The following is a 56,569-nucleotide window of genomic DNA, read 5'->3' on the forward strand; positions in this document are numbered from 1 at the left end:
GGCCGGTGCCCCCCGGGCGAGGGGTCCGTCGAGTGCGCGGGGCCTATGCGGGTAGTTGTTACGCGGCACTTGGTTTCCGTAATGGTGGGGCCGCTTCACCGTTGTGCCGCAGGCACTATCGGCGCGGCGGTGCCGCGGGCACGCTCACCGCTCCGGGGCTCAGACGGTGACGGGCTTGTAGGTGGAGATGGCCCAGATCACCACGACGTCGAGCGCGATGATGAGCAGCGACCAGGCCGGGTAGTAGGGAATCCAGAGGAAGTTCTCCACGATGGACAGGGCCGCCAGGACCAGGGCGGCGACCCGGCCCCAGGTGGTGCCCCGGAGCAGGCCGATAGCCACGACGATCTCGATGATGCCGAGGACGATGTGGATCCAGCCCCATCCGGTGGTGTTCATCTTGTAGACGTAGTCGTAGCCGACGACCAGCAGGTCGTCCGATGCCACCGCGGAAATGCCCTGCAGGATCGACAGCGCGCCGACGACGAGCAGCAGGATGCCCGCCGCGATCGTCGTTCCGGCGGCGAAGCCCTGTTTCAGTGTGGGTTCGGGACCAGTGCTTTGTGCCATTGGCCGAATATGCCACGGGTTTGCTGGCGAATGCGGAAACCGCTGCCGCCGTGTTGCCGTGCCTTGGCCGACCTGGAATCCGGGCCGGTCAGGGTGTGGTCAGCGCCTGCGAGACCGCGGTGCCGAACGGCAGGTCCGCGGTGGTGTTCACCTTGGTATAGGTGCCGCCGGTGCGCTGGGTGAGGGTCTGCAGGGTCTGGGTGCCGGGGCCGCCGACCACGATGACGTCGATCCGTACCGGATGCGCCGGATCCATCGCGGCGGCGATGCCGGCGAGCAACTGATCGCCGGTGACCGTGGAATCGTCCTCGGGGCCGTCGGTGATCAGCAGGATCGAATTGGTGCGGGCCGCGGCGTAGTTGGCGAGCACGTTCTTGTAGGCGGCCTGCAGCGTGGGATAGGTGCGGTCCGGCTTGGAGGTGCTCGCGGTGACCGTGGTCAGGACCTGGCTGATGGCGGTGCGCTGATCGTCCGACAGCGGCGCGGTCGGGGTCAGGACCTTGTAGGGGTTGTTCCCGTCGAGGTTCTTCGAGTACTCCCACACGCCCAGGCCGAAGCCCGGCGGCATGACGCCCATCGTGGACTCCAGTGCCGCGGCCGCATTGGCGAGACGGGTGCCGAAGCCCTCGGTGGCGGCCATGGAGGAGGAGACGTCGAGCAACACGGTGGCCTGCACACCGAGCACCGGATGGGCGAGGATCTGGCCCACCTTGTCCAGGACCGCCTTCGCCGGGACAGGGGTGGTGGCCGGGGGTGCGGCGCCGAAACCGTTGTCGGTGAACAGCTTCGACTGGTCGGGGGCGCGCAGGAAATCGGCGAACAGGCCCGCGATCAGATTCTGGGTCTGGTCCACCCAGGAGCCGGTGAGCTGGGCGGCCGGGTAGTCGGCGACCGGGCCCGCGCCATCGGGGCGGAAAGCGGCCAGCCCGTTGCGGGCCCGGATCTGCTGCTCGGTGGCGGCCGCCGCGTGCACGGGAGCGGTGGCAGCGTCGGCGGCCCCCGACAGGTCGGTGAGCGCGCCGCTCACGTCCTTGGCGGCGGGTGCGCCCGCGGCCAGGCCGGAGATGGCCGAGACCACCTGACCGGTGGCGACGGCCTTCTCGTCGAGGGGATCGGTGCCGGAGACGCCCGAGCCGACCGCGGCCGCGATGGCCAGCGAGCCGTCCCCGGCGGGCATGGCCAGACGCAGCTTGCCCCAGGTGGGCAGCCCGAGATCGGCGAGCGAGCCCTCTTGCAGCCGGGGCAGGTCCGACCAGTGCACCTTGGCGGTCTCGAGGGCGCGGCGCAGGTCGTCGGGGACGGCCAGGGAGATGGGGCTGACCGCGATGGGGGCCGGGGTGCCCGCGATCAGGCCCGGCACGCGCATCTGCTCGACCGAGCGGGAGGATTCCGGAATCCAGAGCGCGGGCTGCGGGCCCAGCGCCGGATCCCACGCCTTGCCGGAGGTGAATGCCGCGACCATGGCGGCCGAGGGCTGTGCGGCCACGGCCACCTCGGCGCAGTGGTCGCGTACGTGCGGTTTGGTGGCGTTGAAGCGGTCGGCCGCGGCCTTGACCGGGGTGAGGATGTCGGGATCCACGGTCACGTTCAGGGTGGCGGTGCCCTCCACGCAGGAGGCGGCGGCGCGGCTGTCGCGCTCCTTGGATCGATCCGACAGCCAGGCCCAGCCGACGACGGCCAGCGCTAGCACTGCCACCGCGACCACTGCGATAACCGGTCCCTTGCTGATACCTCGTGACCTGCCCGCGGCGCGATGAGTTCCCACGAGCGACCATCCTATGTTGACGGGTCGGTAGCCACCTGTGCCAGGCGGTTACGCGAAGTCCGACCGGCCTGGACACGGCGGAGCAGCGACGACAACGGCGGTGACTCCGAGTGACAACGGCGGTGACTCCGAGGGGAGTCACCGCCGAGGTGTCAGTCGCGAATCAGCTTGCCGCGGTCGTACTCGTGACCGCCCCAGACGCCGGACTGGCCGGTGCGGGCCGCGAAGTCACCGCATTCGCGGCGGATCGGGCAGGCCGCGCAGATGGTGCGGGCGTAGTCGAAGTCCTGCGAGGGGTACGGGAACCACGCCTCGTGGTTCGGGTCACCCTTGCAGGCCGCGCGCTGCCAGTAGTCCTTCGAGTCGGAGATGGGGAGCAGATCCGCCAGGGTCGGCTCCCGAAGTGCAGTGTTCGTCATCGGATCTCGCTCCTTTCATGTCCGATCACGTGGTGCGGGTGTTCTTCGTTCATCGAGATCGGTCCCGGTCCTGGGATTCAGGACGCCGCCAGTTCCTTCCAGACCTGACGCTGGGCCCGTTCTCTGTCATCGGGGGCTTTGGGCTCCCACAGCAGGCGCATGCCGGCCTCCTCGGGAGTCCGGTCCGCCTTGTACGTATTGCAGGGACCGCACGCGGCGATGAGGTTGGCCCAGGTATTGGGCCCACCCTTCGAGCGCGGGCGGATGTGGTCGACGGTGCGGGCCCAGTCGTTGCAGTACCCGCAGCGGTAGCGGTCGCGACGCAGGACCGCGGCCAGGGTGGCGCGGCTGTCGTCGTCGTGCACGAGGATCCGGTGCTCGAGGTAGATGTAGCGGTGCAGCCGGATGGTCTCCGGCAGCGCCAGCTCCAGGTGCTTCGAGCGGATCGGGAAGTGCGGCCGCCGATCGGTGACGGTCTCGGCGGCGCCGCCGAGCAGCAGCACCACCGCGCGCTCGGCGCGGATCGTGGTCAGCGCCTCGTAGGAGGCGTTGAGCAGCAGCACTCCGGCGTGTATCCAGTTGTCGGTGGTTGTCTCCGGGTCGTCGGCGTGACGGAACAGCATGGGGGTCACCATGTTTCGTGAAAGGGATCGAACAGAAGGTTGGGAGTTGCCCGCTTACGCGTGGGCCTGGAGACGGCCGATGTTCCGGTCGTCGCCGCGCAGGCTGCGCTCGGTATGGCGCACGAGTAGGGCGCGCTGTTCGGGCGAACTCGGATACTGTTCGCTGAACCTCGGATTCATTGCCGTCTCCTCCTCTCCTGCTGGTCACGACCGTGACGGTCGGCTGATCATCGGTGAAAAACATGGTGGCACAACGGACCTGCCGTTGTCGGGTGATTTTTTCGCCCCCTGACTCCGGGTGCCCGCGTGGAGCGCGGACCTGGAGCCGTGGACGTACAACGAAGGCCATCGGCCATTTGTTCCGGGGAGAACCGCAATTCATCGCCGGTTACCCGCCGGGGCTAGCGTGGCTGGTATCGCGACGAGCGTGGCGGGTATTACAGAGGAGCCGGCCCATGGAGATCCGACATCTGGTCTCGTTCATCACCCTCGCCGAGGAGCTGCACTTCGGGCGCGCGGCCCAGCGGCTGCATCTGACGCAGCCCAGCCTGAGCGCGCAGTTGCAGAAGCTGGAGAAGGCGATCGGCGTGACGCTGGTGGCGCGGAACTCCCATGAGGTGCATACAGGCCCGGCAGATCGTGGCGCAGCTGGATCGGGCGGCGCGGGCGGCGCGGGCCCTGGCGGACGGCCGGGTGGGGACGGTGAATGTCGGCTACAACCTGCCGGCGAGCCGGCAGGTGCTGCCGGACACGCTGGTCCGGATGACCGAGCGGTATCCCGATATCGAGGTGTCGTTGTGGGAGAAGCGGACCGGCCCGCAGCTCACCGCGCTCGCGGAGGGCGCGCTGGATGTGGCCATGGTGTACGGCCATCCGAGCACGCCGGAGTTCCGGTACCGGCGGCTGCTGCATCGAGTGCCGCTGGTGGCGGTGGTGGGCAGGCGGCATCGGTGGGCGGACCGGGCGGGGGTGCCGTTCGCGGAATTGCAGGACCAGGAGTGTGTGCTGTTCGCGCGGGAGCAGTGCCCGGCCATGTACGACAACATCTTCCGGGCGGCCGCGCAGTCGCGGATCTCGCTGAATGTCACGCAGTACGCCGATGATCCCGGGGCGACCGCGCACATGGTGTCGGTGCGGCCGCTGGTGGGGTTCGCCTCGCTGCCGCGTGCCATCTCCATGGGGATGGGTGGACCGGGAAGTATGTCGGTTGCGGTGAAAATCGTGGATCCGGTGCCCACACTGGATCTGTACGCGGTCTGGCGCGGTGCGGAGACCAATCCGGCGGTGGCCGCGTTCCTGGAATGTCTGGACGGTCCGGAGCCGGCGAGCGCTGCGGACCCGGAGAGCAGTGGGGTGGTCAGTGATGACGATCGACGCCTGGGCACAGCATCCGACGGGTCGCTTTCTCGCGCGTGACATCTTCGACTCGCTGCGGCGGTGGACCGGGGATGTCATCCCGTCGGAGGAGATTCCGCTGAAGGCCACGCTGGCCGCCATGGACGCCGGCGGCGTGGATCGGGCGCTGCTGTCGGCGTGGTGCGCGCCGGAGGGGGTGCTCATCTCGAATGACGAAGTGGCCCAATGGGTTGCGGAGGCGCCCGACCGGCTGATCGGGGTGGCCTCGGTGGATCTGCGGCGGCCGATGGAGTCGGTGCGGGAGCTGCGGCATCGGGTGCGGGAAGAGGGGTTCAAGGGGGTGCGGGTGCTGCCGTGGTTGTGGGAGGTGCCGCCGACCGACGCGCGGTTCTATCCGCTGTACGCGGCGTGCGTGGATCTGGGGATTCCGTTCTGCACGCAGGTCGGGCACACCGGGCCGTTGCGGCCCTCGGACCCGGGGCGGCCGATTCCCTATATCGACCGGATCGCCCTGGATTTCCCGGAGCTGACGATCGTGTGCGGTCATGTCGGTTATCCGTGGACCGAGGAGATGATCGCGGTGGCGCGCAAGCACGAGAACGTGGTGATCGATACCTCGGCGTACACCACGAAGCGGCTGCCGCCGGCGTTGGTCGCGTATCTGAAGACCACGAGCGGCCGGCGGAAGGTGTTGTTCGGCACCAACTATCCGATGATCATGCCGCAGCACGCGCTCGACGGGCTGGAGCAGCTGGGCCTGGACGACGAGACGCGGGAGCTGTACCTGGACGGGAACGCCCGGCGGGTGTTCGGTCTGTGATCATTTGAGTCCCGAACGGACGAAGCCGTTCACGATGTTCCGCTGCAACACCAGGTAGAGCAGCAGTACCGGCAGGCAGACCAACCCGGCACCGCTAGCCCTTTTCGGCTGCGAGCGTCTGGAGGCGCCCCTGCACCTCGGTGTCTGACTTGTCGTAGAGCCGGGTCGTGGGTGTCGTCTCGACCGCGCTGGCGATGATGGCCGTGTCCAGGACGTCGATCCGGGTGAAACCCGAACCGGCGATGCCGTATTGACGGCCCGCCGGTGACAGGGCGTCGATGCGATAGGCCAGCGCGGGTCCGACCCAGACCGGGATGCCCGCCAGCGCGGAGGCCGCGGTCATGTGGTTGTGCCCGCAGAAGATCATGCGGACGTCGGTGCCGGTGAGCACCTCGGCCAGCCGATCGGCATTGCGCAGCTTGAGGAATTCGGCGGCGGGGACGGCCGAGGGCAGCGGCGGGTGATGCAGCACCAGCAGGCTGCCCAGGGGCGCGGGCTCGCGGAGCTGGGCGGCCAGCCAGTCCAGCTGGTTGTCTTCGAGATGGCCGTGGTGCTGTCCGGGTGTGGTGGAGTCCAGGCCGATGACGCGCAGCCCGGCCACCTCGAGGACCTGGTCGTAGGGTGCGGTGGCCGCCGCCGAACCGGGCTCGTGCCCGAACAGTTCGACCCCGAATGCCGCTCGCTCGTCATGATTTCCCATCACGTAGAGCACCTGCGCGCCGAGCTCGGCCGCGACCGGTTCCACGGCCGCGCGCAGTCGCCGATATGCCTCGGGTGCGCCGGTGTCGGCCAGATCGCCGGACAGGATGAGCGCGTCGATGCGCCGCCCGCCGGTGCGGAGCTTGTCGAGGACGTGCAGCAGGACCGCATGGGTGTCGACCGCGCCCAGGACGCGCTCACCGTTGGGGCGCAGGTGGGTGTCGGTGAGCTGGACCAGGGTCAGGATGTTCGCCGGGTTCATGACGCCGGCAGGAGTGTGGCGCCCTCGGCGCGGGCTGCGGTCAGGGTGGCCTGCGGATCCTTGCCCTGGAACACGACCGACTCGACAGCGTCCATCATGCCGTCGCGGATCTGCAGATAGTCGTTGCCGGGTGAGACCCAGGGTTCCCTGGTGGCCGGCTGCGCGACATTCGGGGCCAGCAGCGGGTTCTGCGCGGCCCAGGAGCCGAGCACCGCGGGGTCGGTCATCATCTCGGAGCGCAGTGGCAGGTAGCCGATGTTCTGGGAGATCTTCACGTAGGGCTCCTCACTGGTGAGATATCTGATCAGCTCCCAGACGCGCGCTGCTTGGCCGGGTCGCTGGACAGAATGTGCAGGCCCGCACCGGAATTGGTGAGACCGCCGGTTTGTCACCGAAGCGGGCCACCGCTCTCCTTTCTCCGGGACTGCAAGGGCTTTCGCCGAGTTCGTGCGGTGTGCTGCTCCCAGTCTCGGTGCGTGTCGCCCGGCATGGCGCGGCGATCGGCACTGTCTATCGGTCGAATCGAGCAGCGCGCGTGATCGCGCGACCGTGGGAGCGCTCCGACACGGTGTGCTCGACGTCCGGCGATCCGCGGGCGATCTCGCGTTGCCCCCGAGCCCGTTCCCAATCGGGAGCAGCGCACGGCCGCCCACCCTGATCCGCTCTCCGAAAAGCCACCCGTCTTGCGGCCGGTGAGCGTGCTTCGGCGCGCCCGCACCGGAACATGTTGCTGTGCAACAGGATACGTAGTATTGCCGAGTTGAATCGGTGCCTGTTGTGGACCATCGGAGGTTTTCACGCTATCCGGCCGTGTCACACTCGCTGTGCGAATTGCACGGCGTGGCTTCGGCCGTGATGGTGGCTCGAGGAACCGGGGTGAGGCAGACCCAAGAACCTTGGGCTGGTGCGCGTTTGAAACGTGGACTACTCAAAGTAGAACCCCTGATCTTGCTCCGGCATTCGCTGTGATGTGACTGGCCTCAGGGGGATGGGAGAGGTTGTGCGGTTGCTCGGCCCTTGGTCGGATTCGGTGGATGTCGCCGCGTATGGGGGTGGGAAGGCGCGGGGGTTGTATGCGCTGGGGGAGGTGGGGGTGCGGGTGCCCGAGTGGGTGGCGCTCGGCACGGAGGTGTTCGAGGGGTTCGCAAGTGCGGCCGGCCTGACAGGGGAATTGGAGGGGTTCGCGGCACTCGGGGAGGTCGAGGCCGCGGTGGTGCGGGCCGCTGAACTGCGCGCAGCGCTGGCGGTCGCGGAGGTGTCCGAGGCGGCGGTGGCGGTGATCGGCGAGGCCTGGGAGCGGCTCGGCCCGGAGCCTATCGCGGTGCGGTCCTCCATGTCGGCCGAGGACGGGGCGGAGGCTTCGTTCGCCGGGCAGTTCGACAGCCATCTGAACGTGCACGGTCTCGAAGCGGTGATCGCGCGGGTGCGGGACTGCTGGGTGTCGGCGTTCTCCGAGCGTGCGGTGCGATATGCGTTCGCGCACGGCCTGTCTCGCGCCTACGCGCCCGCGGTGGTGTTACAGCGATTGATCTCGGCGCGATCCAGTGGCGTGGTGTTCACGCGGAATCCGATGACCGGTGCGGACGACGAGCTGGTGATCAGCGCCGTCTACGGGCTGGGGGAGGGGCTGGTGTCCGGCGCGGTCGACGCCGACTCGATGATCCTGGACCGGAACACCGGTGCATTGATCGATATCACACTGGGGGACAAGGATATTCGTGTCGATCCCGGCGACGGGCAGGGCTGCGCGACGGTCGAGGTCGAGGCCGGCCGGCGCGGCGCGCGGGTACTGAGCGACGCCGAGACCGCCGAACTCGCCGAGATCGCCCGGAAGGTCGAAATATCCTGTGGCGCACCGCAGGACATCGAATGGGCCATCGACGACACCGGCGTGTGGCTGCTGCAGACCCGGCCGATCACCGCGACCGCGTCGACGCTGTCCGCGCGCGAGGTCGAGCTGCGTGGCGCGGGCGAGCGGGTGGGTCCCGGTGAGACGCGAATCTGGGACAACTCCAACATCATCGAGAGCTTCAGCGGCGTCACCTCACCGCTGACCTACACCACCGCCGCCGATATCTACGGCCGCGTGTACCGCGGCTACGCGGCCTCCCTGGGGGTGCCGCCCGAGCAGCTGCGGCAGACCGATGCGTGGACTCCCGTGCTGCTGGGCAGCTTTCACGGCCGCGTCTACTACAACCTGCTGCACTGGTACCGCATGGTCGGCATCGCGCCCGGCTACCCGCTCAACCGCCGGGTGCTCGAGGCCGCCCTCGGCGTGGCCGAACCGCTGCCGGCGGAGATCGCGAAGACGCTGCGGCCCTTCGAATTCGACAACACAGCGGCCCGGCTGCGCTCGCGGGCGCGCACCACGGTGATCTACGCACGGCGCCTGTTCGGCATCGACGACCTGGTCGAACAGTTCATGACCGACTTCTACCGCGTCTACGACGAGTACGACGCCGTGGACTATACCGCGCTGACCGGCGAGCAGGCCTACCGCTCCTATCGCACGGTGGAGGGCGACCTGGTGCGGCGGTGGGGCCCGCTCATGGTGCTCGACGCCATCCTGCTCACCCTGTCGGGCCTGATGTTCGTGCTGACCAAGCTGTTCCTGCCCAAGGCGCCGGAATGGTTCCTCTACGCCGTGGTCGGCCCGGGCGCGGACGTCGAATCCGCCGAGCCGGCCCGCGCGATGACCGAGCTCGCCCGGGTCGTTCGCGCTGATCCGGAACTGAACGACATCATCAATTCGACTGCGCCGGAGGCGATTCACGACGCGCTGCGGGCCGCCGGGCGCACCGAGTTCCGCGCCGCCCTCGACGACTATCTGGACCGCTACGGCTACCGCAGCCTCGACGAGCTGAAGCTGGAAACACCGGATCTGCGCGAGAATCCGGCCAATCTGTTCGTCATGCTGCGCAGTGCGGTCGGCCGGGTCGGCGACACCGTGACCGCGAACCGCGCCGGCGAGGCCGACGCCTACCTGGACGCGCATCTCGGCCACGGCCTCCGGCGGCGCGTCTACGAACGCCTGCGCGCCAAGGTCTCCCGCTGCGCCGCCCACCGTGAGCGGCTGCGCTTCTGCCGCACCCGCGCGTTCGGCATGGTCAAGCGCATGATCCGGGTGATGGGCCGGGATCTGGCGGCCCGCGGCGTGATCGACGAGTTCGAGGACGTGTTCCAGCTGACCGTCGAGGAACTGCGTGGCTGCTACGAGGGCGCGGACACCGACCGGCTGCGCGAGGTGGTGGCGGTACGGAAGTCGCTGCGCGCCAAGGATTCCACGCTGGTGGCCCCGGCCCGCTTCCGCACCGTCGGACCGCGGCTGGGCAATGCCGAACTGGCCGAACAGGGCTGGGTGCCGGTCACCGCGACGGCCGCGGCCACTCCCGGCACGATGCTCACCGGAACCCCGTCGGCGGCGGGCATTGTCGAGGGCGCCGCGGTGATCGTGGACGAACCCCGCGACGTGGCCGGCGGCATCCTCATCGCCTACCGCACCGATCCGGGCTGGGTGGCGGCTCTGCCCTCGGCGTCCGCGCTGGTCATCGAACGCGGCAGCCCGCTCACCCACGTGGCGATCGTGGCACGCGAGCTGGGCGTGCCGACCGTGGTCCAGTTGCCCGGCATCACCCGCCAACTGCGCAGCGGCATGCGTATTCGAGTCGATGGGGCCGCCGGCACCGTCACCGTGCTTTCCGAAGGAGACCAGTGATCGACCACGTGAACGACGAAGCGACCGTGCGCAGGTGGCTGATCGAGCCCTCGGCGGGCACCGGGATCTACCTGGCCGACGAGGCCGACGGATGGGAGTACCGCAGCTATCGGGACCTGGCCGACCAGGTGTGGTCGATCGCGGACCTGCTGCGGGCCGCCGGACTCGGCAGCGGTGACGGCGCGTGCGTGATCATGCCGACCGGATTCCCGTGTGTGGCGGCGTTCTACGCGGTGTGGGCGTGCGGCGGGGTGTTCACCCCGGTCGCGCCGCCCATGTTCGGCGACCTGGAGCAGATCGTCGCGCACATCGCGGGCATCGTCGAGCAGGCCGCGCCCCGCCTGGTGGTCACCTCCCCGGAGTTCGAGACCTTCGTGCGCAGCGCCTGCCTCGCGGCCGGTCGCACCGACGAACCGGTGGTCGTCCATGCCGCGACGCTGCCCGCCGCCCCCGCGACGCGCGAGCTCGCCGACGTGTCGGAAGTGGCACTGCTGCAGTTCACCTCGGGTTCCTCGGGCGCACCCCGCGGTGTGCGGGTGAGCTGGCACAACCTGGCCAACAACATCGCCATGATCACCCGCCTCATCGACTGGCGGCCGGGCGAAACCATGGTGTCGTGGCTGCCGCTCTACCACGACATGGGGCTGGTCGGCGCGTTCCTGCAGGGCGTCACCAACCAGGCCGACCTGTACCTCATGCGTCCCGACCAGTTCGTGCGCGACCCGCTGCGCTGGCTGCGCGCCATGACCCACGCCCAGCATGCGCCGTCGCCGTCGTTCGCGCTCGGCTATGTGGCGCACCGGGTCCGGCCCGAGGAGATCGCCGGCCTGGATCTGTCGGGCTGGCGGACGCTGGCCATCGGCTCCGAACCGGTCGAGGTGGCCGATCTGCAAGCCTTCGCGAATCTGACCGGCCCGCAAGGCTTCTCGATGGGTGCGTTCACCCTCGCCTACGGGCTGGCCGAGGCGACGCTCATGGTGACCTCCTCGCCCACCCGGCGGCCCATCACGGCGCTGCGGCTGGACAATCCGAATCTGCGCTTCGGCGAACCGGTTCCGGTGCTCGAGGAGGCGATGCTCGACGACACCCACCGGGTGGCGGGCGCGGGCTGGATCACCGGGCTCGGCTTCTCCACCCCCGAATCCACCGTGACCGTGGTCGACGACGAGGGCCGGGAACTGCCCGACGGCGTCCTGGGCGAGATGGTGGTGACCGGAGACTCGGTGGCGCTGGGCTACTCCGGAGAGGCGAGCGCGACCTCGTCGACCCGCCTGGAGGACGGCCGCCTGTACACGGGTGACGCCGGATTCCTCTACCGCGGCGAGGTTTTCGTCCTCGGCCGCATGGGCACCAGCATCAAGGTGCGCGGCCGCTCGGTGTTCATGGAGGACATCGAATCCCGGGTTGCCCAGGAAACCGGGCTCACCAAGGGCAAGCTCGCCGCCGTCGGCCTCGTCGAGGCCGGACTCCAGGGTGTCGCCCTCTTCGCCGAGACCGCGCCCGGCGACTGGATTCCGCAGGCCCGCACCCTCATTCGCGACCACCTCGGACCCGCCCAGACCGTGCACATCGTCACCGGGCCGCGCGGCCTCATCCGCCGCACCTCCAGCGGCAAACCCCGCCGCCGCCACATGTGGCAGCTGCTGCGGGACGGCGCCCTCGAGGGCGCGGTGCTGCACGAGGTGGATGCCGCTGCGGGGCAACCCACTTCCCTCGAGCCGGAAGAGGCTGCGGTCGACAAGTCACGGCCGAGTGGGTTTACACAGGTCGGCGACGCCGCGGATGGCGGATCCGAGGCTGTACGGCGCCCGGCGCAAGCCGTGCCGCGACCCGGGATGCCCATGGACAGGCTGCGACAGCTCCTGGACGGCGCGCTGCGGTCGGTCGCCGTTCCCGAGAACGCCGCTGTCCTGTTCGAGGGCTCGCTGGCCGAGGGTTTCGGCAATGCGGGCTCGGACATCGACTTCCTGGTGGTGACCCCTGGCGCGGACGAGCTGCCGACCCTGCCGACGGTCCTGTTCCTCGACGGCCGCCGCGTCGAGGTCCGCACCCGCTCGGTGGCCCAGCTGCGCCGGCAACTCGAGCGGGCCGCCACCGATCCGGACGAGGACGGCCTCAACCGCTGCCAGCGCTTCCTGCGCGCCACCGTCATCCGACCCGGCACGGTGGATCTGGACCAGCTCCGCGGAATCCTCACCCACGACGCCTTCACCACGGTCGTCGCCGACTGGTGGGCCACCCGCGCCCGCCACGCCCTGGGCTACGCCATCGCCCTGCGCGCCTTCGGAGCCCACACCGAAGCCGAGGCCTGGGCCGAAGACGGCCTCCGGCAAGCCATGAAGGCCTGGCTCGCCCGCCGCGGCGAAACCTACCTCGAAACCAAATGGCTGCCACAGCAACTCGATCGCACCGCTCCCGACACACTCATCGACCGCTACCGGCGGCTCATCGACCCGGCCGACCAGGAGTCCATGGGCAGCGACGGCGAATCCAGTCGGTTCAGGCCCGGATTGTCCGGATCGTCGAATTCCGCCAGTAGGTACGCAACACCGGTCGAAGACTCCTCGGGCGATGCTGTGGGCATTGCTGCGTTCGGACCCGAGTTCGACACGGCAGCAGCGTCCGCCGGCCGGGTGGACGGGGCGATCCTCGCCACGGCGGGATCGGAGCCGGCCGCGGGGACGCGCGAGCCGGCCGGCTCGCGGTGGGCTGCGAGGCTGGTGCTGGCCGCGGATCTCGGCGTCGACGGCGTCGCGGATGACCCGCGCGAGCTGATCTTCACGCGGCGTCCCGCCGTCACCACCTGGCCGCTGGCCGGACGTCTGCACGTGCTGCGTTCCGACAGTGAGGTTTTCGTGCTGTCCGAGGCGGGAGCCCAGGCGTGGCGGTCGGTGGTGTTCCGGCAGTCGATCCGGGATGTCATGGCGCGCGCTCCGCGCGATATCGGGGCGGAGCTGGCGGAGTTCGTCCGGCTGGGGTTCGTCGGCCTGCAGTGGCGGGGCGGCGCGGTGCTCCAACCGGCCCTGGCCATGTGCAAACCGGTGGAGCCATATACGCCGGTGGCCGTGGTGGCGACGCCCGCGCTGGGACTCACCGGTGCGGCGCGCGGGGAGGGAATCGCGACGCTGTCGGCATTGCCCGCCCGGCGGTTCATCGGGGCCGGTCTGAATCTGGTGTGGTCCAACGTGGTGCTCGAGAACGCCCGCGAGGATCTGGTGGGCGCGGTCAAGGACGCGCAGGGCGAGGTCGCCGATATCGCCGCGCACCGGCTCATCGCCATGAGTGTGCGAGTGCTGTTGAGCGCGTTCGGCATTCATCCGCTGCCCGCCGATGTGGATCCGGTCGGCACGGTCGCCGGGCTGCTGCCCGCGCACGCCCCCGAGCGGGGCGTGCTGATCGCGGCACTGGAATCGGCTGCGCGCGTGCGGTTCTCGCACACCCTGCGAAACGGCGGCGACGCGCCGAACGATCTTGCCCGTGTCGACGCCGTCGTCGCCACGGTGCGGCGCCTGGCCGCGGATACCGGTGCGGGCCGGGACTTCCCGGCCTCCTTCGATTCCCGCGAGCAGTGGCAGCGCACCCTGACCCTCGGCTACGACTGGCTGCGGCTGGCCGGGTATCTCGACGCCGACCTGCCCCTGGACGAGGCCCGCGACCTGCTGGCCAGCGGCGGCCAGCAGCCCCACCTGCGAGAGAGCGAGCAGTCATGACCACCGAAGCCACTGTCGCCGAACGCGTCCGGCACATCATCGCCACCATGGCCCCGCGGCCCGCCGAACTCGACGGTGCCGCCGACGCGCCGGAACGGACCGGCGAGCTGCGCCTGATCGAGGACCTCGGCTTCGACTCGCTGCGGCTCATGGAATTGACCGTGGTGCTCGAACAGAGCTTCGCGTTGCCGCGCTACCGGCCCGAACAGCTGATGGGTGTGCTGCGGGTCGGCCAGGTCGTCGATCTGGTCACCCGCACCCTGGAGGTGAGCGCATGAGCGAACGGACCACCGTCCTGCTCACCGGCGCGAGCGGACTGGTCGGGTCGGAAGTCGCCGCCCGGCTCAGCGCCGCCGGCCGCCCGGTAGCCGCCGTGCTGCACAGCAATTCGGACATCCGGCGCAATGACGGCAGCGGGTACGAGCCGGACCTGCGGATCGCCGGCGACATCCGGCGGCCGGTCTTCGGGCTGGACCCCGCGACGGCCGCCGATCTCGCCGGCCGGGTGGGCATCATCGTGCACTGCGCCGCCACCACCGCCTTCGACGCCACCGCCGAGACCTACGACGAGCTCAATGTGCGCGGCGCGGAGCACGCCGTCGCGCTGGCCCTCGCCTGGGACGTGCCACTGCTGCACGTCAGCACCGCCTACGTGTGCGGGCTGCGGCACGGCATCATCCGCGAGGACGAACTGGACGCGGGCCAATCCTTCGGAAACGGCTACGAGCAGAGCAAATTGCGGGCCGAACAGGTGATCCGGGCGGCCGGGGAACGCGGGCTGCGATGGGCGGTGGTGCGTCCGGGCATCGTCACCGGCGCGCTGGGCGACGGCGTGATCCGCGAGTACAAGAACCTCTACACCGTGGTGAAACTCATGGTCGAGGGCAAGCTGCGCACCCTGCCGGGCCGTTACGACGCCACGCTCGCCCTGGCCCCGGTAGACCACGTCGCCGACGTGATCGCCGCCGCGGTCACCGATTTCGGCAGTGTCGCCGGATCCACCCTGCACGCGGTGGGCCGGGACACGCTGTCACTGCGCGAGGTCTCCGACGTGCTGGCCGAGTACCCGTCCTTCGATGTCGCGACCTTCGTGCCGGAATCCTCCTTCCGCGCCGAGGATCTCGACCCGATCGAGCGCGAGTACTACCTGCGGATCGGGGTGCTCTACACGAGTTACTTCCAGCGCCGGCTGTCCTTCGACACCAGCAACGCGGACCGCCTGCTGGACCGGCTCCCACCGCAGACCGGCAAGGACTACCTGCGGGCGCTGCTGGACCACTGCCTGGAGTCCGGCTACCTGGGCGCGCCGCTGCCGTCCATCGCGGAAACCTTGGCGCGCACCGGAATCGGCGGATCGGCACCGGGAACGGGGGTCCGGTCGTGACCGACGACGACCTGCGCACCCTGCTCGCCGACGCGACTCCGTCGAAGGAGAAGGTCGACGCCTATCGCACCGACACCTATGTGCTCGAGACCGTCGAGCAGGCACAGCGGCTCGGTATCGACGCCGCCGCTTTCGCCCGCGAGCACTCGCTGTTGCTGCTGAAACCGGACGCCATCGTGGCCCGGGCCGTCGAACCGACCCTGACATGGCTGGCGGACAACGACTTCCAGGTGGTGGACGCTCGCCGCGTGGTGGTGGACCGGCACGTGGCCCGCGCCCTGTGGTACTTCGCCTGGAACATCGCCTCCCCGGAACGGCGTCGGCTGGCCGACCTGCTGGTGGGGATCTCCGATGTCCTGGTGCTGGTGGTCCGCGGCCCGGTCGCCGACCTGCCGACACCGGTGCGCCTCACCGCCGCCAAGGGCGCGACCGACCCCAGCAAACGGCAGCCCGGTGAACTGCGCTACCTGCTCGGCCGCCACAATTACCTGCTCAATCTCGTCCATTCCCCCGACGATCCCGCCGACGTGCTGCGCGAACTCGCCATCTACTTCGACGAGACCACCCGAGCCCAGGTGTTCGCCCACGCGCTCGAGGGGCGCGACCGGACCGACGCGGCCGCCGCGCTGGCCCGCGACCTCTACGATCGGGCCCCCGCCCGCAGTTTCGAGCGCTCCGACGCCATCGCCCGGCTGTGCACCGAACTGGATTCCGCCGCAATGAAATCCCTCGACCATCGGATCTCCGCGGCCGAACCCGGCTCCCCGGCCGCCCAGGCCGCGCTGCTGGAGGCGGCGTGGTCCAGTGGCCGCGAGCTCGACCCCTGGTCGCTCATCGTGCTGGGTTCCTACGTCCTACCCATGCGCGCCGGGACCGGGTCGCAGACCCTGCGCCCGGTCAGCGCGACCGATTGGCTGGAGGCCAGACCATGACGACGACACAGCCACCCGGAACCGCCCACCCGCTCACCCGCGCCGCCGCCGTGCGCGCCACCCACCTGCGCACCATCCCGCGCGCGCTCGCGCACCGGCACGCGGTCGCCGAGGTCTTCGTGACCTCGCTGGAGGCCGAGTCCTCCGGCGCCTTCGTGGCCGGGGCCCAATTGCCGCGCATGCACGGCCATTACAGCGATCACGCCGGCGCGCTGGGCCTGCACCACGACCTGATCGCGGTCATGGAGGCCGCCCGGCAGGTCTCCATCGCCGTGACCCACGAGTTCTTCGACGTGCCCACCGACCGGGCCTTCCTGGTGCGCACCTTCAACGGCACCGGCATCGACGGTGCGATCTGGGAGATCGGTTCCGCGCCGGCCGATCTCGAACTGCGGGTGCGGGCGCTGCGCGAACACCATCGGGGGGAGCGGCTGGAGGGACTGGACCTGTTCCTCGACATCAGCTGCCGGGGAGTTCCGATGGGTACCGTGGACGGCTCCTTCTCCTGGGTGGATCCGCGGCAGTGGGCCGCCATCCGCTCGGGCTACCGGAAGCAGCTGGGCCTGGGGCCCTTCGAGATTCCCGCGTCGCCGGGCACGCGGGCCGCTGCCGCGCTGGTCGGCCGGGAGAATCCCCGCAATGTGGTGATCGGGCCGCCGGAGTCCACCCCGGGACGGTCCCGCGCCGCGCTGGTCGCCGACACCACCCATCCGATCCTGTTCGACCATCAGCTCGACCACGTGCCCGGCAACCTGCTCATCGAGGCCTGCCGGCAGGTCGCACTCACCACCGTGGGCCCGCAGCCCCGCCGATTGATCAGCGTGACAAGCGCTTTCGACCAGTTCGTGGAACTCGACCTGCCCGCCGTGTGCGTGGCCGAGCGCACCGACTCCGGGGTGGACGCCACCGTCGTGCACTGCGAGATCCGCCAGGCCGGCGCTGTCGCGGCCCGGATCGACCTCGAATTCGCGGCGGACCTGGCACCGGCGGAGGACGGCGACTGATGGACACCGATCTGCTGACCGGCACCCGCGCGGTCCGCAAACGCCTCGACCTGCAGCGGCCCGTCGACGACCGCGACGTGCGGGAGTGCCTGGAGATCGCGGTGCACGCGCCCAGCGGCTCGAACCGGCAGCCGTGGCGGTTCGTGGTGGTGCGCGACCCCGGCCTCAAATCCCGGATCGGTGAGTACTACCGGAAGGGGTTCGCCGCCAACCTCTCCGGCCGCACACCCCGGCCGGATCAGCTGGCCGATCTGGCCTCGGGGCAGCACCTGGCCGACCACCTGGGCGAGGTGCCCGCGCTGATCCTGGTGTGCGCGCTGGGCCGCCCGCCCGCCGAACCCACGGCGCTGCGGCTGGCCGGCTTCTACGGGTCGATCTATCCGGCGGTCTGGAATCTCCAGCTGGCCTTGCGCGCACGCGGACTCGGATCGACGCTGACCACGGCGCATCTGGCCTACGAGCGCGAAGTCGCCGAGCTGCTGGGCATTCCGTTCGAGGAGGTCACCCAGGTGGCCATGCTGCCGGTCGCGCACCTGCTGCCGGGCGGCGGCAAACCCGTGCGCCGCACACCCGCCGCGGAACTGACCGGCTGGGACGGCTGGCCGACGCCGGGGGAGGTGGCGGCGCCGTGACCGATCTCGCCGAAATCCCGTCCCGCACCGGCCTTCTCACCTCGGTGGGCCGGATCGCACGGTTCACCAAGGTGATGTACAAGCCGCACTACCTGCTGTACGGCATCCTCTGGGTGCTGGCCCTCGAAGGGACGGCGGCACTGCTGACGCAGCCGGGCGTCGCCTGGCATCCGACCGGCGCGACCGCCGCCCGCATCGGCATCGTCGCGATCGTGCTGCTGTACCTGCGCATGGTCGACGAGCAGAAGGACCTCGAGTACGACCGGGTGCACAATCCGGACCGGCCGCTGGTCACCGGAGCGGTGAGTGCGCTCGAATTGCGCAGTGCCATGGGGGTGATCGCGGCGGTGTCGATCGCGGGCAGCCTCGCGTTGTCGGTGCGCTCCGCGGTGGCCATCGCGGCGGTGCTCGCCTACGGCCTGATTCTCTGGGCGCTGGAACAGCTTTCGGAGACGGTGCGCACCGATATCATGCTCAACCTCGTGGTCACCTACCCGGTGCAGCTGCTGGTGACCGGGTACGTCGTGCTGTCGGCCATCGACACCGGCGAGGCGGCGGCCCACGGCCGGGTCGCGGTGGTGGCGATAGTGTTCGCCGGAGCCTTCCTGCAGTTCGAGTTCGCCCGCAAGACCTCGCGCAGCGTGCGGCCGGGCGAGATGTACTACTCGAACGCGCTCGGTGCGCCCGGTAGTGCCGGGGCGTCGGTTCTGTGCGCACTGGTGGCGGCGGTGGGTGAGATCGCCGTCGCGAAACCGTGGGAGTGGCACGGCACGGCCGCCGTCCTCGGCTGGATTCCCGTGGCGCTCATGCTGATCCCGGCCATCGGAGCCTGGCGGTTCGTGCGGTCACGGGACGACGAGTACCCGATGCTGCCCGCGGTCCTGTTCATTCTGACCCTGTACCTGACGCTGATCGCGCAGGCGGCGGTGGCCACCCGCGGCTGAACGCTCAGCGGTAGGACAAGCGCCGGAAGGACACGGCGGCGCAGGCGAATCCGACCGCCGCGATGGCCAGGCACCAGAGCACCGCCGCCGGCGCCCGATCGGCGGTGGTGCCGTCCAGCAGCGCGCGCACGGTGTCGACCACCGGGGTCGCGGGCTGTCGGTCGGCGATCCCGCGCAGCCAGCCCGGCATGGTGCGGGTCGGCACGAACGCGCTGCTGACATACGGGATGAACGTGATGGCGTAGGTGAGCCCGCCCGCCGCCTCCGGATTGCTCGCCGCCATGCCCAGCGCCACCGCGACGGCCGTGATCGCGACCACGAACAAGGTGATCAGCGCGGCCGCGCCCAGCCAGCCCAGCGGCCCCGAACCCGGCCGATAGCCCAGTGCCACCGCGACACCCACCGCGATGGCGATGGCCGCCATGGTGCGCACGAGGCCCTCGCTCAGATGCCCCGCCGACAGTGCCTGCCGGAACATGGGCAGCGTCCGGAAGCGGTCCATGCTGCCCCGCGTCATATCGGTGCACACGCTGGTCGCGGTGATCGACGCGCCGAAACCCGTGCACAGCAGCATGATTCCCGGCACCACATAGTTCAGGTACGAGCCGCCGACCTCTATCGCGCCGCCGAACACGTAGGTGAACAGCAGCATCATCAGAATCGGCATGGTCAGCGAGATGACCAGCGTGTCGGTGCTGCGCAGGGTCCGGCGGGCGCAGCGCCGGAACATGACCAGGGTGTCGGGGACGAAATGGCGTACCGCCGTGAGCATGGGCGCGGTCACCGGGCGGCGGCCTCGATGAGATCGGCTGTGCGCTCGGCCACCCCGGCGGTCCGCAGGGTCGCCGCGAAGCCCTCGACCCGCCGCCGGGTGCGCGCGTTCAGCAGCGGCGCCAGCGCTCCCGCCAGCCGGTCGGCGGTCATGGCGGTGAACGGAAGATGTGCGCCCACACCGAGTTTCTCCACCTGGCCGCCCCACATGGGCTGCTCGAACGACACCGAGCACACCACCGTGGGCAGCCCGGCCCGCAGGCTTTCGAACAGGGTGCCGATGCCGCCGTGGTGCACGGCGGCCGCGCAGCGCGGGAAGATCAGGTCGTAGGCGAAATTGCCGACCAGCTTGATCCGGTCGCCCGTCACGGTGTTCGCGACATCCAGGTCGCTCCACCCCGCGTGCACCAGGGCGCGCACCCCGAGCCGGGTGGACACCTGCTCCACCATGGCGAACACGGCCGCGGCGTCGCGAATCGGCATGCTGCCGAAGCCGAAGAACACCGGCGGCTCGCCCGCCTCGACCCAGGACAGAATGTCGTCGTGGCTGCCCGACAGCTCGCCGACCGCCGCGCGGGTGGCCTGATCCAGGGTCAGGAAGCCGGTGAAGGGGCGGCGGTGGTCCCACTGCTCCGGCAGGTTCGGCACCAGGGCAGGATCGTAGATCTGGATCTCGGGCACCCCCGCCCGCGCCAGCGCCGCGGCCGGGCTGGTGTACGACTTCGGCAGCCCCAGCGCGCCGCGCAGCTCGTTGAGGTAGCGCAGGAACACCACGCGGCGCAGGTTCTCGGCCAGCAGCCAGGTGGCCCGATTGACCGGGGCGGGCGGATTCCAGTGTGCGGGAAGCAGACCGGGGAACGGGTAGGCGCTGTTCATCCGCGCCGGATAGTAGTGCAGGCTGACCAGCGGCACGCCCATGGCCTCCGCGATCGAGGACGCCCGGTCCTCGGTGACGGTGCTGGCCACGATCAGGTCGGCCTTCGCGCACACGTCGATGACCTCACGGTTCATCCGCTCGCCGTACTCGGCCATCTGCTTGCCGACCAGTTGCATCAGCCGCAGCGTATTGCCCGCGGCCAGCGCCCGCTGGCCCGCGTCGGAGCTGTAGAGCCGCTGCACGTCCGGTCCGCAGGTCTGCGCGGACAGGCCTGCGGCGGTGACGAATTCGACCAGATTCGGCGGCGCGCCGATCAGCACTTCATGGCCGCGGCGCTGCAATTCGACGCCCAGGCCCACGATCGGGTGCACATCGCCCCGGGTTCCGGTCAGCGGTATCGCGATGCGCATGCGGCCTCTCTCGGCAGGGGACGGGATCCCTTGACACTGGGGTGCTCTGCGGGCCGGCGTCCAGACGTAGGAAATGTGGGCATTTCACTGAGGGGCGGCGCTGCGTAGGGTTGCGCTGATGCACATCGCCATGTTCGTGGACTACCATCCGGCCTCGCTCGGCGGGGTGCAGACCGCCGCGACCGGGCTGCGCCGCGGACTCGAACGCGCCGGGCATCGGGTCACCGTGTTCACCGTGCCCGATCCGGCGGCCGCGCCGGACCCGGATGTCGTTGCGCTGCAACCGCTGCCGGTTCCGGCCGTGAACGGATTCGCGGTCGTCGCACCGACCCGGCGCAATGCCGCGCTCATCGACGCCGAATTCGCCGCCCGCGGGCCCGTCGACCTCGTGCACACCCAGAGCACCTACGGCGTCGCCATCGCGGGCATGAAAGCGGCACGGCGGCACCGGATTCCGCTCGTGCACACCGCGCAGAGCCGCGACGACGCCTTCATCGAGCACACCTCGCCCGCGCCCTACGCCACCGCGCTGGCGCTGCGCGGGTTGCACGGCCGCTGGGTGCCGCACGAACATCACATGCCGCACCGGGCCGGGGAATCGGCCGCGGCCCGGCACGCCTGGTGGACGATCAGCGGGCAGGCCCAGGCCGCCGACCAGGTGATCGCGCCGACCCGGCACTTCGCCGACCTGCTGCTCGCGCACGGGCTCACCCGCCCGATCACCGTGGTGTCCAACGGTGTCGACGACGCACTGCTCGACGCGCGCACCGCCGTGGCACGCCCCACGCACGGGCCGCTGCGGCTGGTGTGGTGCGGGCGGCTGTCGGGGGAGAAGCGGCTGCTGGAAGCCATCGAGGCGGTGCGGCGCACCGACAACTGCGTGCTCGACATCTACGGCGAGGGCGACCTGCGCGGCGCGGCCGTCGGCCGCGTCGTGGAACGGCGGCTCGGGGAGCGAATCCGGTTGCACGGCAGGGTCAGCCAGGCCGCCTGCCTCGACGCCATGGCCGCGGCGGACGCACTGCTGTTCCCCTCCAATGGATTCGACACCCAGGGCATGGTGCTGCTCGAGGCCACCGCCGTCGGGCTCCCGGTCGTGTACTGCGATCCCGATCTCGCCGAATCGGTGCCCGCGGGCATCCGGTCGGCGGATCCGTCGGTCGAGGCGCTGAGCGAAACCCTCGCCAAGCTGGCAGCGGACCGCTCGGTGCTCGCCGACCTGCGCGCGCAGCTGGCGGGTCAGATCGACACCGTGCGCCAATCGCACCAGACCGCACGGGTATTGGAGGTCTACCGGGACGCCGGTGCCGGGTTGGCCGCCGCGCCACCGCCCGTCGTGCCACGGAGCCTGGCGGACATCCCTACGGCACCGGGCAGCGTGCCGGTGCTCGGGCACAGTCTGCGGGCGCTCACCGACGCACCCGGCTTCGTGACCTCGCTGCCCGCGCTCGGGCCGATCGTGCGCGTGCGTTTCGGCCGCCAGACCGGCTACGTGCTCACCACCCCGGACCTGCTGCGCGAGGTCAATCTCAGCGACGCCGAATTCGAGCGGGAGGATCTGCGCGAGGCCATCGACGATATCGCGGGCGGGGCGGTCAATGTGCTGCGCGGGTCCGAACACCGGTTGCGCCGCCGCATGATCTCGCCCGCGCTGCGGCAGAGCAGGCTGGCCGAATATGCCGAAGCCGCAGCCGATATCGCCAATGCCTGGGCCGCCGCACTGCCGGTCGGTCAACGCGTGAATCTCATGGACGAGGCGCACGGCCTGGTGCTCGACACCGTGTCGGCGACCCTGTTCACCGCCGACTTCGGCGACAGCGCGCGCCGCGAGATCCGCGACAATGTGCCGTGGCTGCTCAGCCAGGTCATCGTGCGCACCGCACTGCCGCCGCAGCTGCGCAGGCTGCGGGTCATCGCGAACTACCGGTGGCGCAGCAAGTCCCGGCACCTGCGCGCCGCCGTGGGGGCCGTGGTGAGCGAATACCGCAGGCGCGACGAGGATTTCAACGACGTGGTGTCGGCGCTCATCCGGCACACGGACAGCGAGACTGGAGCGCGGCTGTCCGACGATCACATTATCGACGAGGCCATCCTCATGCTCGCCGGCGGCGTCGGGTCCATGGCGTCGCTGACCGGGTGGCTGTGGCACGAGGTCAGCCTGCGACCGGCCATCGCCGAACGCCTGTACGCGGAACTGGACGCCGTGGTCGGCACCGGTGACGTGCGGCCCGAACACCTGGCCGCCATGCCGTACCTGAAACAGGTCGTCTCCGAGACCATTCGATTCTGGGGACCCTGGATCAGCGCCGCCAACGCCAGCGCCGACCTGACCATCGGAGACGTCACCATACCGGCGGGGGCCGCGATCATGTTCAGCCCCTACATGGTTCAGCACGACCCGCGCTGGTTCACCCACCCCGAATCCTTCGATCCGGAACGCTGGTCCGCCGAGAACGCCGCCGACACCGCCAAGAAGGCGATGATCTCCTTCGGCGTCGGCCGCCGCCGCTGCCTCGGCGACCACTTCGCCATGCTCGAAATCGCGCTGGCCTCCGCGGCACTGCTGTCCCGCTGGCGGATTACCCCGGTGCCGGGACACCGGGTGCGGGCCTCCAACCGGGATTTCGTGCTCTCGCCGTCGGCGCTGCCGGTCACCCTGCGAGCCCGCTGATCGCGGCGGCTGCTACAGCAGCACCGGCAGCTCGTGCAGACCGTGCATGAGGGTGCTCGGATGCCAGGCGAGCGCCTCCGCGGCCGGTGACAGGCGCAGGTCCGGGAACCGGGACAGCAATGCGGCGAAGGCGACCCGCGCTTCCAGGCGGGCCAGCGGGGCGCCGACACAGAAGTGGATACCGTGGCCGAAGGCCAGATGGCCGGTGGTGTCGCGGGCGGGATCCAGGGCGTCGGGGGCGGGATAGCGGTCGGCGTCGCGGTTGGCGGCGGCCAAGGCGACGAAGACGAATTCACCCTCGGGGATGTCCGTGCCCGCGATGGTGACCGGTTCGGCCGTGTGCCGGAGGGTGCTCATGTTCACCGGGCCGTCGAAGCGCAGGAATTCCTCCACCGCAGCGGGAATCGCCTCGGGTTCGGCGCGCAGGGCCCGCAGCTGCGCCGGATTGCGGAGCAGGGCGAGGGTGCCGTTGGCGATCAGATTGACCGTGGTGTCGTGCCCGGCGACCAGCAGCAGGAAGGCCATGCCGACCTGCTCGGACTCGGTGAGGGCATCGCCGTCGTCGGCGGGGACGGCCAGCGCGGACAGCAGATCGGCGGCGGGTTGCACTGCCTTCGCCCGCACCAGCTGGGTCAGGTAGACCGCCATGGCCTCGGAGGCGCGGGCCCGGTCCTCGTCCAGGCCCGCGACCGCGACCAGCGCCCGGGTCCACTCCTGGAAGTCCGCGCGATCGCCGAGCGGCACACCGAGCAGCTCGCAGATCACCGTGATCGGCAGCGGCTCGGCGAATTCGCGCAGCAGGTCCACCTCGGAGCGGCCCTCCAGGGCATCCAGCAGCGAGCCGGTGATCTCCTCGATGCGCGGGCCCAGCGCGGCCACCCGGCGCGGGGTGAAAGCCCGGGTCACCAGCTTCCGCAGCCGGGTATGGCCGGGCGGATCGGTATTGAGCATGTGGGATAGCAGCGCCAGCATATTCGGATCCGACTGCGGCACACCACGTTTGCGGCTGAGCAGTGCGTCGGAGACCGCGGCCGCCTTCTGCAGGCGCGGATCGGAGAGTGCGGCCCGCCCTGCGGCGTAATCGAGGATGACCCAGCGGATCACGCCGTCGGGGAACCGGACTCGCCGCACCGGCCCGTGCTCGCGCCAGCGCCGGTAGTGGGCGTGCGGATCGGCGAAGAACTCCGGGCCGATGGATTCGATCCGGTCCGGGGCTTCGGTGTCGGCCATACCGCGACCCTAACCGATGGAATGGCTTGCGGCGAATGGCAATTCGTCGCGATGTAAAAGACTCTGTACATCGAGTCGTGTTTTCTTGACGCCGGGTTCAGCCTTACGGGGAGAAGCGAACCTGGATCCGGGGTGTCGCGGCCGTGGTCTCGTACCTGATCCGGGAACGTAGCGCGCGGTACCCGTTCTTCAGGGCGGGGATAGCGCATCGCGTGGCACGCTAATGTACTACCATGTCAAGCGTGGGCGATCGAGTGGTGAAGCGGGCGTATAAGTTCCGCTTCTACCCCACGCCCGAGCAGGCCGAACAGCTCGTCCGTACCTTCGGTTGTGTCCGGTACGTGTACAACCGAGCATTGGCGGAGCGTTCCCGTGCTTGGAGCCAGGAGCAGCGTCGCGTCAACTACGCGGACACATCGCTGATGCTCACGCAATGGAAACGCGACCCCGAAACCGAGTGGCTTACAGAGCCTTCCAAGGGGCCGTTGCAGCAAGCCTTGAGGAACCTTCAGGGGGCTTTCGACAAGTTCTGGCGCAAACAAACCGGCTATCCCCAGTTCAAGAGGAAGGGCCGGTCGAAGGACTCGGCCACCTACTTCTCGAACTGCTTCACCTACCGCGACGGCCAGATCAGACTTGCGAAACAAGCGGAACCGCTGAGCATTCGCTGGTCTCGTCCACTGCCGGTAGGTGCTGTCCCGTCGCAGGTTACGGTGTCACGCGACAGCGCGGGCCGGTACCACATTTCGATCCTGGTCGAGGAGACGATCAGCGCGCACGCCCCGACCGATGCGACGGTCGGTGTCGATGCGGGTATCACGTCGCTGTACACGTTCTCCACCGGGGAGAAGGTGTCCAATCCCCGGCACGAGCGCAAGGACCGGGCGCGGTTGGCGAAGGCGCAGCAAGTGTTGTCGAGGAAACACAAGGGCTCCAGCAACCGGGCGAAGGCTCGGTTGAAGGTGGCTCGTATTCATGCCCGGATCGCCGATCGGCGGCGGGACCATCTGCACAAACTCTCGACTCGGTTGGTGCGCGAAAACCAAGTGATTGCCATAGAGGATTTGAGTGTGCGGAACATGGTTCGGAATCGTTCGCTGGCGCGGGCGATCTCGGACGCGTCGTGGTCACAGTTTCGGTCGATGCTGGAATACAAGGCCGACTGGTACGGGCGCACCGTGGTGGCGATCGACCGGTTCTATCCGTCGAGCAAGACATGCTCGACGTGTGGGCGGATCGCCGATCGCCTGCCGCTCGACATCCGGGAGTGGACGTGTCCGTGCGGCACTGTCCACGATCGGGATATCAACGCGGCGAAGAACATTCTTGCGGCCGGGCTGGCCGTCGAAGCCTGCGGAGATGGTGTGAGACCGCCCCGCAGCTGATGCGAGGAGGCAACCGTCGATGAAACAGGAAGCCCCTGTCGTGAGGCAGGGAATCCCGATCCTTCAGGGCCGGGAGGGAGTCAACTATCTGATCGTCGTGCTGGCTGGCGCGTGCGCGGCACACCGCGGTGGTGGACGTGGCCTATGTCGCGCCGCTGCTGTGGGCGGTCGGCGGGTCCATCGTGGTCTCGATCGTGGTCAGCTGACCGCGGAGACGCGTGAACCCCTCCGCCGAGTGCGGCGAGGGGGTTCACGAAATCGAATGGTCCGCTGTTACAGCGGCATCGGGCCGGACGAGCCCGACGAGACCCAGGACCAGCCCGCGTGGATGCGGGCCAGGATCAGGTTGACGATGTCGAGGACGGTTGAACCCGTCGGTGTTTCCTCAGTGCTCGGGGTGGTTGACGGTGCGGAGCGTAGTCGAGGGGGTTCGGGAGCGATATGGGTTGGCGCAAAGGTGAATTAGTGCTGCGGCGGAGTAGGACGCGACAGGGTGGCCGGGTGGTCGGAGGTCGCGGAGAGTTGAGCGCCGAAGATGTCTTCGCCGAGCCGGCGGGCCGCAGCTAGATCCAGGATGGTGCCGTCGAGGTGGGGGTGGGCGTCGGACCAGCGCTGGGCGGTGTCGCGGTCGGTGAAGAAGTTCAGGTCGTTGCAGCAGGAGTCGGCGGAGGGGCCCTCGCCGGCTCGGGCGCCGAGGAAGACGACCGTGGTTGCCGGTTGGGCGGTGAGTTCGCCGTCCCGGATGGTTATCTCGACGGGCTCCGAGGTTGACGGATCCGCCGAAATGACGACGGCATCGGTGCCGAGCATCGCGGGCACGCCGAGTGCGTCGACCGCGCACATTGCGTAAACCGTTGCGCCGTTGGTGATTCGAACGCGGTGCCGGGTCGGTGACGTCGAGAAGGGATACGCCGAGGCGATAGCGCCCGCGGCATCGAGGCGGATCACGTCCGCTGCGTGTAGGCGAGCCAGGACCGATTCGGCCAAGACGTCGAATCGCGCGGCGATGCGGGCCAGCTCCGTTGCACTCGGTGGTCGGCCCGTGGCGGCGAAACCGCGCAGAACAGCCTGGTGGATCTCCTTTTCGGCGGGGTCCGCCGGTTGCGCGGCGCGTCGCCACGTCGTGAGTCCGGGTGCGAGGGAGCCCTCGGTGTCCGAGGGTGCGCAGCAGTCGCCGGCAGCTCGGGAGTCGTCCGGCGCATCGATCGGCTCGAGTTGCAGGGCCGCGCGGAGAGCGCCGACCGTCGGGGCGCCGTCGATGCCGCCGGATTCGGAGCGGTACAGGCGGCACGCGACGCTCGGGACCTGGCCCGGCACAGCGAACGGGTCGACCCCGTCGACCAGCAGCGTGGGCGACCCGGCCATGCCCGCCGCGGCCGCATCGTCCGGGTCGTCGATGACGCGGTGAGAAATCTCGAGGACGATCGGATGGCCCGCCGTCGCCTGGCGGATGCGATCCTCCAGCACTGCCACATTCGGGCAGTGCGGAACCTGCAGAATCTCGAGCTTCACGACCGATCTCCCTTCTCGTGCAAGGTCTCCAGCAATGAGCAGCAGCGGTCCTCGCGCGGGCGCTCGCAGGTCGCCACCAGCTCGGCCAGCGATCGCCGCATGCGTTGCAGGTCGGCGATGCGCTCGGCGAGCAGGGCCATCCTCGACTCGGCCAGCTCCCGCGCCGTATCGCAGTCCTCGGGGCCGCCCGCGGCGAGCTGCAGGAGCACTTCGACCTCGTCCAGGCTGAACCCGTGATCCTGCGCCCGCTTGACGAATCGGATCGTCGCCACCGCGTCCGCGGGATACGCGCGATACCCGCCCGCCGAACGCGGCGGCTCCGCCAGCAGCCCCCGCCGCTCGTAATACCGCAGGGTCTGCACGTTCACGCCCGCGCGGGCGGCCACCTCACTGCTGCGCATACCGCCATTCTCAGCCCGGTACCCGGGTACAGAGTCAAGGATGAGCCGCGGCTGCCGGATCGGTACGGAGCGGGCGGCAGCCGGGCTGGACCGAATCCGCTACGCCGAGGCGGGAACCGGGGACTTCGCGAAGGCGAGGAGGTCGCGGGTGAGGCGTTCCGGGTGGGTCAGGTAGAGGCCGTGAGGGGCGTTTTCGTAGATGACGAGTTCGCTGTCCGGGACGAGGGCGGCCTGGCGGCGGCCGCCGAAATCGAGTGAGATCGAGGCGTCGGAGTCGCCGTGGATGATCAATGTCGGGACGGTGATGGTGCGCATCTCGGCGCGGAAGTCCGTTTCGACCACCGCGCGGTTGCATTCGAGGGTCGCCCACATCGATGTTCCCGCAATGGATTGCAGGACGCGGTCGCGGGTGATCGCGGAGACCTCGCAGCCGGGCAGGCCGACACCGATGTAGGGGTCGGCATTGTCGGTGAGCCAGCGGTCCTGATGGTGGTGCCAGGAATCGCGGAGGGCGTCGGCGGCCGCGCGCGGGGCGCCGTCCGGGTTGTCGTCGGTGGCCAGCAGGAACGGCAGCGCGGCCGCCACCAGCGCGATGCGATCCACCCGGGCGCTGCCGTGGCGGGTCAGATAGCGGACGATCTCGCCGCCGCCCATGGAATGGCCGACCAGCAGGAGATCACGCAGGTCCAGGTGGTCGATCAGGTCGGCGACATCATCGGCGAGGGTGTCGTAGTCGTAGCCGTGGCCCGGATCATCGGAGCGGCCATGGCCGCGGCGGTCCAGAGCGATGGTGCGGTAGCCGCGCCCGGCCAGATCGGCCATCACACCGCGCGGTTCGGTGCTGTCCATCCCGGCCGCCGCCAGGAACAGCACCGGGCGGCCGGTGCCCCAATCGCGGTAGAACAGCGAGGTGCCGGTGCGGGTTTCGACGAAAGGCATTGCGATGTCTCCTCATTCGATGGTCGGACGGGGTCCGTTCGGAACGAGGAGGACAGTATGTCGGGTTCACTGACATCTAGTGTCAGTGGATTCGGGCAGAATTTTCGATATGCGCGCCAGCCGTCTCATGTCGATCCTGTTGCTGTTGCAGACACGCGACCGGGTCACCGCCCAGGAGATCGCCGGCCAGCTGGAAGTCTCGATCCGCACCGTCTACCGCGACATGGAATCCCTCTCCGCCGCCGGCATCCCCGTCTACGGCGATCCGGGCCACGACGGCGGCTACCGTCTCCTCGACGGCTTCCGCGCGAAACTCGAGCTGCTGACCACCGACGAGGCCGGATCCCTGTTCTTCGCCGGACTCCCCAGCGCCGCAGCCGATCTCGGACTCGGTGCGATCGTCACCGCCGCCAACCTCAAGGTCATGTCCGCCCTGCCCCCGGAACTCCGCGACCGGGCGGGCCGTGTCGCCGAGCGCTTCCACCTCGACGCCCCCGGCTGGTACAGCGAAGCCGAGCCGACGCCCCACCTCACCACCGTCGCCGACGCCGTCTGGAACGAACGCGCCCTGCGCTTCACCTACATTCGCTGGGCCACACCACATCTGGTCACCCGCACCACCGAACCCCTCGGCCTGGTCCTCAAATCCGGCAACTGGTACCTCGTCGGCCATACCGCCACCGACCTGCGCACCTACCGCATCTCCCGGATCATGGAACTCGAGGTCCTCCCCGGCCCCGTATCCCGCCCACCCGACTTCGACCTCGCCGCCTACTGGGCCACCTACCTGGATTCCTTCGACCAACGCCGCCACCACCATTCGGCCCTGATCCGCCTCACCGCCGAAACCTTCGACCGGCTACCGGAACTCCTGGACCCCGCCACCGCGCAGGCCGCGCGCGACTCGGCCACCGACCCCACCCCCACCGGCCACCGCGACATCCGCCTCCCCATCGAATCCACCGACCGCGTCGTCCCCGACCTGCTCCGCCTCGGCGCCGGCGCGGAAGTCCTCGCCCCCGAATCGCTTCGCGAACGGATCGCCACCGAGACCGCGGCGATGGCCCGCCTCTACCGCCATTGATGCCGCCCGCACACGAGCTCTCGGTGCCGATCCGGTTACCTCGCGCGGTGTTTGTTTCATCGTCGGGCAGGACTGTCCTGGTAGCGCGGCCAGTTCGACAACGTCTGGTGCAGTGCTTCGACAATGTGCGGCCAGGAGTCGCCGGGGGAGCGTGAGTGAGCGAAGCCGCCGGCCGACTCGAGCGTGGCGAATCCGTGAAAAGTGCTGCGCAGCAGGCGAGCCGCGTCCAGCCCCTCGGATTCCCCCAATCCGTACCCGCGCAGCAGCGCCGCCGTCAGCTCGACGCTGCGCAGCAGCGCCGGCTCATCGGCCACCTCGGCCGGATCCATCCGAATCTGCGTGGCCGCATAGCGTTCCGGATACTCGAGCACGTAGGCCCGATACGCGTCGGCGAACGCCACCAACGCCTCCCTCCCGGAACGGCCGAGAACAGCCGCCCCGATCCGCTCGTTCAGCTCCGCACTGGCCAGCAGCGCCACCCGCACGCGCAAATCCTGCAGCCCCCGTACATGCACATACAAACTCGGATCCTTCACCCCCACCCGCTTGGCCAGCGCCGAGAGCGTGAGCTTCTCGAACCCGATCTCATCGACCAGTTCGGCCGCCGCCCCGACCACCCGCTCCGTCGTCAACCCAACCCGCGGAGACATCCGCCCTCCTTCCTACGCCCACTAAGCCAAAACCTAGCATCCATAGGAACAATCGAATCAGCCGTCTGAAACGAATCCCCGGTCGACAACTGTCGACCGGGGATTCGTTTCAGGGGTGGAGTAGATGTGTCCTAGACGGACTTGTTGAAGGCCTTGGCCTCGCGGCGGCGGCGGTGCAGGATGGGCTCGGTGTAGCCGTTGGGCTGCTTGGTGCCCTCGAGGACCAGTTCCTTCGCGGCCTGGAAGGCGATGGAGGCGTTGAAGTCCGGGGCCATGGGGAAGTACGACGAGTCGCCGGCGTTCTGGCGGTCGACGACGGGGGCCATGCGCTCGAGGGAGGCGATGACATCCGCCTCGGTCACGATGCCGTGGCGCAGCCAGTTGGCCATCAGCTGGCTGGAGATGCGCAGGGTGGCGCGGTCCTCCATGAGGCCGATGTCCTTGATGTCGGGCACCTTCGAGCAGCCGACGCCCTGGTCGATCCAGCGCACCACGTAGCCGAGGATGCCCTGCGAGTTGTTGTCCAGCTCCTGCTGGATCTCCTCGGCGGACCAGTCGGTGTTCGGGGCGAGCGGGATCTCGAGGATCTCGTCGACGGTGGCGCGCGGGCCGCCCTTGGCGATCTCGGCCTGCCGCTTGAACACGTCCACCAGGTGGTAGTGGGTGGCGTGCAGGGTGGCGGCGGTGGGCGAGGGCACCCAGGCGGTGTTGGCGCCGGACTTCGGGTGGCCGATCTTCTGGACCAGCATCTCGGCCATCAGATCGGGCATGGCCCACATGCCCTTACCGATCTGCGCCTTGCCGGGCAGGCCGGTGGCCAGGCCGGTGTCGACGTTCCAGTCCTCGTAGGACTTGATCCACTGCTGGGCCTTCATCTCGGCCTTGCGGACCATCGGCCCGGCCTCCATGGAGGTGTGGATCTCGTCGCCGGTGCGGTCCAGGAAGCCGGTGTTGATGAAGACCACGCGGTCCTTGGCGGCGAAGATGGACGCCTTCAGGTTCACCGTGGTGCGGCGCTCCTCGTCCATGATGCCGACCTTGAGGGTGTTGACCGGCAGGCCCACGACCTCTTCGATGCGGCCGAACAGCTCGTTGGTGAAGGCCACCTCGTCCGGGCCGTGCATCTTCGGCTTCACGATGTAGATCGAGCCGGTGCGGGTGTTCTTCAGCTGGGTCTCGCCATTGAGGGCGTGCTTGGCGATCAGGACGGTGATCAGGCCGTCCATGATGCCCTCGGGCACCTCGTTGCCGGCCGCGTCGATGATCGCGTCGGAGGTCATCAGGTGACCCACGTTGCGCACGAACAGCAGCGAACGGCCGTGCAGCACCAGCTCACTGCCGTCGAGGGCGGTGTACACGCGGTCCGGGTTCATGGTGCGGGTGAAGGTCTTGCCGACCTTCGACACCTGCTCGGCCAGATCGCCCTTCATCAGGCCCAGCCAGTTGTGGTAGCAGAGGACCTTGTCCTCGGCGTCCACGGCCGCGACCGAGTCCTCGAAGTCCATGATCGTGGTGACCGCGGACTCGAGCACCACGTCCTTGACGCCCGCGGTGTCGGTGGAGCCGATCGGGGAGGCCGGGTCGATCTGGATCTCGATGTGCAGGCCGTTGTGCTTCAGCAGCACCGAGGTCGGGTTGGCCGGCTCGCCCAGGTAACCCACCAGCGCGTCGTTGTCGGCGAGGCCGATCTCGGTGCCGTCCTCGAGGCCGACCACGAGCTCGCCGTCCTCGATCGAGTACTTGGTGGAGCCGACGTGCGAGCCGGTGATCAGCGGCACGGCGTCGTCGAGGAAGTTGCGGGCCCACTCGATGACCTTGTCACCGCGGACCTTGTTGTAGCCCGAACCCTTCTCCGCGCCATTGGCCTCGGAGATGGCGTCGGTGCCGTACAGGGCGTCGTACAGCGAGCCCCAGCGCGCGTTCGCGGCATTGATGGCGAAGCGGGCGTTCATCACTGGCACGACCAGCTGCGGTCCCGCCTGGGTGGCGATTTCGGCGTCCACGTTCTCGGTGCCGATCTGGAAGTCGGCCGGTTCGGGACGGAGATAGCCGATCTCGGTGAGGAACTGCTTGTAGGCAGCCTTGTCGTAGCCTGCGCCCGGGTTCGCGCGGTGCCACTCGTCGATCTTGGCTTGGATGTCGTCGCGTTCCGCCAGCAGTGCGCGGTTACGGGGAGCGAGGTCATTGATGACGGCCTCGGCACCCGACCAGAACGCGGCGGAATCAACACCGGTGCCGGGAAGGGCCTCGTTCTCCACGAAATCGTGGAGCACCTTGGCAACCTGCAGCCCGCCGACCTGAATCCGCTCTGTCATCTACTGCCTCATTTCGAGAAGCCGGGTGGAAAAAGTACGGGCGTCATATTACTCGCGGTTACCGGGCGGTATTTCACGGCCTCGGGGTTGGGGCCTCGGACGATGGGGGTTGATTGTATCGATCGGTATATTTAATGTACTGGTTGGAACATTTTCCGGCCGCTCGGAGCGGAGGTGCGATTCATGGGAAAACCCTTGTCCGGCAAGGTCTCTGTGGTAACCGGCGGCAGTCGCGGGCTCGGGCGCGAGATGGTGCTGGCGCTCGCGGCGGCCGGATCCGATGTCGTCATCGCCAGCCGCAAGCTCGGGGCATGTGAGGAACTAGCCTCCGAGGTGCGTGCGCAGACCGGGCAACGGGCGCTGGCGGTGGCCTGCAATGTCGGCGACTGGGAGCAGTGCGAAACGCTCGCCGAGGCCGCCTACGGCGAGTTCGGGACGGTCGACGTCCTGGTCAACAATGCCGGGATGTCCCTGCTCTATCCCAGCTTGGACCAGGTTTCCGAGGCCATGTTCGACAAGGTGATCGCCACCAATCTGAAGGGGCCCTTCCGGCTCTCGGCGCTCATCGGCGCGCGCATGGCCGCGGCGGGCGGCGGATCGATCGTGAATATATCTTCGATCGAGGCCGCGCATCCCGAACCGCTGGCGGTGCCCTACGCCGCCGCGAAGGCCGGCCTCGAGGCCCTGACCGTGGGGCTGGCGCACACCTACGGGCCGTCGGTGCGGGTGAACACGATCCGCTGCGGCCCCTTCGACACCGATATCGCCAAGGCGTGGCCGCCGCAGATGCGCGCCGAACTGGCCCGGCACACCGCCCTCGGCCGGATCGGGGCGCCCGCCGACATCGCGGGGGCGGTGCTGTTCCTCGCCTCCGACGCCTCCGCCTACTGCACCGGCGCGACCCTGGCCCTGGACGGCGGATTCCGATGACCGCCGCCGTCCCGGCCCGCCGCCGCGGCCGCCCGCCCGCGTCGGCGAGCGGACCGGGGGAGACCCGGGAGCGGATCGTGCGCGCGGCGCTGGAACTGTTCGCGGAGCAGGGTTTCCACGGCACCGGCGTCGCCGAGATCGGGGAACGGGCCGATGTGCAGCGCGGGGCGCTGTACTACCACATCGGATCCAAGGAGGAACTGCTGTGGCAGATCCTCGCCGACTACACCCGGCTCATGCTGGCCGAGGCCGAGCAGATCGCGGACGGCCCCGACTATCCGATCACCAAGCTGCGCAAGCTGATCCACAGCCACGTCCGGCTGATCATCGACAATCGCCGGGCCGTGGCCATCCAGCTGCGCGATGTCACCGCGCTGACCGGCGAACGGGCGCGGGAGCTGCAGGAGCTGCGCGACCGCCTGCAAGCGCTGTGGCAGCGGGTCATCGACGCCGGCCGGGCCGCGGGCGTGCTGCGCACCGACGACCACGTGGTCACCAATGGCGTACTGGGCATGCTCAATTCGGTGACCTTCTGGTACCGGCCCGATGGGCAGCACACCCCCGACGAGATCGCCGACATTCTCTGCACCACCGTCCTGGACGGACTCATCCAACCGCGCAAGAGCACGAAAGGCTGATCATGGCTTGGGATTTCGAGACGGACCCGGAGTACCAGAAGAAACTGGACTGGGTCGCGGAGTTCGTCAGGACCGAGGTGGAACCTCTGGACCTGCTCTACCCCAACCCCTACGACCGTCGGAACCCGGAGATCCGGGCGCTCATGAAACCGTTGCAGGAGAAGGTGAAACAGCAGCAGCTGTGGGCATGCCACCTCGGACCCGAGCTGGGCGGCCCGGGCTACGGGCAGCTGAAGCTGGCCCTGCTCAACGAGATGCTGGGCACATCCCAGTGGGCCCCGCTCGTCTTCGGCTGTCAGGCACCGGATTCCGGCAATGCCGAGATCCTGGCCCACTTCGGCACGCCCGAGCAGCAGGCGAAATATCTGCAGCCCCTGCTCGATGGCGAGATCGGCTCGTGCTACGTCATGACGGAGCCCACCGGCGGTTCGGACCCGACCGCCTTCCGGACCCGCGCGGTGCGCGAGGGCCAGGAGTGGGTCATCAACGGCGAGAAGTGGTTCAACTCCGCCGCCGAGTTCGCCGCCTTCCACATCGTCATGGCGGTGACCGATCCGGACGCGCCGCCGCATCAGCGGCTGTCGATGTTCATCGTGCCCGCCGACGCCCCCGGTCTCGAGATCGTGCGGAACTTCACCGTCCCTGGTTTCAGCGAGCACGAGGCCCACCTGCGGTTCACCGACGTGCGCATTCCGGCGGACGCGCTGCTGGGTGCGGAGGGCCTCGGCTTCGTCGTGGCCCAGACCCGCCTGGGCGGCGGCCGCGTCCACCACGCCATGCGCACGGTCGCGCTGGTGCGCAAGGCCTTCGACATGATGTGCGAACGGGCGGTGTCGCGGCCGATGGGCACCGGCGTGCTCGGCGGTAAGCAGCTGACCCAGGAGAAGATCGCCGAATCCTGGATCGAGATGGAGCAGTTCCGGCTGCTGGTGCTGCGCACCGCGTGGCGCATCGACAAGGAACAGGACTACCGCAAGGTCCGCCACGACATCGCGGCGATCAAGGTGGCCATGCCCAAGGTCATGCACGACATCGCCCAGCGCGCCATGCATCTGCACGGGGCCATCGGCGTCAGCACCGATCTCCCGTTCCTCGACATGATGAACTACGCCCAGGTGATGGCCATCGCCGACGGACCGACGGAGGTCCACAAGATCACCCTGGCGAAGGAGGTCCTGAAGGCCTACGCGCCCGCGGATCCGGTCTACCCCAGCGGTTTCCGGCCCGCCCTGCGCGAACAGGCTCGTCAGCTGGTGGCCGACCGGCTCGAGCACGCCGTCGGAAACCTCTAGCCCGCCTGATCCGAAGGCCTGCGGACGAGGGCGATCCGGTGCCTCTCGTCCGCCGGCTGTCCGGCGATCAGGGCGCCGGCGTGGGTTCGTCGATGGTCTTGATGTAGTCGTCCACGTAGGTGGAGAGGATCTGCTCGACACTGAGCAGGAACCTGGTGGCGTTCGCGGCGGTGGGGCCGCCCGCGTAATCGCCCGCGCCGGCGACGAAGCGCCAGCCTTCGGAGAGCAGCAACTGCTGGGTGCGGCGGTTGGTCGCCACCCGCTGGTCGGCGTGGAAGATGGCGGCGCTGCCGGTGGCCACCACGGCCACCCCGCCGGCGCAGGCGGTGGCGGCGCGGATGAGGGAGCCCTCGAATCCGGCCAGGCCCGTCACCACGGCGCTGGCGACCATCGCGATGAACCGGAGAATCTGCCCCCAGCTGCGGAATCGGCCGGTGAGGCGGCCGGTGTCGGCGACCTCGCGGGCGTAGGTGCTGGTCCAGAAATCGTGGAACGCGGAGCCTACGACATTCCAGTCGATGACCGCTGCCATGGCGTCGGTTTGGGCCTGGGGCGACGAAGATCCTGCCACCCGGTCAGTGTGGCACGCGTACCGTTGCCGGGCTCAGCGGTTGCGGCGAGTCCGCCTCGCGGCCAACGGCATCGGCGGCGCGGCGCGCCCGGCGCGTCGGCTCAGCCCTGGCGCGGTTCGATCCAGAGCCCTTCGGACAGGGCGCACAGTTCGCCGTCGGCCGTCGAGAGCGCCACGCCGACCGTGTGTTTGCGGCCGTCACGCGTGACCACCCACGCGTGCGAAATGTAGTCGGCCCCGGCGTACATCGGTCGCAGCTGTTGTGAGGTCATGGCGGCGGTGAACGCGCCGCTGCCCATTCGCGAGAAGACGAACGCGGCGCGGCCGCCCGGGCAGTCGAGCGCCGACCAGACCACCTCGGGCGGGAGCTCTCCGGACTCGTCGGCGAGCCCGGCGTCGGGGGTCCAGGCGGCGGCCATCATCTGCGCACCGGGCAGCTCCGACGGGAACAGCAGCAGCCCGCGGCCCGGCTCGCAGGCCAGCCCGCAGCCGTAGCAGTCGGTGACCGTCCGGTCGCCCGACAGCCCCAGTTCGACAGCGGATTTCGCCGCCGCCCAGGAGGGCGCGGGCCGTGGATCGAGGGTGAGCGCCGCGGGCGCGGCCTCGACCAGCAGGGTGTCGTCGGTGGCGGTGAAGGCGACGTGGCCGTCGCCGGGGCGGGAGAGCAGGATCGGGGTGTCGACCGTGACGGCGCGCCGGAAGTCGACGCGCACGGTGTCCGCTCCGGATTGGGCGGCCAGCAGGCCCGCGAGGTAGCCACCGAACGCGATCTCCGGATAGCCGTGGATATGCGTCGGAACGGTGAGCGCCTCGGCCCGAGTCATGCTGACAGTCAACCCTTCCCGGCCGGTCGGCCGATCATTCCTTCGACCATACCCACAGCAGGCCGGGGCGCAGCCGGTGAAATTTCCCACTCTCGGCGAGAGCGATGACGAGGCCGGGCATCGGCTGGAACAACCGAGCTTCGGGCAGGGATCACCGGTGCCGTCCCAAGGTTGCCCGGGCCCGACCGGCGGCGGAGCGGTCGGGCTAGCGGCGCTTGCGCTCGCGGACCAGGTGGGAACGCAAGCGGGAGAAACCCTTGACCCGCACGCTGCGCAGACGGCGGATCGTCAGCTCATCGTCGCCGTCGAGTTCGGCCGCCGCGCCGTCGTCGACCAGGACCGTGCCCGGGCGGGCCACGCCGGTGAGCCGGGCGGCCACATTGACCACCGTGCCGTAGAGGTCGCCGAAACGGGTCAGGACCGGTCCGTAGGCCAGGCCCACCCGGAGCTCGGGCATCTCCGGAATCGTCTGGGCCGCACGGGTGATCGCCGTATTGAGGTCCAGCCCGATGCGGGCGCCGGCGCGGGCGTCCTCGGCGGCGAACATCACCTCGTCGCCGACATTCTTGATCACCCAGCCGCCGTGCGCGGTGATCACCTCGGTGGTCGCGGACTCGAAGGTCTCCAGCAGTTCGGTCAGCTCGTCGGGGTCGAGGTGGCGGGACAGGCGGGTGTAGCCGACCATATCGGCGAAGCCGACCAGCAGGTGGCGCGTGGCTCCGCCGGAGGCGAGCGAGCGAGTGAGCGCCGCGGCCATGTGCCGTTGCCAGGCGTAGTCCTGCAATTCGGCGAGGACCGCGATGGCCTGTTCGGTGGCCTCCCGGCCCGCCTCGGGCCGCCCGGCGCCCGCCGCGATCCGGCCGCCGATCTCGCGGGTGATCAGATCCGCCTGCCACTCGGCGAGCCGCGCCATCGCCTGACCCAGCGTGCGGGCGGCGGCGATCTGGTTCTGCTCGTTCGCGATCGAAGCCTGGTCCAGGCTGGTGAAGGCGCGAATCGCGGCGACATCGTTGTCGGTGAACGCCACCTCGTCGTCGCTGGCCGCGGCCGGAAAGCCCAGCGCCACCCAGAGCTTGCGGGCCCGGTCGGCGGGCACACCGGACAGCTTGGCCACCTGCGCGCGGGTGTACCGGCGTGGGCCGCCGAGCAACGACCGTTCGACCACCGCGTCGACCGCCTCGGTCAGGCCACCAGATTCGATCATGCCGCCAGTACAGCACATCGAATGACGCAGACACGGGCGTCCCGCGACAGCGTCCGATTCCGCCAGTCGAGCGATGGCGCCTCCAAAACCATTGCGGCCGTGGGCGACAGGCAACACCTCAGCCTCCGCACCTCAGAACAGGGGCTGGGCGTCGCGCTGCGCGAGCATGATCGTCATCAGCCCCGATTCCTGCGACTGGGCCGTGATCATGCCCCGCGCCGCCTCCTTCACCGGACCCGATGCGAGCAGCCGATCGGCCGTCTGCGCCATGGCCACGCCGCCGCGGTGGTGGCGCAGCATGAGCTGCAGGAACAGGACCTCGGCGGCCTGGCCGCGGGCGGCGGCGAGCGAGTCGAGTTCGGCCTGGGTGGCCATGCCGGGCATGGACGTGCCGTTCGTACTGGTCATGGTCGGCATCGAATGGTCGTGCGCGGCAGCCGCGTCCGCCGTCATCCACGCCATCGGATGGGTGGAGTCCGGCGAGGCATTGGCCAGGCGCAGCCAGCCGAGCATGGTGCCGATCTCCATGCGCTGGGCATCGGCGATCTGCTGGGCCAGCCGGCGAACCGTGGGATCCACCCCGGAATCCAAGCGCTGCACCATGATCAGCGCCTGCTCGTGATGGGCGGTCATGTCCTGGCTGAAGCCGATCTCGACCCGGCTGAGCACCGGTGGCGCGGAACGGCTCTCGGGAATCAGCAGTGGGCGCAGCAGCATCCCGGCCGCCAGCAGGGCGAGGGCGAGCAACGCCGGCGCCGCCGGCCGCCGGACCCGAGCGCCCGGGCGAGCCGTCACGATCCCACCACGGACTGCTGGTCGGCGGGCGGGGTGTACACGTCATCGGCGAGCTGCAACACCATGAAGCCGTTGTCATTACAGGTGGCCCACAGCTGGTTGCCGTGCCACTCCGGCGGGGAGAAGCACCAGTCGGTGGACAGGTCACCGAAGGCGACCATGCCGGACCGCGACGAGAGCGCCCTGTTCGGATCGAACTTGCCCTCCAGCACCGCCCGCGCCGCCGACGGGAACTCCATCACCGGGACGCCGATGAGCGAGGCCAGGGCGTGCGGGGAGTTCCACAGCTCCAGGTTCCGGCCCTTGCGGGCGGGCGGATTGAAGTACGCGATCTCCTTGGCGTGGAACGGATCCCGCACATCGAACACCCGGATGCCGGATTCCTCCCAGCCGCAGGCCAGCGCGGTCGGATTCGCGGGCCGATCGGCGGCGCAGTAGTGGGCGTCGTAGGAGAACACCGAGCCGCCCATGGCCGAGGCCAGCATCGAATCCTGATGCTCGGGCAGGTTGATCTCCAGCTTGATCTTGGCCGCGACCGTGGGGTTGGTCTCGTCGGAGATATCGATGAGCTTCACCCCGCCCGCGCCGCCCTCGTCCACGGTGAACAGGTACGGCTTGCCGTCATAGGTGACCGGAATACTGTGCTGCGTCGCCCAGCCATCGGTCCAGAACACCCGTCCCAGATGGTTGACCTGCGGGTTCGGATCCCGGCGCTGTACCGCGCTGATGTCCAGCACGGTGAAACCGGCCAGTGCGGACAGGTACATACGGTTGCCGTCCGGGCTGATCCCGAAGCCGTGCGCCTCGATGCCGGTGAGGCCCTGCCAGATCACGTGCGGATTCGCCGGGTCGGTCAGGTCGACCGCGCTGACGAAACCGGGCGCGATGCCCGAGGCCCAGTAGGTCCGGCCGTCCGGGGAGAACCCGCCCTCGTGGGTCGTGATCGGCAGCGGCATCAGCAGATTCGTGCCCGCACCGGTATTGAGCAGCCGCGGGTGGGCGCAGTCGGAGATGTCGTAGACCGACAGGAACCCGGCACCCTCGCCGACCGGAACGCCGGTGCCCACCAGCAGCTTTCGCTCGGCATTGATCTTGAGCGATTCCCATGTGCCGGCGAGCATGGCGGGCTCGGTGAGGGTCCCGGTCACCACCGGATTCGCCGGATCCGATACATCGAGCACCTGCACACCCTGCGCGGGCCCGAGAATATTGCCCGGGAACATCGACCCGGTGTAGGAGCAGTGGTCGTAGGTCGCCGAGGTGATCCCCGCGCCCCTGCCCACATAGCCGCCGACGAACGACAGATTGCACCGATACCCCAGCGTGCTGCGCCCGCTGTTGCGATCCTCGGCCGGAACATCGCCCTGCAGACCGGTTTCCGGCAGCGCGTCGTCCCCGCAGTCCGCCCGCGGCACCGATGTCCGTCCGACATCCAGGAACTGCTGCACCTGATTCGCGATGTCGGACTGCAGATCCGCCGTCGCACCCTGCATCGGCAGCAGGGCCGCCCCCAGCAGCGTCACCGCCAGCACCGCCGCCGGCTTGGACCGGCGCACGCCCGTGAACCGCATCATTGCGGTTACCCCCGTCTTCTTCCGAAATGTTCGTATCGTGACCGGTGGCACAGACAGCTATGCAATGTGGTCACCATTACGTCTCGAAACGCTAACGCATAAACGGACTGTCCGATAGGGCGAGTTACAAATAAGTGTCTGTGACACCATCGGTCAGTCGGGGGCCGATCCTCCCGGGGCAAGGCGAAATCCCTTGCTGCAGTGAGTAACAGACCCGGTCGGTCCGTCGATTGCGGAAACATCCGATGATCGAAGGGGATAGGTGACTCATGCGCACAACAGGATTCACGGCACTACTGGCGTGCGCCGTGCTGGCAGCCGCCACCGGCTGCTCGAGCTCCCCGTCCTCCACTCCGTCCCCCGCGCCGACCACCTCTGCGCTCACGACGGGCGGCACCCCGTCCGGTGGCAACCGGGGCGGCGGCCCGGCCACCGGCACTCCCGCCTCCACGACCGCGCAACCCACCGACACCCCCATCCCCGCCTGCGCCTCCGGTCAGGTCGACGTCACCGCGAAGAGCATGGGCGCCGCCATGAGCCACAACGGCACAACCCTCACCTTCGCCATCGCCAACCCGTCCCAGGCCTGCACCCTCACCGGCTACCCCGGCCTGGACGAAATCACCGACACCGGCACCGTCATCCACGCCGAACGCACCCCCAACGGCCACATCGGCGGCCTCCCCGCCGGTGCCGACACCCCACCCACCGTGGTGGTCAAATCCGGCCACCCCGCCCACGCCATCGCCGAGGGCACCTCGTGCGGTCCCTACAACAAACCCGACCCCAAAGTCGTCAAAACCGAAGTAACCGCCCCCAACTCAACCGACACCCGCGCGATAGACGCCACCATCTACACCTGCCCCCTCGAGATCCACCCAGTCACCGAGTAACGCGTTGGCTGCCGCTGTCCTCGCTCGGTGTTCACGATGATCGCGAACAGGGCGGTCGAGGTGCCGATGGTCGTGGTGCTCTGCGAGTCAGTCTGTGCTGGAATGGGTTTCGGCCCACGTGACGGCCCAGGCGTCGAGTGGGCCGAGTGCGCCGCGCAGTGCGGCGCCCAGTGGAGTCAGCGCGTACCCGTCGTCGTCCGCGTGCAGCACCCCGGCCTCCGTGAGTTCCCTCAGCCGTTGATACAGCACGCTGGACGACAGTCCCTCGCATCGAGCGAGCAGACCCCGCGCTCCGACCGGGCCGTCACGAAGTTCCCAGATGATACGCAGGGTCCACCGGCGTCCGAGCAGGTCGAGGGCCGCCATCAGTGGACGTCCCGTCGATGAACCGCGTACCGGTTTTCCGGGCCGTGGGACTCCCATCGCACTCCTTGTGTTTCGGATATCGAAACACTAGCATCCGGAGTGTTTCTATTTCCGAAACATGGGAGTTGGGGATGTCCAGGATCGAACCTCTCGAGCCGCCGTACGCCGAGGAGACCGGCTCACTGCTGGCCCGAATGATGCCCGGCGACGCGGCCCCGATCGGTCTGTTCCGGCTCTTCGCCAAGAACCTGCCCATGGCCACCGCAATGCATGGCTGGGGAGGCTATGAACTGAGCAAGGGGCTGTCACTGAGGCTGCGCGAACGCGAGATCGTCATCGACCGGACCACCGCCCGCTGCGGTTGTGAATACGAGTGGGGTGTACACCTCGCGGTCTTCGCCGGGCGTGCCGGGCTCACCACGGAACAGCAGATCTCGCTCACTCACGGCGAGCCCGACGATCCTTGCTGGACAGTGGAATCCGAACGCCTGCTGATCCGCGCGGTCGACTCGTTGCACGACGAGGGCGATATCGATGACGGCCTGTGGGGCGCACTGGCGAAGGAGTTCGACGAGCGGCAGTTGCTGGATCTGGTCCTCCTGTGCGGCTGGTACCACGCGATCAGCTTCGTCGCGCGGGTGACCAGATTGCCGAACGAGCCCGGTACGCCGAACTTCGCCGATCCGACGGCGACCGCGGAATAGACCCACCGCCCCTGCGCTTTACGGCGCGGGCGTGATCACCCCGGTCCGCAGCGCTCGGCAGGCGTCGAGCAGGCGGGTGCGGAGGACTTCCGCTCGGGTGGCGATGTCGGCTTGGGCGCGGACGTATTCGGCTCGGCCGGTGGGGGTTTCGATGCGGATGGGGTTGTAGCCGTAGGAGAGGAGGTCGTAGGGGCTGGCCTTCATGTCGAGTTCGCGGGCGGCGCAGGCCAACTCGAAGGCGTCGAAGAGGAGGTCGGAGGAGATCAGGGGGGTGAGTTTGAAGCCCCACTTGTAGATGTCCATGTTGGCGTGGAGGCAGCCGGGTTGTTCGCGGTCTATTTGCAGGTCGCGGGTGAGAGGTTCGGCGTTGCGGGGGGCCGCTTCGGGGGTGAAGAAGCGGAAGGCGTCGAAGTGGGTGCAGCGCAGCTGCATGGAGTCGACCACGGCGTCGGTGCCTTCGGGGCCCAGGCGGAGGGGAACCTGCTGGTGACGGACGTCGTCGGTGCGGTAGACCATGGCCCACTCGTGCAGGCCGAAGCAGGAGAGCTGGGCGGGGCGGGCGGCGGTGGCCGAGAGGAGGCGGGCGACGAATTCGAGGGTGTCGCGGCGCTTTTCGAGGAAGGCCGGGTCCGCGGTCCAGCCGGAGGTCGGAGCGCCGCCGGGATGGGTGGCCGAGATCTGGTGGTAGCCACGGGAACCCGCGTAGTCGTCGGCCTCGGCGAGCACAACACCGAAGCCCGGATGCCACTTTCGGAGCTGGGCGGGTTTGTGGCCGTAGTACGTGAACAGGAAATCGATCACCGGGTGTTTCGAACCGGTCGCCCGGCGCTCGAGATACGGGCCGACCAGGGCGTCGACGCGCTCGCGGTGGGCGGCCGCCCGGCCCCGCCAAGCGGGGCCGGACAGCCATTCGGGTCCGGGTGACACGGTGGAATCGGTGCGCGCGTTCATCATTCGGCGAGACGGTGGGTGGCGTCGCGGACCGTGCCGACGAACTCCTCCACCAGATCTTCCAGGGCCACGATGCCGACCGTATTGCCGCGGCTGTCGACCACGCGGCCCAGATGGGAGTTGGTGCGGCGCAGGCGGGCCAGCGCCTCGAACAGGGTGGTGCCCATGCTGACGGTGGGCAGCGGGCGGATATCGGTGCGGGGGATGGGGGTGCCCGGCCCCGCGCTGTCATCGGCGGTCAGATCGAGCACGTCCTTGACGTGCAGGTAGCCGACCAGGGAACCGTCGTCCGCGCGCACCGGGTACCGGGAGAATCCCGTTTCGGCGACGGCGGATTCGATATCGCCCAGCGTGGTCCCGTCCCCGCGCAGCGGCACCGAGCGGGTCTGGGTCAGCGCCACCATCACATCGGCGACGATTCGGTCGCTCGAGCCCAGCGCCTGGGTGAGGCGGCGATGCTCCTCCTCGTCCAGCAGACCCTCCGAACGGGATTCGCCGAACATCTCGGCCAGCTCCACCGACGACACCGTGGAATCCAGCTCGTCCTTCCGCTCGATGCGCAGGGCGCGCAGGGTGATATTGGCCGCGAAGTTGTAGATCGCGATCAACGGCTTCGCCAGCCGCAGCCACATCAGATGCACCGGAACCAGCAGCAGCGCCGACCGTTCCGGTCCCGCGAGCGCGATGTTCTTCGGAATCATCTCGCCCAGCAGAATGTGCAGGATCACCACGATGGTCAGCGCCAGCGCGAACGAGATCGGATGCAACAGCGAATCCGGCACGCCCACCAGATCGAACGGCTTCTCGAGCAGATGCGCCACCGCCGGCTCACCCACGCGACCCAGCAGGATCGAGCAGATGGTGATGCCCAGCTGCGCGGCCGCCAGCATCATCGACAGGTTCTGACCCGCCTCGATCACCGTGTTGGCGCTCCGCTTGCCCTGCGCGGCAAGCGCTTCCAGCCGGTCGCGGCGCGCGGAGATGAGCGCGAACTCCGCGCCCACGAAGAACGCGTTGCCCAGCAGCAGCACCAGCGTGAGCAGGACGGCGTACAGGTCACCCATGGCTGTGCTCCCAGGTCGCGAGGGCCTCGGCGTCGACCGGCCGGATCAGGACGCGGTCGATGCGCCGGCCGTCCATCCGCTCCACCCGGGCGATCCAGCCGCCCTTGGTGTGCGGGTGCTCCAGCTGATGGTTGCCGGGGTGCGGCAGCAGCACCTCGTCGCCGGTCTCGGGGATCCGGCCCAGCCGGGTCAGCACCAGGCCGCCGATGGTCTCGTACTCACCCTCGGGCGCGTCGTAACCGGTCGTGCGGGAGACCTCGTCGATGCGCAGCAGGCCCGAGCAGTTCCAGCCGTTCGGGGTGCGGCGCACATCGAGTTCCTCCTCGTCGTGCTCGTCGCGCACGTCGCCGAGGATCTCCTCGATCAGGTCCTCCATGGTGACGATGCCGGCGGTGCCGCCGTACTCGTCGACCACCAGCGCCACCTGCATGCCGTCCCGGCGCACCCGCTCGAGCACCTCGTCACCATCGAGGCTGGCCGGCACGATCGGCACCGGCTGGGCGATCGTCTTCAGCTTGATGCTGCGCCGATCCTTGGCCGGATGCACGAAGGTCTGCTTCACGTGCACGAAGCCCAGGGTGTTGTCCAGGTCGCCGTCGATGACCGGGAACCGGGAGTAACCGGTCTCGCGGGCGGCGTCGACCAGATCGGCGAGAGTGCAATCCCGATCGAGGGATTCGATCGTCATCCGCGGCGTCATCAGCTCCTCCGCGGTGCGCTCACCGAACTGCAGCGAGCGATCCACCACCTGCGCGGTGCGCTGATCCAGCACCCCGTGCAGCGCGGAAGTCCGCACCAGCGAACCCAATTCCTGCGGCGAGCGCGCCGAACGGAGTTCCTCCGCGGGCTCGACGCCCAGCCGGCGCACCGCCCAGTTGGCGGCCCCGTTCAGGAAATTGATCATCCACTTGAACACGGTGGAGAACGCGATCATCGGCCCGGCGGTCAGCCGTGCCATGGACAGCGGGTTGGCGATGGCGATGTTCTTGGGCACCAGCTCGCCATAGATCATGGACAGCGAGGTCGCGATGAGCAGTGCCAGCGCCAGCGAAATGCCCTGCGCGGTACCGGCGCTCACCCCGAACGAGCGGAACATCGGCTCCAGCAGCCGGGCCAGCACGGGCTCGGCGATATAACCGGTGATCAGCGTCGTGATGGTGATGCCCAGCTGGGCGCCCGACAACTGGAACGAGAGTGTGCGATGCGCCTGCCGCACCTGCCGGGCCCGGCGGTCGCCGTCGCGGGCGTGCGCCTCCACGGTGGAGCGTTCCAGAGCGGTGAGTGAGAACTCGGCGGCGACGAACAGTGCCGTGCCGGCGGTCAGAGCGATGAATCCGAGCAGACTGAGAACGGTGAGCAGGACCGACACGGTCAGCACCACCTGGCCGTTTCCGAAGCCGGTATTGCGGGGAAGCCGGGTTCGTCACCCGGCTCGGTAGAGGAGCCCTCCTGTGAAGCGCCCTTGGACGCGGGTGACAACTTGTTCCTTTCGCAGGGGTTGCAGGCGGAGATACGCCACGGATACCCATTTCTTGGGTCCGGTCAGGCTATGTTACCGGGCGGCCTCCATGGTTTCCGCACAGCGGTGCCGTATCACATCCGGCGGCGGCCCCGCATCGCCGCAGGACCGGCAGGGCCGGGCCCCGCACACGCGAAACCCGGCGGATCCGAGAGGGACCCGCCGGGTTCGGGATGTGCAGTACTAACCGGTGGTGATCACCAACCGGAGGGCAGCGGCCGGCCCTCGGCGAAGCCGGCGGCCGACTGCACGCCGAGTACGGCGCGCTCGTGGAACTCGCCGATGGTGCGGGCGCCGGCGTAGGTGCAGGAGCTGCGCACACCGGAGGTGATGTGGTCGATCAGGTCCTCCACGCCCGGGCGCTCGGGATCCAGGCGCATGCGTGAGGAGGAGATGCCCTCCTCGAACAGCGCCTTGCGGGCCCGGTCGAACGCCGAGTCGGTGGCGGTGCGGGCGGCCACGGCACGCTTGGAGGCCATGCCGAAGGACTCCTTGTACCGGTTGCCGTCGCGGTCGACGCGCAGGTCGCCGGGCGACTCGTAGGTGCCCGCGAACCAGGAGCCGATCATCACGTTGGCGGCGCCGGCCGCGAGGGCCAGGGCCACGTCGCGCGGGTGGCGCACGCCGCCGTCGGCCCACACGTGCTTGCCGAATTCCTGGGCGGCCGCGGCACATTCGGCCACCGCCGAGAACTGCGGGCGGCCCACGCCGGTCATCATGCGGGTGGTGCACATGGCGCCGGGGCCCACACCGACCTTGATGATGTCCGCGCCGGCCGCGATCAGATCGCGGGTGCCGTCGGCGGAGACCACATTGCCCGCGACCAGCGGCACGCCCAGGCCCAGCGCGGCCACCGAGGCCAGCGCCTCCAGCATCTTCTGCTGGTGGCCGTGCGCGGTGTCCATGACCAGGACGTCGGCGCCCGCGTCGACCAGGGCCTTGGCCTTGGCCGGGATGTCGCCGTTGATGCCGACGGCGGCCGCGATGCGCAGCCGGCCATTGGCGTCGATGGCCGGGGTGTAGATGCCGGTGCGGATGGCGCCGGTCCGGGTCATCACGCCCGCGAGGGTGCCGTCGGCATGGACCAGCACGGCCAGGTGGGCGTGCTTGGCCTCGAGCAGATCGAAGATGTCGCGCGGCGAGGAGTCGGCCGGGGCACTGACGAAATTGGCGTCTGCGACCACGCTCAGGCGGGCGAAGCGGTCCACGTCGGCGCAGGCGGCCTCGGTGACCACACCGACCGGCTTGCCGTTCTCGACCACCACGACCGCACCGTGGGCGCGCTTGTGGATGAGGGCCAGCGCGTCGGACACCGACTGGTCGGGATCGAGCACCACGGGGGTGTCGGCGGTGAGCGAGCGGCTCTTGACGAAGGCGATGGTGGCGGCGGCCGCGGGGATCGGAAGATCCTGCGGCAGTACCACGATGCCGCCCCGGCGGGCGACGGTCTCGGCCATGCGGCGGCCGGCGACGGCTGTCATATTGGCGACCACGAGCGGAATGGTCGTGCCGCTCCCATCGGTGGTGGAGAGATCGACATCGAACCGGGACGCCACATCCGTCCGGCGGGGGACGAGGAAGACGTCGTCGTAGGTCAGGTCGTAGGGCGGAGTCTGCCCGGGAAGAAACTGCACGTTGGACCATGGTAGCTGAATGCTGGGAGTTCGCGGTGCGATCGGGCGCGGAAAATGCCAGGCGGGTGCCAGCGGGGTCTCCTATGTTGGCGTCCGTGACCGATCTTGCGGCGCTCGCCGATCGACTGGATGTCAGCGACACCATCACCAAACTCTTCGTCTACTGCGACCAGGCCCGCTGGGCCGACCTGCGCGAGTCGGTGCTCGCGGAGGAGGTGTTCTTCGACAACGGCTTCGGCGGACCCGTCGGCCCGCAGCCCGGCGCCGACATCGCCGATGCCTGGGCCACCGGCCTGGGCGCACTGGACGCCGTCCACCACCAGGCCGGCAATCACCTCGTCGAGATCACCGGCGACACCGCGCTGGCCCACGCCGACGCCATCGCCGTGCACGTGAAGAACGACGCCACCGGCGGCACCACCCGCTGGTTCGTCGGCAGCTATGTCCTCGGCCTGCGGCGGACCGAAAAGGGCTGGCGCATCGACCGTTTCGAATACCAGCTGAAGACCATCGACGGCAATGCCGACCTGCTCTGAGCGGTAGCTCAGGACGCGGGAATGAACAGCGCCTCGAAGGGCGGTTCGCCCACCGCGACGGTCGTGTGACCGCGTCCCTCGGTGTCGGCGGCCAGCACCAGATCACCCGGTGCGAACCGCCGGCGCTCACCATCGGAGGTGGTCACCTCGATCACGCCGCGCAGCATGACCACCCACTGCCGGGCCGGGGCCGGATGCGGCGCACTGTCGAAGCCCGCGCTGCGCAGGTAGGACACACCCGCGATCGAGGGCAGGCCGCCGACGGCCATGGTGGGCACTCCGATCGCCAGAGTTCGCTCAGCCAAAGGGATTTCGGCGTCGGTGAACGTCGAACCGCCCTGGTTCGTGGCTTCGATGACGGTGTAGCGCAGGTTCTTTCGCTCGCTCATGGCCCACATGTTCACCGCCCGGCTGCGAGTTCGCGATTCCCCGCAGGGAATGACACGGAGGCTGTCCGCTGTCCGTGCCGAGCCATCAAAGTTCCATTTGCTGCAAGATTGCTACAGCCACTTTTGGGCTCGGAGTTATCTCAATCTCGTCCGATTTGCCGGAAAACCCGCTCGATTTCGCGCGCGTGTCGTAGGAACGTCCAAACGTGTCGGCGTCAGCGGGACGAACGTCGGGCCGCGCCCGGCTTGCGCTTCTTGTTGTGCGGCCGGCTCTCGCCCTTCGGCCGCTGCCGGAACCGCGGCTGCTCGCGCGAAGCCTCCGCCGCGGGCGCCGGCGGCGCCGAGGGGTCCGGCACCGGACGGCCACTGGGCCGGCGCGCGCCCGTGATCTCGAGCAGCCGCCGATCACCCGGCCGCACCTCCACGTCGGTGAGCGTCACCGAGGCCCGCTCCGCCAGCCGCGCGGCCTCCTCCCGGTCGTCCGGGGTGACGATGGTGACGACCGTGCCCGACGCGCCCGCCCGCGCGGTCCGCCCGGTCCGGTGCAGATAGTCCTTGGGATCCGCGGGCGGATCCACGTGCACGACCAGCGAGACATCGTCGATGTGCAGCCCGCGGGCGGCCACATCGGTGGCGACCAGTACGGGCGCGGTTCCGTCCGCGAACGCCGCGAGCATGCGATTGCGCTGGTTCTGCGCCTTCCCGCCGTGCAGCGCTACCGCGCCGATCCCGATCTCGCGCAGCTTGCGCGCCAGCTTGTCGGCACCGTGCTGGGTGCGCACGAACAGCAGCGTCCGGCCCTGCCGCGCGGCGATCTCGCTGACCACCGCCCGCTTGTCGGACCGCCGGACATGCAGGGCGTAGTGCGCGATATCGGGTCCGGCCGCGACGCTTCCGAGCTCGCTGCCCGAATCCGTGTCTGCCGCACCGGTTTCCACCGGCCCCGCCGACGTCGCGGCCGGAACGGTGCCGATCGCATGGGTCGCCGGTTCCCGCAGGTACTTCCGCACGAGTTCGTCGACTGTCTCGTCGAGGGTCGCCGAGAACAGCAGTTGCTGCGCCTCGCGCGGCACCTTGTTGAGCAGCGCCGTCAGCTGCGGCAGGAAGCCCAGCTCGGCCATGTGGTCGGCCTCGTCGACCGTGACGACCCGAATGTCGCCCAGCTGCACCGCTTTCCGCCCGAGCAGATCGGTCAACCGCCCCGGCGTCGCGATGACGACGTCCACCCCGCGCGCCAGCCGCTCCTCCTGCTTCTTGATGGGCAACCCGCCGACCGCCGTGGCCAGCCGCAGCCCCAATGACAGCGCGGGCTCGTCCAACGCGCTCTCGATCTGAATCGCCAGCTCCCGCGTCGGGGCCAGAATCAGCCCGCGCGGCCGCCGCGGCGCACTCGGCGCACCGAACAGCCGTACCAGCATCGGCAGCCCGAACGCGAGCGTCTTCCCCGACCCTGTCGCCGCCCGGCCCAGCACGTCCCGTCCATCCAGAATGTCCGGAATCACCGCTGCCTGAACAGGAAACGGCTTATCGATTCCGCCCCGCCGCAGCGCCTGCACCAGCACCGGCGGCAGTCCCAGATCCGCGAACCGCACCTCGCGGCCCTCGGAACCGGCCCTCACGCGCTCGTCCACCGGGCTCGTGGTCCCAGCCGGGTCGCGCTGGTCCGGCCCGATCTCGCGGGCGCCGGCCCGGCGGGCTTCGGCCGCTCGGTCGGTCGGCGAAGCCTCGGCTGCGGGTGACGAGTCGGTGGTGATGGTTTCCTCCCGGGCTGAAGTGGGTGTCGAAGTCGGAGTGGGTACGGGGTTGCCGCTGATGGCGGGCGGTGGCGAAAGGCTCTCGCCCGGGCCGGAATCGGCGGCGGGCATGGCGGATTGCGCCGCGCCCGAGTCGGATTCGGGAGCAGGCAGGTGCGGATCAGGCACGGCTGACCAGGCGGCTGAGCTCGACCAGCCAGGGGATCGCGACGGCGAGGGTCGGGACGACCAGGATCGCGGCGGCGGCGAGGTAGGCGGCGACGGCGATGCGGAGATCGCCGATCGGACCGGCCAGGCGCTGGATGCGGATCAGGGTGGTCGGGCCGCCGACGGCCATGGCGCCCTGTGGGGCCGGGGAATTGGAGCAGGCCACCAGGGCGCGCGCCAGGGGAGTGGGACCGGTGACCTTGACCGCGGAGTCGTCGGCGAGCAGTTCGATGAGCAGCTTCACCGAGTCCAGCGCGGATTTGGAACGGACCACACGGGGGAACGCCTCGTGCGCGGCGGTGAAGGCCTCGAGTACCAGATCGTGGCGGGCGCGCAGGTGGGAGCGCTCGTGGCTGACGATGGCGGTGAGTTCCTCGTCGGACAGGTTGGTGACGGTGCCCTGGCTGAGGACCACGCGCCGGCGCAGGCCGGGCAGGCAGTAGGCGATCGGCTCGGTGGCGGCCAGTACCCGGATATCGGCCGATTTCCGATGCACACCGGACTGATCCAGCAGGTCGACGAGCATGCGGTGGCGGGCGCGGCGGCGGCGGGTGTGGATGCCGACCCGGATCACCGACCAGATCAGCCGCGCTCCGACGAGCAGGGTGAGCGCGAACACCAGGACCAGGGCCAGCCACAGCGGCAAACCGAGGGCGTCGATCTCCTTGCTGGGCGTGGTGGTCGGACGGCCGTCGCCGCCCGGGACGAGGAGCCGGGAGGCGATGGCGAGTCCGGAACCGAAGGCGCTCAGCACCGCGGCCAGCGCGATCGCCTGCCACAGCACCAGCGCGGCACGAGGGCTGCGATAGGGCCAGGTGGCCCGGCTGAGCAGCGTTGGCACCGGTCCCGCCAATAAGAGGGCGAGACCGGCGAAAACCGGCGCTGTCCAGTCCATGTCCTCAGCTCACTGCGTTGTGGGGCTCGGGCCGAGGCTACGGCTATTTGGACTCGGGTTTGTCCTTGCGCGCCACCTCGGTGGCTTCGAGCTTAGCGAGTGCGTCGCGCAATGCGGCAGCCTCGTCCGCGCCGACCTGTTCGACGAAGTGCACCAGTGCGGCGCGGCGGCTGCCGACTTCGTCCGCCTGCTGCAGTGCGTCGACCATGAGGCTGGCGACGAGTTCGTCGCGTGTGTGCACCGGCGCGTAGCGGTGCGCGCGGTCGTCGCGCTGCTGGACCACCAGATTCTTCTTCGCCAAGCGCTGCAGAACGGTCATCACCGTGGTGTACGCGAGTTCACGACGCTCAGCGAGGGCTTCATGGACCTGCCGGACCGTTTGGGGTTCGTCGGCCGACCACAACTGGTCCATGACCGCTTTCTCGAGTTCACCAAGACCTGCCATCCCACAAGTTTACGGAGACAACGACAGGAATGCGTACTACAGCCCGTCGTAACCGGCGAGTTGCTGGTGTGGTATTGCTCATACCCCGGCATCCGCCGGCATGCCTCCGGATCGGGAGTCGCGCACGTGCCGGGCGCCGATGGGCACGATCATCGGCCGCCCCGACACCGGGTCCTCGAGCATCTCGGCGCGCAGGCCGAAAACCGCGCGCAACAGCTCGGCGTCGATGATGTCGGCGGGCACGCCCTGGGCGACGATGCGGCCGGCGTGCATGACGATGAGGCGGTCGCTGTAGCGGATGGCCAGATTCAGATCGTGCAGGACCATGACCACGGTGCGGCCGAGGTCGTCGTGCAGGCGGTCGACCAGGTCGAGGACCTCGAGGGAATGGGCGAGGTCGAGGTAGGTGGTCGGCTCGTCGAGCAGCAGGATGTCGGTGCCCTGGGCCAGGGCCATGGAGATCCAGGCGCGCTGGCGCTGGCCGCCGGAGAGCTCGTCGAGGGTGCGGCCCGCCAGGTCCGCGATACCGGTCTGTTCCAGGGCGGCGGTCACCTCGGCCTCGTCGTCGGCCGACCACTGCCGCAGCCAGGACTGATGCGGATGCCGGCCGCGGGCAACGAGATCCGCGACGGTCAGGCCCTCGGGCGCGACCGGCGTCTGGGGCAGCATGCCGACGATGCGCGCGACGTCCTTGGTCTTCATGGTGGAGATGGCCTTGCCGTCCAGTAGGACCCGGCCCGACCGGGGCCGCAGCAACCGGCCCAGGGAGCGCAGCAGCGTCGACTTGCCGCAGCCGTTCGGGCCGATGACGGTGGTGATCAGCCCGGGCTCGATCTGCACCGAGAGCCCGTCGACGATGACCCGCTCGCCGTAGCCGAGGGTGATGTTTTCCGCCGCGAGAGTCACAGTGTCGCCTTCCGGTTGGTCCGAACGAGCAGGTAGAGCAGGAACGGTCCGCCGACGGCCGCGGTGACCACGCCGACCGGCAGCGAGACGGGAAAGACGGTGCGCGCGAGCAGGTCCGCCCCGACCACCGCGATCGCTCCGACCAGTGCCGAGGCGACGACCGGTTCCCCGGGGGTCCGCAGCAGTCGCCGCGCGATCTGCGGCGCGGCCAGCCCGACGAACCCGAGCGGGCCCACCGCCGCGGTCGCCAGCGCGGCGCAACCGACCGCGGCGGCAAGGAGAATCGCCTGCTGGGTCTGGATGCGGACGCCGAGGATGCGCGTGGTGTCGGTGCCGAACCGCAGCGCGACCAGCGTCCGCGCCGACCCGGCCGTGACGAGCAGCGCGACGCCCAGACCGATCGCGGCGGGCACGAGGGACGACCAGTCCGCCGCGTTCAGCGACCCGGTGAGCCACTGCTGGGCATGCGCGGCATCGGTGAGCGTGGCCCGCGTCAGCAGCCAGCTCACCACCGACAGCAGCGCCGCGTTCACGCCGATCCCGATGAGCACCAGCCGGAATTCCATGACCCCGCTGTCCCCGGTCGCCGTCCGGCCCCAGGCCAGCAGGTAGATCAGCACGGCGGTGAGCAGCCCGCCGGCCAGTGCCGCCGCCGAAACACCCAGCGCCGCGGCCGTGCCCGTCCCGACGCCACCCATCCCGACCAGCACCGCGACCGCACCGCAGCTCGCGCCGGAGGTGATGCCCAGCAGATCCGGGCTGGCCAGCGGATTGTGCAGAATCGACTGCGTCACCGCGCCCGCCAACCCCAGCGCCGCCCCGACCACGATCGCGGTCAGCGCCCTGGGCAGCCGCGAATCCATGATCACGAACCGCTGCGCGCGAGTCCCTCCGCCGCCCAGCACATCCAGCACCCGCCCGAGCGGAATCCGGAACTCGCCCACCGCGATATCCAGCGCGAACAACCCGAACAGAGTCGCCGCCAGCGCAACCACGGTGAGCACCGCGCCGATTCGCAGCACCGCCGAGATCCGACCCACTCGCACCGCGGGCCGAACACCGCGCACCGTGTCGACGGAGGTTGGCGCGGCGGAGGGTAATTGGGCGCTTCCGCGGGTGTTTGCCATGGGGTGGCTGGGGCTCACCGCGTTGCGGGTGGCGTTGGGAGGTGTCGGAAGAGTCACAGGCTCACCAGCTTTCGGCGGCGGACCAGAAGGATGAAGAACGGTGCGCCCAGGGCGGCGAGGGTGACGCCGGCCTGGAGTTCGCCCGGGCGGGCGATGAGGCGGCCGGCGGTGTCGGCGAGGAGCAGGACCAGTGCGCCGAGCAGGCCCGAAAAGGGGAGCAGCCAGCGGTAATCGGGGCCGGTGAGGGCGCGCGCCAGGTGGGGGACGATCAGGCCGAGGAAGGCGATCGGTCCGACGGCGGCGGTGGCCGCGCCCGCCAGGAGGACGACCGCGGCCAGGCCGAGTGCCCGGCTGCGGGCGACATTCACGCCGAGACCGCGGGCGACATCATCGCCGAGGCCGAGCAGGTTGAGGGCGGGGGCCGAGGCCAGGGCCAGCATCGCGCCCAGCGCGAGGAATGGCAGTACCTGGCCGAAGGTGGAGGCGTCGTGCCCGGCCACGTCGCCGACCACCCAGTAGCGGTAGGTATTGAGGGCGGTGCCGTCCAGCAGGACAACGATATTGGTCATGGCCTGCAGGAACGCGGTGACGGCCGCGCCGGCGAGGACCAGGCTGAGCGGGCTCGCCCGGCCGCCCCCGAGCGAGGAGACGCCGAATACCACCAGGCCCGCGAGTAGCGCGCCCGCGAAGGCGAACCAGATGTACTGCGCGGGCGTGGTGAGGGCGAGCAGGTGGATGCTCAGCGCGGCCAGGAAGGCCGCGCCCGCATTGATGCCGAGTAATCCGGCGTCCGCCAGCGGATTTCGGGTGTAGCCCTGGATCAGGGCTCCGGCCATGCCGAGCGCGAGTCCGGCGACCAGGGCGAGTCCTGTTCGCGGAAGGCGTAATTCGCGCACGATCTGGGCGGCCGAGCCGTCCGCGGGACACGAGAGTGGTAGTCCACCAGGGCAAATGAGCGCGTCGTACACGGTTCCGAGACTCAGATTCCGGGAGCCGAGGGCAATGCTGGCCGCGATGGCACACAGCAGCAGGGCGGCGAGAACGAGAAGTCCGGACAGACGTCGCCGTCTGGTGGTGACTACGGCGGGCACGGTGACGAACTACTCCTGACGCGTTCATTGCTTCGATAAGTCTGGTAAGCCTAACCTATCTTCCCGTGCTCGTTGTCCATGCATTGGCCGAATAGTCGATGAATGAGGAGGTTCGATGCTCGAACCCGTAACCGTGTGTCCGCCGCGCGATTCCCGGCTCGCCTTCGGGACGGCCTGTTCCCGCCTGCGCGCCCTGCAACCCGAACACCCGCGCGTCTACGCCGTCGCCGCCATGGCCGACCAGGGCAAACGCCGCTGGTGGCGGCTCGCCGACGGCATCCGCGAGGGGCGGATCGAGGTGATGTACCGGCGGCACGCGGCCGAGATGAGCAATGCCGACATCGCGGCCGAAGTGGTGGCCACGGCGCTCATCCACGCGGTGATCGGACGGGTGATGGCCATGGTGGTGTCCGAGGGCCGAGCCTGGGATCCGGGCCTGGAGAACCTGTGGATCCACACCGACAACGACGGCGGCATCGACTGGGCCGGCCTGTCCGACACCACGATCCGCGTGATCGACGGCGACCGCCTCACCGGCGAGGACGGCGTCGTGGCCCTGCCCTGTGAGCCGGCGCTCTACGTCTGGCTCGCCCACCGCTGCCTGCCGGCGCTGTCCCTGATCCAGGAGGCGATGGCGCGCTGCGCGGGTCTGAGCGTCCGCCGCTTCTGGGGCCTGGTCGCGGAATCCATTGTGGGCGCGGCGACCTACGTGCCGGCGCTGTCGCGCACCTCCTCCTCGGAGGGAGCCCGCCGCGGCCAGGCCATGCTGGCCGCGTTCGAGGACCGCGGTCTGCCGGTCCGCCGGGCCTGCATCAGGTAGGCCCGACCCACACCTGGCGTCGCCCGGTCGGGACCGGATCCGGTCTCGACCGGGGTCAGGAGACGGCCACCGGCCCTGCTCCGTCGCCCGCGGCCCGGGTAGAGTCGGACCGCCGCCGGGAAACAAGGGCCAGAGCAGAACCCACAGCACGCCACAGACATTGACGGGCTTCGCTCCTCAGACCGTGATGGTGATCTGCTGGTCGATGGTCTCGATGGCCGACTGCAGCACCCCGGCCTGGTCCTGGTTGCTGGTGGCGTTCAGCTGCAGGACGTAGTAGACGCCGCCGGGTCCGGGAATGACCACGGTCTCCTGCGCGGACACCGCGGAAATGCCTTGCAGCGTGTAGGTTCCCGCGAT

Annotated in this window: 52 protein-coding genes and 1 pseudogene (1 of these 53 cut by a window edge); 20 read left to right on the forward strand and 33 right to left on the reverse strand. The window is 69.4% G+C overall.

The genetic code is table 11. The annotated features are described in order from the left end of the window. Positions 1–159: 159 nt before the first annotated feature. The 5 genes from ACFXKA_RS08415 to ACFXKA_RS08435 all read right to left on the reverse strand — a co-directional run bounded on the left by ACFXKA_RS08415 (position 160) and on the right by ACFXKA_RS08435 (position 3,557). Entirely contained in the window at positions 160–570 is a 411-nt protein-coding gene (locus ACFXKA_RS08415; RefSeq protein ID WP_379426652.1) for a hypothetical protein, read from the reverse strand. 88 nt (positions 571–658) lie between these two features. Continuing rightward, positions 659–2,266: a VWA domain-containing protein gene (locus ACFXKA_RS08420; RefSeq protein ID WP_379426653.1), complete on the reverse strand. Its 1,608-nt coding sequence runs from the start codon at positions 2,264–2,266 to the stop codon at positions 659–661. 221 nt (positions 2,267–2,487) lie between these two features. After that, positions 2,488–2,754 (reverse strand): WhiB family transcriptional regulator, encoded by a 267-nt coding sequence (locus ACFXKA_RS08425; protein ID WP_354831710.1) that lies wholly within the window; start codon positions 2,752–2,754, stop codon positions 2,488–2,490. 77 nt (positions 2,755–2,831) lie between these two features. After that, on the reverse strand, positions 2,832–3,377 hold the full coding sequence (locus ACFXKA_RS08430) for an HNH endonuclease (protein WP_354831713.1): 546 nt from the start codon (positions 3,375–3,377) through the stop codon (positions 2,832–2,834). Positions 3,378–3,431: 54 nt separating this feature from the next. Next, positions 3,432–3,557: a hypothetical protein gene (locus ACFXKA_RS08435; RefSeq protein ID WP_354831715.1), complete on the reverse strand. Its 126-nt coding sequence runs from the start codon at positions 3,555–3,557 to the stop codon at positions 3,432–3,434. Between the two features lie 275 nt (positions 3,558–3,832). Between ACFXKA_RS08435 and ACFXKA_RS08440 the strand changes: the two are divergent. Together ACFXKA_RS08440 and ACFXKA_RS08445 are read left to right on the forward strand one after the other, a co-directional pair. After that, positions 3,833–4,793: pseudogene (locus tag ACFXKA_RS08440) on the forward strand (LysR family transcriptional regulator). After that, on the forward strand, positions 4,741–5,553 hold the full coding sequence (locus tag ACFXKA_RS08445) for an amidohydrolase family protein (protein ID WP_354831721.1): 813 nt from the start codon (positions 4,741–4,743) through the stop codon (positions 5,551–5,553). The pseudogene ACFXKA_RS08440 and the gene ACFXKA_RS08445 overlap by 53 nt, the downstream one beginning before the upstream one ends. A 94-nt stretch (positions 5,554–5,647) precedes the next feature. On the opposite strand, the gene ACFXKA_RS08450 is transcribed toward ACFXKA_RS08445, so the two are convergent. Together ACFXKA_RS08450 and ACFXKA_RS08455 are read right to left on the reverse strand one after the other, a co-directional pair. Continuing rightward, positions 5,648–6,514: a metallophosphoesterase gene (locus ACFXKA_RS08450; RefSeq protein ID WP_379426654.1), complete on the reverse strand. Its 867-nt coding sequence runs from the start codon at positions 6,512–6,514 to the stop codon at positions 5,648–5,650. Next, entirely contained in the window at positions 6,511–6,789 is a 279-nt protein-coding gene (locus ACFXKA_RS08455) for a hypothetical protein (protein ID WP_379426655.1), read from the reverse strand. Before ACFXKA_RS08455 ends, ACFXKA_RS08450 begins: the two co-directional genes overlap by 4 nt. A 713-nt stretch (positions 6,790–7,502) precedes the next feature. Between ACFXKA_RS08455 and ACFXKA_RS08460 the strand changes: the two genes are divergently transcribed. The 8 genes from ACFXKA_RS08460 to ACFXKA_RS08495 are packed head-to-tail and all read left to right on the forward strand — an operon-like array spanning position 7,503 to position 18,835. Next, the gene (locus tag ACFXKA_RS08460; RefSeq protein WP_379426656.1) at positions 7,503–10,229 is read left to right on the forward strand and encodes a phosphoenolpyruvate synthase; all 2,727 of its coding nucleotides are present in this window, start codon (positions 7,503–7,505) and stop codon (positions 10,227–10,229) included. Next, on the forward strand, positions 10,226–13,939 hold the full coding sequence (locus ACFXKA_RS08465; protein WP_379426657.1) for an AMP-binding protein: 3,714 nt from the start codon (positions 10,226–10,228) through the stop codon (positions 13,937–13,939). Before ACFXKA_RS08460 ends, ACFXKA_RS08465 begins: the two co-directional genes overlap by 4 nt. Beyond that, on the forward strand, positions 13,936–14,217 hold the full coding sequence (locus ACFXKA_RS08470) for an acyl carrier protein (protein ID WP_354831734.1): 282 nt from the start codon (positions 13,936–13,938) through the stop codon (positions 14,215–14,217). The genes ACFXKA_RS08465 and ACFXKA_RS08470 overlap by 4 nt, the downstream gene beginning before the upstream one ends. Further along, the gene (locus tag ACFXKA_RS08475; RefSeq protein ID WP_379426658.1) at positions 14,214–15,323 is read left to right on the forward strand and encodes an SDR family oxidoreductase; all 1,110 of its coding nucleotides are present in this window, start codon (positions 14,214–14,216) and stop codon (positions 15,321–15,323) included. The genes ACFXKA_RS08470 and ACFXKA_RS08475 overlap by 4 nt, the downstream gene beginning before the upstream one ends. After that, a complete protein-coding gene (locus ACFXKA_RS08480; RefSeq protein ID WP_379426659.1) occupies positions 15,320–16,255 on the forward strand; it encodes a nucleoside-diphosphate kinase in 936 nt (311 codons plus the stop codon). Before ACFXKA_RS08475 ends, ACFXKA_RS08480 begins: the two co-directional genes overlap by 4 nt. Then, positions 16,252–17,259: a ScbA/BarX family gamma-butyrolactone biosynthesis protein gene (locus ACFXKA_RS08485; protein WP_379426660.1), complete on the forward strand. Its 1,008-nt coding sequence runs from the start codon at positions 16,252–16,254 to the stop codon at positions 17,257–17,259. Before ACFXKA_RS08480 ends, ACFXKA_RS08485 begins: the two co-directional genes overlap by 4 nt. Beyond that, complete coding sequence (locus ACFXKA_RS08490) at positions 17,259–17,891, forward strand: nitroreductase family protein (protein ID WP_379426661.1); 633 nt, start codon at positions 17,259–17,261, stop codon at positions 17,889–17,891. The genes ACFXKA_RS08485 and ACFXKA_RS08490 overlap by 1 nt, the downstream gene beginning before the upstream one ends. After that, positions 17,888–18,835, forward strand: a complete 948-nt coding sequence (locus tag ACFXKA_RS08495) for a hypothetical protein (RefSeq protein ID WP_379426662.1) — start codon at positions 17,888–17,890, stop codon at positions 18,833–18,835. Before ACFXKA_RS08490 ends, ACFXKA_RS08495 begins: the two co-directional genes overlap by 4 nt. A gap of 4 nt (positions 18,836–18,839) precedes the next feature. Here the strand turns inward: ACFXKA_RS08495 and ACFXKA_RS08500 are convergent, their stop codons facing one another. Both ACFXKA_RS08500 and ACFXKA_RS08505 read right to left on the reverse strand, forming a co-directional pair. Further along, a complete protein-coding gene (locus ACFXKA_RS08500; RefSeq protein ID WP_354831747.1) occupies positions 18,840–19,619 on the reverse strand; it encodes an ABC transporter permease in 780 nt (259 codons plus the stop codon). Further along, a complete protein-coding gene (locus ACFXKA_RS08505) occupies positions 19,616–20,893 on the reverse strand; it encodes a glycosyltransferase (protein ID WP_379426663.1) in 1,278 nt (425 codons plus the stop codon). The genes ACFXKA_RS08500 and ACFXKA_RS08505 overlap by 4 nt, the downstream gene beginning before the upstream one ends. A 118-nt stretch (positions 20,894–21,011) precedes the next feature. Here ACFXKA_RS08505 and ACFXKA_RS08510 point away from each other — a divergent pair, with 118 nt between their 5' ends. Continuing rightward, complete coding sequence (locus ACFXKA_RS08510) at positions 21,012–23,564, forward strand: cytochrome P450 (protein WP_379426664.1); 2,553 nt, start codon at positions 21,012–21,014, stop codon at positions 23,562–23,564. Positions 23,565–23,576: 12 nt separating this feature from the next. Here ACFXKA_RS08510 and ACFXKA_RS08515 read toward each other — a convergent pair whose 3' ends face one another. Continuing rightward, positions 23,577–24,794, reverse strand: a complete 1,218-nt coding sequence (locus ACFXKA_RS08515; protein WP_354831756.1) for a cytochrome P450 — start codon at positions 24,792–24,794, stop codon at positions 23,577–23,579. 233 nt (positions 24,795–25,027) lie between these two features. Here ACFXKA_RS08515 and ACFXKA_RS08520 point away from each other — a divergent pair, with 233 nt between their 5' ends. Beyond that, entirely contained in the window at positions 25,028–26,179 is a 1,152-nt protein-coding gene (locus tag ACFXKA_RS08520) for an RNA-guided endonuclease TnpB family protein (protein ID WP_379426665.1), read from the forward strand. Between the two features lie 462 nt (positions 26,180–26,641). Here the strand turns inward: ACFXKA_RS08520 and ACFXKA_RS08525 are convergent, their stop codons facing one another. The 3 genes from ACFXKA_RS08525 to ACFXKA_RS08535 all read right to left on the reverse strand — a co-directional run bounded on the left by ACFXKA_RS08525 (position 26,642) and on the right by ACFXKA_RS08535 (position 29,031). Then, positions 26,642–27,691 (reverse strand): alkylmercury lyase family protein, encoded by a 1,050-nt coding sequence (locus ACFXKA_RS08525; protein ID WP_379426666.1) that lies wholly within the window; start codon positions 27,689–27,691, stop codon positions 26,642–26,644. Continuing rightward, entirely contained in the window at positions 27,688–28,092 is a 405-nt protein-coding gene (locus ACFXKA_RS08530) for a MerR family transcriptional regulator (RefSeq protein WP_354831763.1), read from the reverse strand. The genes ACFXKA_RS08525 and ACFXKA_RS08530 overlap by 4 nt, the downstream gene beginning before the upstream one ends. A gap of 99 nt (positions 28,093–28,191) precedes the next feature. Beyond that, positions 28,192–29,031 (reverse strand): alpha/beta hydrolase, encoded by an 840-nt coding sequence (locus ACFXKA_RS08535; protein WP_354831766.1) that lies wholly within the window; start codon positions 29,029–29,031, stop codon positions 28,192–28,194. 109 nt (positions 29,032–29,140) lie between these two features. Here ACFXKA_RS08535 and ACFXKA_RS08540 point away from each other — a divergent pair, with 109 nt between their 5' ends. Continuing rightward, positions 29,141–30,115, forward strand: a complete 975-nt coding sequence (locus ACFXKA_RS08540; RefSeq protein ID WP_379426667.1) for a helix-turn-helix transcriptional regulator — start codon at positions 29,141–29,143, stop codon at positions 30,113–30,115. Positions 30,116–30,171: 56 nt separating this feature from the next. Here ACFXKA_RS08540 and ACFXKA_RS08545 read toward each other — a convergent pair whose 3' ends face one another. Beyond that, on the reverse strand, positions 30,172–30,765 hold the full coding sequence (locus ACFXKA_RS08545) for a TetR/AcrR family transcriptional regulator (RefSeq protein WP_379426668.1): 594 nt from the start codon (positions 30,763–30,765) through the stop codon (positions 30,172–30,174). 131 nt (positions 30,766–30,896) lie between these two features. Then, on the reverse strand, positions 30,897–33,080 hold the full coding sequence (locus ACFXKA_RS08550; RefSeq protein ID WP_354831774.1) for a malate synthase G: 2,184 nt from the start codon (positions 33,078–33,080) through the stop codon (positions 30,897–30,899). 183 nt (positions 33,081–33,263) lie between these two features. Between ACFXKA_RS08550 and ACFXKA_RS08555 the strand changes: the two genes are divergently transcribed. Genes ACFXKA_RS08555 through ACFXKA_RS08565 form a run of 3 tightly spaced genes read left to right on the forward strand, consistent with a single transcriptional unit; the run spans position 33,264 to position 35,940 of the window. Further along, on the forward strand, positions 33,264–34,010 hold the full coding sequence (locus ACFXKA_RS08555; protein WP_379426669.1) for an SDR family NAD(P)-dependent oxidoreductase: 747 nt from the start codon (positions 33,264–33,266) through the stop codon (positions 34,008–34,010). After that, positions 34,007–34,648 (forward strand): TetR/AcrR family transcriptional regulator, encoded by a 642-nt coding sequence (locus ACFXKA_RS08560; RefSeq protein ID WP_354831780.1) that lies wholly within the window; start codon positions 34,007–34,009, stop codon positions 34,646–34,648. Before ACFXKA_RS08555 ends, ACFXKA_RS08560 begins: the two co-directional genes overlap by 4 nt. 2 nt (positions 34,649–34,650) lie before the next feature. Continuing rightward, entirely contained in the window at positions 34,651–35,940 is a 1,290-nt protein-coding gene (locus ACFXKA_RS08565) for an acyl-CoA dehydrogenase family protein (protein WP_379426670.1), read from the forward strand. 67 nt (positions 35,941–36,007) lie between these two features. On the opposite strand, the gene ACFXKA_RS08570 is transcribed toward ACFXKA_RS08565, so the two are convergent. From ACFXKA_RS08570 to ACFXKA_RS08590, 5 genes are all read right to left on the reverse strand, one after another. Further along, positions 36,008–36,511 carry a DUF4231 domain-containing protein gene (locus ACFXKA_RS08570; RefSeq protein WP_379426671.1) on the reverse strand — a complete coding sequence of 168 codons (504 nt, stop codon included), beginning with the start codon at positions 36,509–36,511 and terminating at the stop codon, positions 36,008–36,010. Between the two features lie 101 nt (positions 36,512–36,612). Further along, the gene (locus tag ACFXKA_RS08575; protein WP_379426672.1) at positions 36,613–37,335 is read right to left on the reverse strand and encodes a PaaI family thioesterase; all 723 of its coding nucleotides are present in this window, start codon (positions 37,333–37,335) and stop codon (positions 36,613–36,615) included. A 205-nt stretch (positions 37,336–37,540) separates the two neighbouring features. Further along, complete coding sequence (locus ACFXKA_RS08580; protein WP_379426673.1) at positions 37,541–38,539, reverse strand: adenylate/guanylate cyclase domain-containing protein; 999 nt, start codon at positions 38,537–38,539, stop codon at positions 37,541–37,543. Positions 38,540–38,671: 132 nt separating this feature from the next. Beyond that, entirely contained in the window at positions 38,672–39,256 is a 585-nt protein-coding gene (locus tag ACFXKA_RS08585) for a DUF305 domain-containing protein (RefSeq protein ID WP_379426913.1), read from the reverse strand. Between the two features lie 74 nt (positions 39,257–39,330). After that, positions 39,331–40,908: an LVIVD repeat-containing protein gene (locus tag ACFXKA_RS08590; RefSeq protein ID WP_379426674.1), complete on the reverse strand. Its 1,578-nt coding sequence runs from the start codon at positions 40,906–40,908 to the stop codon at positions 39,331–39,333. Between the two features lie 269 nt (positions 40,909–41,177). Between ACFXKA_RS08590 and ACFXKA_RS08595 the strand changes: the two genes are divergently transcribed. Continuing rightward, the gene (locus tag ACFXKA_RS08595) at positions 41,178–41,801 is read left to right on the forward strand and encodes a DUF4232 domain-containing protein (protein WP_379426675.1); all 624 of its coding nucleotides are present in this window, start codon (positions 41,178–41,180) and stop codon (positions 41,799–41,801) included. A gap of 87 nt (positions 41,802–41,888) precedes the next feature. Here ACFXKA_RS08595 and ACFXKA_RS08600 read toward each other — a convergent pair whose 3' ends face one another. Beyond that, on the reverse strand, positions 41,889–42,167 hold the full coding sequence (locus tag ACFXKA_RS08600) for a winged helix-turn-helix transcriptional regulator (protein ID WP_379426676.1): 279 nt from the start codon (positions 42,165–42,167) through the stop codon (positions 41,889–41,891). Between the two features lie 131 nt (positions 42,168–42,298). On the opposite strand from ACFXKA_RS08600, the gene ACFXKA_RS08605 reads away from it, so the two are divergent. After that, positions 42,299–42,871 carry a carboxymuconolactone decarboxylase family protein gene (locus ACFXKA_RS08605; protein ID WP_354831801.1) on the forward strand — a complete coding sequence of 191 codons (573 nt, stop codon included), beginning with the start codon at positions 42,299–42,301 and terminating at the stop codon, positions 42,869–42,871. An 18-nt stretch (positions 42,872–42,889) separates the two neighbouring features. Here the strand turns inward: ACFXKA_RS08605 and ACFXKA_RS08610 are convergent, their stop codons facing one another. The 4 genes from ACFXKA_RS08610 to ACFXKA_RS08625 all read right to left on the reverse strand — a co-directional run bounded on the left by ACFXKA_RS08610 (position 42,890) and on the right by ACFXKA_RS08625 (position 48,039). Then, the gene (locus ACFXKA_RS08610) at positions 42,890–43,822 is read right to left on the reverse strand and encodes a 3-methyladenine DNA glycosylase (RefSeq protein WP_379426914.1); all 933 of its coding nucleotides are present in this window, start codon (positions 43,820–43,822) and stop codon (positions 42,890–42,892) included. After that, positions 43,822–44,886 (reverse strand): hemolysin family protein, encoded by a 1,065-nt coding sequence (locus ACFXKA_RS08615; RefSeq protein ID WP_379426677.1) that lies wholly within the window; start codon positions 44,884–44,886, stop codon positions 43,822–43,824. Before ACFXKA_RS08615 ends, ACFXKA_RS08610 begins: the two co-directional genes overlap by 1 nt. Beyond that, entirely contained in the window at positions 44,879–46,255 is a 1,377-nt protein-coding gene (locus ACFXKA_RS08620; RefSeq protein WP_354833089.1) for a hemolysin family protein, read from the reverse strand. Before ACFXKA_RS08620 ends, ACFXKA_RS08615 begins: the two co-directional genes overlap by 8 nt. Before the next feature lie 347 nt (positions 46,256–46,602). Beyond that, entirely contained in the window at positions 46,603–48,039 is a 1,437-nt protein-coding gene (locus ACFXKA_RS08625) for a GuaB1 family IMP dehydrogenase-related protein (protein WP_379426678.1), read from the reverse strand. Positions 48,040–48,134: 95 nt separating this feature from the next. Between ACFXKA_RS08625 and ACFXKA_RS08630 the strand changes: the two genes are divergently transcribed. Then, entirely contained in the window at positions 48,135–48,575 is a 441-nt protein-coding gene (locus ACFXKA_RS08630; RefSeq protein ID WP_354831809.1) for a nuclear transport factor 2 family protein, read from the forward strand. A gap of 8 nt (positions 48,576–48,583) precedes the next feature. Here ACFXKA_RS08630 and ACFXKA_RS08635 read toward each other — a convergent pair whose 3' ends face one another. The 7 genes from ACFXKA_RS08635 to ACFXKA_RS08665 all read right to left on the reverse strand — a co-directional run bounded on the left by ACFXKA_RS08635 (position 48,584) and on the right by ACFXKA_RS08665 (position 55,389). After that, positions 48,584–48,964, reverse strand: a complete 381-nt coding sequence (locus ACFXKA_RS08635; RefSeq protein WP_379426679.1) for a hypothetical protein — start codon at positions 48,962–48,964, stop codon at positions 48,584–48,586. A 215-nt stretch (positions 48,965–49,179) separates the two neighbouring features. Beyond that, positions 49,180–50,886, reverse strand: a complete 1,707-nt coding sequence (locus ACFXKA_RS08640; protein WP_379426680.1) for a DEAD/DEAH box helicase — start codon at positions 50,884–50,886, stop codon at positions 49,180–49,182. Then, entirely contained in the window at positions 50,879–51,820 is a 942-nt protein-coding gene (locus tag ACFXKA_RS08645) for a M48 family metalloprotease (protein ID WP_354831820.1), read from the reverse strand. Before ACFXKA_RS08645 ends, ACFXKA_RS08640 begins: the two co-directional genes overlap by 8 nt. A 43-nt stretch (positions 51,821–51,863) precedes the next feature. Continuing rightward, positions 51,864–52,265, reverse strand: a complete 402-nt coding sequence (locus tag ACFXKA_RS08650; RefSeq protein ID WP_354831823.1) for a BlaI/MecI/CopY family transcriptional regulator — start codon at positions 52,263–52,265, stop codon at positions 51,864–51,866. 78 nt (positions 52,266–52,343) lie between these two features. Beyond that, the gene (locus ACFXKA_RS08655; RefSeq protein ID WP_379426681.1) at positions 52,344–53,171 is read right to left on the reverse strand and encodes an ABC transporter ATP-binding protein; all 828 of its coding nucleotides are present in this window, start codon (positions 53,169–53,171) and stop codon (positions 52,344–52,346) included. After that, entirely contained in the window at positions 53,168–54,298 is a 1,131-nt protein-coding gene (locus ACFXKA_RS08660; RefSeq protein ID WP_379426915.1) for a FecCD family ABC transporter permease, read from the reverse strand. The genes ACFXKA_RS08655 and ACFXKA_RS08660 overlap by 4 nt, the downstream gene beginning before the upstream one ends. Positions 54,299–54,351: 53 nt before the next feature. Then, positions 54,352–55,389, reverse strand: a complete 1,038-nt coding sequence (locus ACFXKA_RS08665; protein ID WP_379426682.1) for a FecCD family ABC transporter permease — start codon at positions 55,387–55,389, stop codon at positions 54,352–54,354. A gap of 115 nt (positions 55,390–55,504) precedes the next feature. On the opposite strand from ACFXKA_RS08665, the gene ACFXKA_RS08670 reads away from it, so the two are divergent. Then, positions 55,505–56,209, forward strand: coding sequence for a hypothetical protein (locus tag ACFXKA_RS08670; RefSeq protein ID WP_379426683.1), 705 nt, complete (start codon positions 55,505–55,507; stop codon positions 56,207–56,209). A gap of 177 nt (positions 56,210–56,386) precedes the next feature. Here the strand turns inward: ACFXKA_RS08670 and ACFXKA_RS08675 are convergent, their stop codons facing one another. Next, positions 56,387–56,569, reverse strand: partial view of an LpqN/LpqT family lipoprotein gene (locus tag ACFXKA_RS08675; RefSeq protein ID WP_379426684.1) — the 3' end only. It continues 228 nt past the right edge of the window; only the last 183 of its 411 coding nucleotides appear in the window; its start codon lies beyond the right edge, outside the window; its stop codon occupies positions 56,387–56,389.

Source organism: Nocardia sp. NPDC059228 (assembly GCF_042754245.1).
In the GTDB taxonomy this organism is placed as follows: domain Bacteria; phylum Actinomycetota; class Actinomycetes; order Mycobacteriales; family Mycobacteriaceae; genus Nocardia.

Coding starts and splice junctions, on each gene's coding strand:
- ACFXKA_RS08415 (WP_379426652.1), bottom strand. CDS start 570: ATGGCACAAAGCACTGGTCCCGAACCCACACTGAAACAGGGCTTCGCC.
- ACFXKA_RS08425 (WP_354831710.1), bottom strand. CDS start 2,754: ATGACGAACACTGCACTTCGGGAGCCGACCCTGGCGGATCTGCTCCCC.
- ACFXKA_RS08430 (WP_354831713.1), bottom strand. CDS start 3,377: ATGCTGTTCCGTCACGCCGACGACCCGGAGACAACCACCGACAACTGG.
- ACFXKA_RS08435 (WP_354831715.1), bottom strand. CDS start 3,557: ATGAATCCGAGGTTCAGCGAACAGTATCCGAGTTCGCCCGAACAGCGC.
- ACFXKA_RS08445 (WP_354831721.1), top strand. CDS start 4,741: ATGACGATCGACGCCTGGGCACAGCATCCGACGGGTCGCTTTCTCGCG.
- ACFXKA_RS08450 (WP_379426654.1), bottom strand. CDS start 6,514: ATGAACCCGGCGAACATCCTGACCCTGGTCCAGCTCACCGACACCCAC.
- ACFXKA_RS08460 (WP_379426656.1), top strand. CDS start 7,503: ATGGGAGAGGTTGTGCGGTTGCTCGGCCCTTGGTCGGATTCGGTGGAT.
- ACFXKA_RS08470 (WP_354831734.1), top strand. CDS start 13,936: ATGACCACCGAAGCCACTGTCGCCGAACGCGTCCGGCACATCATCGCC.
- ACFXKA_RS08475 (WP_379426658.1), top strand. CDS start 14,214: ATGAGCGAACGGACCACCGTCCTGCTCACCGGCGCGAGCGGACTGGTC.
- ACFXKA_RS08485 (WP_379426660.1), top strand. CDS start 16,252: ATGACGACGACACAGCCACCCGGAACCGCCCACCCGCTCACCCGCGCC.
- ACFXKA_RS08490 (WP_379426661.1), top strand. CDS start 17,259: ATGGACACCGATCTGCTGACCGGCACCCGCGCGGTCCGCAAACGCCTC.
- ACFXKA_RS08505 (WP_379426663.1), bottom strand. CDS start 20,893: ATGCGCATCGCGATACCGCTGACCGGAACCCGGGGCGATGTGCACCCG.
- ACFXKA_RS08510 (WP_379426664.1), top strand. CDS start 21,012: ATGCACATCGCCATGTTCGTGGACTACCATCCGGCCTCGCTCGGCGGG.
- ACFXKA_RS08515 (WP_354831756.1), bottom strand. CDS start 24,794: ATGGCCGACACCGAAGCCCCGGACCGGATCGAATCCATCGGCCCGGAG.
- ACFXKA_RS08520 (WP_379426665.1), top strand. CDS start 25,028: ATGTCAAGCGTGGGCGATCGAGTGGTGAAGCGGGCGTATAAGTTCCGC.
- ACFXKA_RS08530 (WP_354831763.1), bottom strand. CDS start 28,092: ATGCGCAGCAGTGAGGTGGCCGCCCGCGCGGGCGTGAACGTGCAGACC.
- ACFXKA_RS08535 (WP_354831766.1), bottom strand. CDS start 29,031: ATGCCTTTCGTCGAAACCCGCACCGGCACCTCGCTGTTCTACCGCGAT.
- ACFXKA_RS08540 (WP_379426667.1), top strand. CDS start 29,141: ATGCGCGCCAGCCGTCTCATGTCGATCCTGTTGCTGTTGCAGACACGC.
- ACFXKA_RS08545 (WP_379426668.1), bottom strand. CDS start 30,765: ATGTCTCCGCGGGTTGGGTTGACGACGGAGCGGGTGGTCGGGGCGGCG.
- ACFXKA_RS08550 (WP_354831774.1), bottom strand. CDS start 33,080: ATGACAGAGCGGATTCAGGTCGGCGGGCTGCAGGTTGCCAAGGTGCTC.
- ACFXKA_RS08555 (WP_379426669.1), top strand. CDS start 33,264: ATGGGAAAACCCTTGTCCGGCAAGGTCTCTGTGGTAACCGGCGGCAGT.
- ACFXKA_RS08560 (WP_354831780.1), top strand. CDS start 34,007: ATGACCGCCGCCGTCCCGGCCCGCCGCCGCGGCCGCCCGCCCGCGTCG.
- ACFXKA_RS08565 (WP_379426670.1), top strand. CDS start 34,651: ATGGCTTGGGATTTCGAGACGGACCCGGAGTACCAGAAGAAACTGGAC.
- ACFXKA_RS08575 (WP_379426672.1), bottom strand. CDS start 37,335: ATGACTCGGGCCGAGGCGCTCACCGTTCCGACGCATATCCACGGCTAT.
- ACFXKA_RS08580 (WP_379426673.1), bottom strand. CDS start 38,539: ATGATCGAATCTGGTGGCCTGACCGAGGCGGTCGACGCGGTGGTCGAA.
- ACFXKA_RS08585 (WP_379426913.1), bottom strand. CDS start 39,256: ATGCTGCTGCGCCCACTGCTGATTCCCGAGAGCCGTTCCGCGCCACCG.
- ACFXKA_RS08590 (WP_379426674.1), bottom strand. CDS start 40,908: ATGATGCGGTTCACGGGCGTGCGCCGGTCCAAGCCGGCGGCGGTGCTG.
- ACFXKA_RS08595 (WP_379426675.1), top strand. CDS start 41,178: ATGCGCACAACAGGATTCACGGCACTACTGGCGTGCGCCGTGCTGGCA.
- ACFXKA_RS08600 (WP_379426676.1), bottom strand. CDS start 42,167: ATGGCGGCCCTCGACCTGCTCGGACGCCGGTGGACCCTGCGTATCATC.
- ACFXKA_RS08605 (WP_354831801.1), top strand. CDS start 42,299: ATGTCCAGGATCGAACCTCTCGAGCCGCCGTACGCCGAGGAGACCGGC.
- ACFXKA_RS08610 (WP_379426914.1), bottom strand. CDS start 43,822: ATGAACGCGCGCACCGATTCCACCGTGTCACCCGGACCCGAATGGCTG.
- ACFXKA_RS08615 (WP_379426677.1), bottom strand. CDS start 44,886: ATGGGTGACCTGTACGCCGTCCTGCTCACGCTGGTGCTGCTGCTGGGC.
- ACFXKA_RS08635 (WP_379426679.1), bottom strand. CDS start 48,964: ATGAGCGAGCGAAAGAACCTGCGCTACACCGTCATCGAAGCCACGAAC.
- ACFXKA_RS08645 (WP_354831820.1), bottom strand. CDS start 51,820: ATGGACTGGACAGCGCCGGTTTTCGCCGGTCTCGCCCTCTTATTGGCG.
- ACFXKA_RS08650 (WP_354831823.1), bottom strand. CDS start 52,265: ATGGCAGGTCTTGGTGAACTCGAGAAAGCGGTCATGGACCAGTTGTGG.
- ACFXKA_RS08660 (WP_379426915.1), bottom strand. CDS start 54,298: ATGGCAAACACCCGCGGAAGCGCCCAATTACCCTCCGCCGCGCCAACC.
- ACFXKA_RS08670 (WP_379426683.1), top strand. CDS start 55,505: ATGCTCGAACCCGTAACCGTGTGTCCGCCGCGCGATTCCCGGCTCGCC.